General features: G+C 63.3%; 32 protein-coding genes (2 of these 32 running past the window's edge). 27 read left to right on the forward strand and 5 right to left on the reverse strand.

From position 1 onward, the window contains the following. Positions 1 to 778, reverse strand: the 5' portion of a protein-coding gene (locus tag AC3B5Q_RS08220) for a dipeptidase (RefSeq protein ID WP_392525661.1). The gene continues 569 nt to the left of window position 1, outside the view; only the first 778 of its 1,347 coding nucleotides appear in the window; it begins with the start codon at positions 776 to 778; its stop codon lies off the left edge, out of view. A gap of 182 nt (positions 779 to 960) precedes the next feature. On the opposite strand from AC3B5Q_RS08220, the gene pvdP reads away from it, so the two are divergent. From pvdP to AC3B5Q_RS08240, 4 genes are all read left to right on the forward strand, one after another. Next, positions 961 to 2,586, forward strand: coding sequence for a pyoverdine maturation tyrosinase PvdP (pvdP, locus tag AC3B5Q_RS08225; protein WP_323601375.1), 1,626 nt, complete (start codon positions 961 to 963; stop codon positions 2,584 to 2,586). A gap of 122 nt (positions 2,587 to 2,708) precedes the next feature. Next, complete coding sequence (locus AC3B5Q_RS08230) at positions 2,709 to 3,185, forward strand: sigma-70 family RNA polymerase sigma factor (RefSeq protein WP_028698354.1); 477 nt, start codon at positions 2,709 to 2,711, stop codon at positions 3,183 to 3,185. 168 nt (positions 3,186 to 3,353) lie between these two features. Next, positions 3,354 to 3,833 (forward strand): hypothetical protein, encoded by a 480-nt coding sequence (locus AC3B5Q_RS08235; protein ID WP_021784837.1) that lies wholly within the window; start codon positions 3,354 to 3,356, stop codon positions 3,831 to 3,833. 72 nt (positions 3,834 to 3,905) lie between these two features. Beyond that, positions 3,906 to 5,231 carry an MFS transporter gene (locus tag AC3B5Q_RS08240; protein ID WP_021784838.1) on the forward strand — a complete coding sequence of 442 codons (1,326 nt, stop codon included), beginning with the start codon at positions 3,906 to 3,908 and terminating at the stop codon, positions 5,229 to 5,231. Between the two features lie 372 nt (positions 5,232 to 5,603). Here the strand turns inward: AC3B5Q_RS08240 and AC3B5Q_RS08245 are convergent, their stop codons facing one another. Beyond that, complete coding sequence (locus tag AC3B5Q_RS08245) at positions 5,604 to 7,286, reverse strand: electron transfer flavoprotein-ubiquinone oxidoreductase (protein ID WP_080671153.1); 1,683 nt, start codon at positions 7,284 to 7,286, stop codon at positions 5,604 to 5,606. A 535-nt stretch (positions 7,287 to 7,821) separates the two neighbouring features. Here AC3B5Q_RS08245 and AC3B5Q_RS08250 point away from each other — a divergent pair. From AC3B5Q_RS08250 to AC3B5Q_RS08290, 9 genes are all read left to right on the forward strand, one after another. After that, on the forward strand, positions 7,822 to 8,571 hold the full coding sequence (locus AC3B5Q_RS08250) for an electron transfer flavoprotein subunit beta/FixA family protein (protein WP_003254232.1): 750 nt from the start codon (positions 7,822 to 7,824) through the stop codon (positions 8,569 to 8,571). Continuing rightward, positions 8,572 to 9,501, forward strand: a complete 930-nt coding sequence (locus tag AC3B5Q_RS08255) for an electron transfer flavoprotein subunit alpha/FixB family protein (RefSeq protein WP_021784840.1) — start codon at positions 8,572 to 8,574, stop codon at positions 9,499 to 9,501. It abuts the gene before it with no gap. 75 nt (positions 9,502 to 9,576) lie between these two features. Beyond that, a complete protein-coding gene (locus AC3B5Q_RS08260) occupies positions 9,577 to 10,398 on the forward strand; it encodes a substrate-binding periplasmic protein (protein WP_021784841.1) in 822 nt (273 codons plus the stop codon). A 9-nt stretch (positions 10,399 to 10,407) separates the two neighbouring features. Continuing rightward, the gene (locus AC3B5Q_RS08265; RefSeq protein WP_021784842.1) at positions 10,408 to 10,761 is read left to right on the forward strand and encodes a DUF4398 domain-containing protein; all 354 of its coding nucleotides are present in this window, start codon (positions 10,408 to 10,410) and stop codon (positions 10,759 to 10,761) included. Then, positions 10,758 to 11,570 (forward strand): OmpA family protein, encoded by an 813-nt coding sequence (locus AC3B5Q_RS08270; protein ID WP_021784843.1) that lies wholly within the window; start codon positions 10,758 to 10,760, stop codon positions 11,568 to 11,570. The genes AC3B5Q_RS08265 and AC3B5Q_RS08270 overlap by 4 nt, the downstream gene beginning before the upstream one ends. A gap of 170 nt (positions 11,571 to 11,740) precedes the next feature. After that, positions 11,741 to 13,183, forward strand: a complete 1,443-nt coding sequence (locus AC3B5Q_RS08275) for an aminotransferase-like domain-containing protein (protein ID WP_003254223.1) — start codon at positions 11,741 to 11,743, stop codon at positions 13,181 to 13,183. A 64-nt stretch (positions 13,184 to 13,247) separates the two neighbouring features. Further along, positions 13,248 to 13,682, forward strand: coding sequence for a hypothetical protein (locus tag AC3B5Q_RS08280; protein WP_021784844.1), 435 nt, complete (start codon positions 13,248 to 13,250; stop codon positions 13,680 to 13,682). 130 nt (positions 13,683 to 13,812) lie between these two features. Further along, entirely contained in the window at positions 13,813 to 14,067 is a 255-nt protein-coding gene (locus AC3B5Q_RS08285) for a YkgJ family cysteine cluster protein (protein ID WP_021784845.1), read from the forward strand. 33 nt (positions 14,068 to 14,100) lie between these two features. Further along, positions 14,101 to 14,706, forward strand: coding sequence for an START domain-containing protein (locus AC3B5Q_RS08290; protein WP_028698271.1), 606 nt, complete (start codon positions 14,101 to 14,103; stop codon positions 14,704 to 14,706). Positions 14,707 to 14,924: 218 nt separating this feature from the next. Here the strand turns inward: AC3B5Q_RS08290 and gltA are convergent, their stop codons facing one another. After that, the gene (gltA, locus tag AC3B5Q_RS08295) at positions 14,925 to 16,214 is read right to left on the reverse strand and encodes a citrate synthase (RefSeq protein WP_021784847.1); all 1,290 of its coding nucleotides are present in this window, start codon (positions 16,212 to 16,214) and stop codon (positions 14,925 to 14,927) included. Between the two features lie 352 nt (positions 16,215 to 16,566). Between gltA and sdhC the strand changes: the two genes are divergently transcribed. From sdhC to AC3B5Q_RS08350, 11 genes are all read left to right on the forward strand, one after another. Then, the gene (gene sdhC / locus AC3B5Q_RS08300; RefSeq protein WP_008091902.1) at positions 16,567 to 16,953 is read left to right on the forward strand and encodes a succinate dehydrogenase, cytochrome b556 subunit; all 387 of its coding nucleotides are present in this window, start codon (positions 16,567 to 16,569) and stop codon (positions 16,951 to 16,953) included. Next, a complete protein-coding gene (sdhD, locus tag AC3B5Q_RS08305; protein WP_003254214.1) occupies positions 16,947 to 17,315 on the forward strand; it encodes a succinate dehydrogenase, hydrophobic membrane anchor protein in 369 nt (122 codons plus the stop codon). Before sdhC ends, sdhD begins: the two co-directional genes overlap by 7 nt. A gap of 3 nt (positions 17,316 to 17,318) precedes the next feature. Then, a complete protein-coding gene (gene sdhA, locus AC3B5Q_RS08310; protein WP_003254213.1) occupies positions 17,319 to 19,091 on the forward strand; it encodes a succinate dehydrogenase flavoprotein subunit in 1,773 nt (590 codons plus the stop codon). 11 nt (positions 19,092 to 19,102) lie between these two features. Beyond that, positions 19,103 to 19,807, forward strand: a complete 705-nt coding sequence (locus AC3B5Q_RS08315) for a succinate dehydrogenase iron-sulfur subunit (protein WP_003254212.1) — start codon at positions 19,103 to 19,105, stop codon at positions 19,805 to 19,807. A 246-nt stretch (positions 19,808 to 20,053) separates the two neighbouring features. Further along, on the forward strand, positions 20,054 to 22,885 hold the full coding sequence (locus AC3B5Q_RS08320) for a 2-oxoglutarate dehydrogenase E1 component (RefSeq protein WP_021784848.1): 2,832 nt from the start codon (positions 20,054 to 20,056) through the stop codon (positions 22,883 to 22,885). Positions 22,886 to 22,927: 42 nt separating this feature from the next. Next, entirely contained in the window at positions 22,928 to 24,151 is a 1,224-nt protein-coding gene (odhB, locus tag AC3B5Q_RS08325; RefSeq protein WP_021784849.1) for a 2-oxoglutarate dehydrogenase complex dihydrolipoyllysine-residue succinyltransferase, read from the forward strand. A 96-nt stretch (positions 24,152 to 24,247) separates the two neighbouring features. Then, positions 24,248 to 25,684 carry a dihydrolipoyl dehydrogenase gene (lpdA, locus tag AC3B5Q_RS08330; RefSeq protein WP_021784850.1) on the forward strand — a complete coding sequence of 479 codons (1,437 nt, stop codon included), beginning with the start codon at positions 24,248 to 24,250 and terminating at the stop codon, positions 25,682 to 25,684. A gap of 172 nt (positions 25,685 to 25,856) precedes the next feature. Beyond that, positions 25,857 to 27,023 carry an ADP-forming succinate--CoA ligase subunit beta gene (gene sucC, locus AC3B5Q_RS08335; RefSeq protein ID WP_003254205.1) on the forward strand — a complete coding sequence of 389 codons (1,167 nt, stop codon included), beginning with the start codon at positions 25,857 to 25,859 and terminating at the stop codon, positions 27,021 to 27,023. Beyond that, on the forward strand, positions 27,023 to 27,907 hold the full coding sequence (gene sucD, locus AC3B5Q_RS08340) for a succinate--CoA ligase subunit alpha (RefSeq protein WP_016393102.1): 885 nt from the start codon (positions 27,023 to 27,025) through the stop codon (positions 27,905 to 27,907). Before sucC ends, sucD begins: the two co-directional genes overlap by 1 nt. 484 nt (positions 27,908 to 28,391) lie before the next feature. Next, on the forward strand, positions 28,392 to 29,705 hold the full coding sequence (gene brnQ, locus AC3B5Q_RS08345) for a branched-chain amino acid transport system II carrier protein (protein WP_103469857.1): 1,314 nt from the start codon (positions 28,392 to 28,394) through the stop codon (positions 29,703 to 29,705). A gap of 235 nt (positions 29,706 to 29,940) precedes the next feature. Then, positions 29,941 to 30,690, forward strand: coding sequence for a DUF599 domain-containing protein (locus AC3B5Q_RS08350; RefSeq protein WP_021784852.1), 750 nt, complete (start codon positions 29,941 to 29,943; stop codon positions 30,688 to 30,690). A gap of 27 nt (positions 30,691 to 30,717) precedes the next feature. Here AC3B5Q_RS08350 and AC3B5Q_RS08355 read toward each other — a convergent pair whose 3' ends face one another. Next, complete coding sequence (locus tag AC3B5Q_RS08355; protein WP_103462273.1) at positions 30,718 to 31,260, reverse strand: PA2404 family protein; 543 nt, start codon at positions 31,258 to 31,260, stop codon at positions 30,718 to 30,720. Next, positions 31,257 to 32,453, reverse strand: a complete 1,197-nt coding sequence (locus tag AC3B5Q_RS08360; protein ID WP_021784854.1) for a PepSY-associated TM helix domain-containing protein — start codon at positions 32,451 to 32,453, stop codon at positions 31,257 to 31,259. Before AC3B5Q_RS08360 ends, AC3B5Q_RS08355 begins: the two co-directional genes overlap by 4 nt. A gap of 249 nt (positions 32,454 to 32,702) precedes the next feature. On the opposite strand from AC3B5Q_RS08360, the gene AC3B5Q_RS08365 reads away from it, so the two are divergent. The 3 genes in view from AC3B5Q_RS08365 to AC3B5Q_RS08375 are tightly spaced (at most 12 nt apart) and all read left to right on the forward strand, a layout consistent with a single transcriptional unit that may run on beyond the window. Beyond that, positions 32,703 to 48,395, forward strand: a complete 15,693-nt coding sequence (locus tag AC3B5Q_RS08365; protein WP_488392968.1) for a non-ribosomal peptide synthase/polyketide synthase — start codon at positions 32,703 to 32,705, stop codon at positions 48,393 to 48,395. Then, positions 48,395 to 51,784, forward strand: coding sequence for a non-ribosomal peptide synthetase (locus tag AC3B5Q_RS08370; RefSeq protein ID WP_101196451.1), 3,390 nt, complete (start codon positions 48,395 to 48,397; stop codon positions 51,782 to 51,784). Before AC3B5Q_RS08365 ends, AC3B5Q_RS08370 begins: the two co-directional genes overlap by 1 nt. 12 nt (positions 51,785 to 51,796) lie before the next feature. Beyond that, on the forward strand, positions 51,797 to 57,671 hold the 5' portion of the coding sequence (locus tag AC3B5Q_RS08375; protein WP_488392969.1) for a non-ribosomal peptide synthetase. It continues 4,424 nt past the right edge of the window; the window shows 5,875 of its 10,299 coding nt (coding positions 1-5,875); its start codon is at positions 51,797 to 51,799; its stop codon lies beyond the right edge, outside the window.

Genomic DNA, 57,671 nt, shown 5'->3' on the forward strand with positions numbered 1-57,671 from the left:
CCACCGGAGTACGGCTGAGCTGAATGACCTGGTTCAGCGCCTTGCTGGACATCTGCGAGACATCGATGATCACGCCCAGGTCATTGAGCCGCTGTACGGCGCGCTTGCCGATGGGGGACAGACCCTCCAGCGCATCGACAGTGTCATTGAAGAACGGCAAGGGGCGAGATGAGTCGGCCCAGCTATTGTTGCCGACGTAGCTGAAGCCGAACATACGCACCCCGCGTGCCGCCCAGCGGTCGAGCTGGTCGATATCGTCCCCCAGCGCATACGCATTGAGCATGCTCAGGAACACCGCGAACTTGCCTTCGCCGTGCAAGCGCCGCATGTCCTGCGGGGTGTAGGCGATGGCGACACGTTCGGGGAAGTCGCGCACCATCGCGGTGATGGCGTTGTAGCGCACCTCCTGGGTGTGGCGGGCGGCCTCGACGAAACCTGGCGTGGGGCGATGCGGGCTGTTTGCGCCCGTCCAGGATTCGGGCCAGGCAAAGATGGTCAGCGCCGCGCCAGACAACCGCCCTTGGGCAGCCTTGGCCAGGTCGAAGCGGCCCGGCCCGTCCTTGTCGGCTTCGCTGCCTTCGTTGCCGAAGTCCAACGGCAAGGTGACATGGCTGTCGAACGAGATGATGCGCTCCTGTAAGTCGTTGGCTTGACGAACGACCTCCCGGGGGTAGCCGCCAGGGGCCGCGAAATGGTACCAGGCAGCCAGACCGGCACCCGCGGCGGCTGCCGCAGCCAGGCTGATGTACAGGGCTTTTTTCCAGCGTGGTGTCGTCATCTTGGTCTCAGTAGGTTCGCCGTCGAGGGAGGGCACAGAGGCCGCCGCTACCTGGGGTGAACGAGTCGACACAGAGGAAATTTAGCCGGCCCGGCCGAGGCGTTAAATTTCTGCGCAGGTACAACGTTCTAGCCTTGGACGGGCCGTGCTCCATGGCCGCTATGAACGCACAGGTAGTTGCAATGACGATTTCTCGACGCGGGTTCATCGCCGCTGTGGCATTGACGGGCGTGGCGGTGCCCGGTGCGCTGTATGTGCAGCGCCAGCGGGATGCCGATGCGTTTCCGGAAACGCCTGGCGAGGCTGTTGTCGAGTTGGCCGATACCCGCCTGCAGCAGCTGGGCGACATCCTGCGGGGCATCTGGCGCTGGACTGCACATGGCAAGGATGCCCAACTGCTGGGTATGCCCGACGGGGAGCTGGAACTGTTTCTGGATGTCGCCAGCAATGGCCGGGGGCTGCGAGGTTACCTGGACACCGCCGATCGCTTGCGCAGTGAGCAGGAACCACGTTATCGGGTCATGGGTGACTTGCTGACGGACAAGCCCGGGACGTTGCGCTGGCGGCTGTTTTCAACCGAGCCCGGTGCAGGGCGTGCGCGCTATGAATGCCATGTGGTGCTCGATGAGGTCTGGGGCGCCTATGGCAATGCCGGGCCGGCAACGCTCAATGGTCGTATCTCGGCCCTGGACCGCGCCCTGTCTCTGCCTGTTCTGGACAATGGCTTCCTGGCCTTGAAGCGGCCTTTCCCGGAGGCTCGCGAACGTACGCCGCTGTCGCCACAGTTGCTGGCTTGGCTCATTTCGCCGGAGCACCGGCTGTTTCACCAGTTATGGCACGCATCGCGGGACAAGTGGCACAAGCTGGAAGAGGACAAGCAATCCGCCCTGCGTGGTCTGGGCTGGCAACCCGGGCCGCGGGGCCAGGAGCGTGATGCGCGTGGCAGGCACAAGGATCGCAACGGTTCCGGAGAAGACTTCCTGTTCATGCACCGGCACATGCTCGGCAGTGCCAGGGCCCTGCAGGACCTGCCCTCGTGGACGCGGTTCCCGCTTCCTCAGCCGGAGCTCGAGCGTGACCGCGTCGGTTTCGCCCGTTACTTCGACAACTACGACGGCAATGCCTTGCCACCGACCTGGCTGGCCCATGACGACCAGGAGTACACCCAGTGGGTACGCGACATCAAAAGCCCGGATACCTTCCATGGCAACTTTCAGGTCTGGGAGTCGCGGTACAGTGATCCGGAATATCTGAGCAAGCTGACCTTGGGGCAGTTCGGCTCAGAGCTGGAACTGGGCCTGCATGACTGGTTGCACATGCGGTGGGCGGCGGTGCCGCGCGACCCGTCCAACGGTATGCCGGTGCCCGCAGCACGTACCCCGGGGGATTTTGCTGAGCGCTGGTTTGAAGCACGTAACGATTTTCTTGGCGACCCGTTCTCGTCACATGTAAACCCGGTGTTCTGGCATTTTCATGGGTGGATCGACGACCGAGTCGACGACTGGTTCCGCGCCCACGAGCGGGTTCACCCGGGCGAGATCCGCCGCTTGCAGGTGAATGGTGTGCCCTGGTTCGCACCCGGGCGTTGGGTAGAGGTGGCTGACCCGTGGCTAGGTCCCGATACCCATGGCTGTTCCACGGTGCCGGGCCTGCGACCTGGTCGAAGCGTCGAGATGGACCCGGAAACCATGAAGCTGGCGTTGCGCATCATTTATGGCAATGAAGACCTCTTTGCTCGGCTGCGACCACGGGTGCCGCAGCGCCCCTGGTATGCCCGCAATCTCAAGGTCGTGCGGGCATCGGGCTGACAGTGGGCCCAGCGCAGGTGTGCGTTGCTGAGAATCATTATATTTTGTAAGATCGCACGCTGATATCACTCAGTTCTGCATCTGCCCCGTCGTGGGTGTGCAGGACGATTCCAGGTGTGTTTGTGGAACGTTACTATCGTGAATTGGTGAGTTTCCTGTCCGCGCGCCTGGGTAACCGTCAGGCGGCAGAGGATGTTGCCCACGATGCCTACCTGCGGGTACTGGAGCGAACGGACAACGGGCAGATCGAGCATCCGCGCGCTTTCCTGTACCGTATCGCCCTGAACCTGGTGGTCGACCGCCATCGTCGCCATCTGGTGCGTCAGGCCGAACCGCTGGAGATACTTGACAGTGATGAGGGCTGTCATGTGCCGGCGCTGGCGCAGGAACTGCAGCTCAACCAGCGCCTGGCCCTCATGCAGCGGGCACTTGACGAACTGAGCGGCCCCTGCCGCGAATGCTTCCTGCTGCGCAAGATCGAAGGCCTGTCCCATCTGCAGATCGCCGAGCGGCTGGGCATTTCGCGTAGCCTGGTGGAAAAGCACATCGTCAATGCCATGAAGCACTGCCGGGTGCGCATGCGGCAATGGGAATCCTGATTGCCAGGTTAAAGGCAAATGCAAATTCCGTCAGTCAATCACTTGATTTATGCGGCTTTCCCGACTTCTATCAGATAAGACCGTTGCCGTACATGGCCTTGGCAGTAGCCGTTACTGGCGCAGTATGGTCATGGAGCGTGCCCATTACCTAATGGCCCAGGTCCGACCATGGCAAACAAGACTCTGCGCATTCTCATCGCCGATGCACACCCGTGCCAGCGCCTGCAGCTGGAACGGTTGCTCAATGGTTTGGGCTATTACCGGATAGCCCCAGTGGATAGCTTCGAGGAGCTGCAGCGCCTGGTGCAGTGCGCCTTGCAGCCCTTCCACCTGTTGCTGGGCAATATCGAGCTGGCCAGCCATTGCGGAGTAGACCTGGAACGCTTCTGCCGCGTCAGCACACAGATCCAGCACGCCCTGCTTTACCATTCCAGCCAGTTGAAAGTGCCAGCAGTGCCGCAGACCGAGCGCCAGGCGGTCAGCCTGAGCCTGCCACAGGTGCCCGATAACGAGGCGCTGGAGACGTTCATGGCAATCATCGACGCACCGATGCTGGTCGGCAAGCTACCGCTGCCGAGCACCCTGGCGGCCAGTACAGCGCGGCCACGACCGCGAGCCAACTTCGCGCATACGGTGTTCAACCGCTAGCGGTGCCGCAGGCGGGGCAATGGGGCAGCTATTTGTTATGCTCTTGCCCTTTGCCGATCTGCGGACCCTGCCATGACTGCCATCGATACCGCTCGCCCGCCCCGGTTCAGCCGCGGCGACCATCGGACCCTGGGCCTGGCGGCGCTGGGTGGCGCGCTGGAAATCTACGACTTCATCATTTTCGTGTTCTTCGCGCTGACCCTCAGCCAACTGTTCTTCCCTCCCGAGATGCCCGAATGGCTACGCCTGCTGCAAAGCTTCGGCATTTTCGTCACCGGCTATCTGGCGCGGCCGCTGGGCGGCATCCTGATGGCGCACTTTGCCGACCATCTGGGGCGCAAGCGGGTCTTCAGCCTGAGCATCCTGATGATGGCATTGCCGTGCCTGTTGATCGGGGTGATGCCGACCTATGCCGACATCGGCTATGCCGCCCCGCTGATACTGTTGGCCCTGCGCATCCTCCAGGGTGCTGCCGTAGGCGGTGAAGTGCCAAGCGCCTGGACGTTCGTTGCCGAGCACGCGCCCAGCGGGCGGCGCGGCTATGCCTTGGGCTTTCTGCAGGCCGGGCTGACCTTCGGCTACCTGCTGGGGGCGCTGACCGCAACCTTGCTGGCGCAACTGTTCACCCCGCAGGAAATCCTCGATTACGCCTGGCGCTACCCGTTCCTGTTGGGTGGGGTGTTCGGTGTAATTGGTGTGTGGCTGCGCCGCTGGCTCAGTGAAACACCGGTGTTTCTCGCCCTGCGCGCGCGCCAGGAGCAACCTGTGGCATTTCCGCTGCGGCGAGTGCTGGGCGAGCACCGCCGGGCGTTGATCCCTGCCGCGTTGCTGACCTGTGTGCTGACCTCGGCGGTGGTGGTGCTGGTGGTGATCACCCCGACAGTGATGCAGCAGCGCTTCGGCATGAGTGCCGGGCACACCTTCGCCCTCAGCAGTGTGGGCATCGTCTTCCTCAACATTGGCTGCGTGCTGGCCGGGCTGCTGGTCGACCGTGTGGGTGCCTGGCGCGCGCTGATGCTGTATAGCCTGTTGCTTCCGCTGGGTATCGGCACGTTGTACGCCAGCCTGGTGGGGCAGTGGGGCATGACCTGGCTGGCCTATGCGCTGGCGGGGTTGAGTTGTGGCGTGGTGGGGGTGGTGCCCTCGGTAATGGTAGGGCTGTTCCCGGCGCAAATCCGTGTATCGGGCATTTCCTTCACCTACAACGTGGCCTACGCAGTGTGGGCCAGTACCACGCCGCTGGCACTGATTGCGCTGATGCCGTGGAGCCCATGGGTGTGTGTCGGGTTTTGTCTGATCATGGGCGCGGTGGGGCTGCTGACGGCCTTGTATTTCGGGCGTCGTGAGCCATTGGTGTTTGCTGCGGAGCCGATGCCGGTCATGTGTGGCGACAAATGAGCAGGTGCATGTCTTGGGTTGTGTAGCAAGGCTTGCACCGAGCGCCGCCCGCGCGGCGCATCGCGAGCAAGCTCGCTCCTACATTTGTTCCGGGCCAATTATGCCTGTGGGATTTGCGCGCGAACGCCCTGGTGCATGGCTCGATATCGCGTCGTACAAACAAGGCGGTCGCGCGCGCCTGGCACAGGATGGACTGGCTCGAAACAGATGTAGGAGCGAGCTTGCTCGCGATGCGCCGCGCGGGCGGCGCTCGATCTGATAGGCGCTGAACCTCTCACGGCGAACACCTCGTAGGTCCAGACGCATACTCACAACAAAAAGCCCCCGGCCCATGAGGACCGGGGGCTTTTTGTTGCCGCAAGGGCAGGGGCCTTACATGTTCGGGTAGTTCGGCCCGCCAGCGCCTTCAGGGGTGACCCAGGTGATGTTCTGGGCCGGGTCCTTGATGTCGCAGGTCTTGCAGTGCACGCAGTTTTGCGCGTTGATCTGGAAACGCTTGTTGCCGTCTTCCTGGGTGACCACTTCGTACACGCCTGCCGGGCAGTAACGCTGGGCAGGCTCGTCGTACAGCGGCAGGTTGCTGGCGATCGGTACGCTTGGATCGGTCAGCTTCAGGTGGCAGGGTTGTTCCTCTTCGTGGTTGGTGCTGGAGAGGAATACCGAGCTGAGCTTGTCGAAGCTGAGCTTGCCGTCCGGTTTCGGGTAGTCGATCTTTTTCGAGTCGGCGGCCAGCTTGAGGCAGGCATAGTCCGGCTTGGTGTCGTGCAGGGTGAACGGCAGTTTGCCACCGAACCAGTTCTGGTCGACATAGTTGAACGCCGCGCCCAACAGCGGGCCGAACTTGTGCATGGCCGGGCCGAAGTTGCGGCTGGCGAACAGTTCTTCGTGCAGCCAGCTGGCCTTGAAGGCGCTGACATAGCTGTTCAATTGATCGCCGCCTTCGCCACCGGCGATCAATGCGTCGGCCACTGCTTCGGCGGCGAGCATGCCGGACTTCATCGCGGTATGGCTGCCCTTGATCTTGGCCACGTTCATGGTGCCCAGGTCGCAACCGATCAGCGCGCCACCATTGAAGACCATTTTCGGCAGCGAGTTGATGCCGCCCTTGGCCAAGGCGCGGGCGCCGTAGCTGATGCGCTTGCCGCCTTCGAGGTACTGGCTGATCACCGGGTGGTGCTTGAGGCGCTGGAACTCGTCGAACGGCGACAGGTATGGGTTGGCGTAGGACAGGTCAACGATCAGGCCGACCACCACCTGGTTGTTTTCCAGGTGATAAAGGAACGAGCCACCGGTGTTTTCCTTGGCCACCACGTCCAGCGGCCAGCCGGCGGTGTGCACCACCAGGCCCTGTTCGTGCTTGGCCGGGTCGATTTCCCAGATTTCCTTCAGGCCGATGCCGTAGTGCTGGACGTCGGACTCGCTGTCGAGGTTGAAGCGCTTGATCAGCTGTTTGCCGATATGGCCACGGCAGCCTTCGGCGAACAGGGTGTACTTGGCGCGCAGTTCCATACCTGGGGTGTACAGGCCGTCCTTGGGGTTGCCCTCCCGGTCGACACCAAGGTCGCCGGTAACGATGCCGCGGACCACGCCGTTGTCGTCGAACAGCGCTTCCTGGGCGGCGAAGCCCGGGTAGATCTCCACACCGAGGTTCTCGGCCTGCTGGGCCAGCCAGCGGCACAGGTTGCCCAGCGAGATGATGTAGTTGCCATGGTTGTGCATGGTCTTGGGTACGAACAGGTCAGGCACCTTGGTCGCGCTGCCGGCATCCTTGAGCACGTAGATGTCGTCGCGCTTCACTTCGGTATTGAGCGGTGCGCCGAGTTCTTTCCAGTCGGGGAACAGCTCGTTCAGGGCGCGAGGCTCGAACACCGCGCCAGAGAGGATGTGGGCGCCGACTTCAGAGCCTTTCTCCACCACGCAGACGCTGATTTCGCTACCGGCTTCGGCGGCCTTCTGCTTCAGGCGGCAGGCGGCGGACAGGCCCGCCGGGCCGGCGCCGACGATGACCACGTCGAATTCCATGTATTCGCGTTCCACTGGTTCTCTCCTACTCATCAAGGCTCGTGCTGTTGCTTTGTCTTATGGGTGCGGGGCATTCGCAGCGGTTCTACGCAACGGCGGAACTGTAGCTGGGCAAATGACGGACTACACCGTTTTGTCTTGGCCGCGCATTATATCTACACCACTTGGCGGGTCCAATACAAACGTTTGTTTGAATTTGCCGCAGGCCAGTAAAATCACAGGAACGCGGCTGGAGGGTGACCGATTTGCCGTATTGACCGGAATGGGTGTTACGGTCAAGATACGAGCGGTTTTACGTTCGCCGTAGGCTTGCAGCCGGGCGCAGGTACACCTCTAAAGACCAGGTGTGGAGCAGGGTTTTGCGGGCTTAGGCCGGTTTGTAGTGGAGTTTACACGCCACGACAGAAAATGACCCGCGAGGATTTGTCGCAAGAGTCCGAACAAGACTGTTCGGTCACTGTGAAATTGCTGCCTCCCGATACGTTTTTAGAGGTGCCCTTGTACCCACGCGCATCGCAGGGCTCTGCCCCAGGCGACTATCTATTCACCGGAGAGTAACGAGGAATCCATGAAGGTTCTTGTAGCTGTCAAACGAGTGGTCGACTACAACGTCAAGGTTCGCGTCAAAGCGGACAACTCCGGCGTCGACCTTGCTAACGTCAAGATGTCCATGAACCCCTTCTGCGAAATCGCCGTGGAAGAAGCCGTACGCCTGAAAGAAAAAGGCGTTGCGACCGAGATCGTCGTCGTTTCCGTCGGCCCGACCACTGCCCAGGAGCAGCTGCGTACTGCCCTGGCTCTGGGTGCCGACCGTGCCATCCTGGTAGAAGCCGCTGACGAACTGAACTCCCTGGCTGTGGCCAAGGCGCTGAAGGCCGTTGTCGACAAGGAGCAGCCGCAGCTGGTCATCCTCGGCAAGCAGGCCATCGACAGTGACAACAACCAGACCGGCCAGATGCTGGCTGCGTTGACAGGCTTCGCCCAGGGTACCTTCGCGTCCAAGGTCGAAGTCGCTGGCGACAAGCTGAATGTCACCCGTGAAATCGATGGCGGCCTGCAGACCGTTGCACTGAACCTGCCAGCCATCGTCACCACCGACCTGCGCCTGAACGAGCCACGCTACGCGTCGCTGCCGAACATCATGAAGGCCAAGAAGAAGCCGCTGGAGACTGTTACTCCAGACGCGCTGGGCGTTTCCCTCGCCTCCACCAACAAGACCGTGAAGGTTGAAGCCCCGGCTGCCCGCAGCGCTGGCATCAAGGTCAAATCGGTGGCCGAACTGGTCGAGAAGCTGAAGAACGAAGCGAAGGTAATCTAAATGACTATCCTGGTTGTCGCTGAATACGAGAACGGTGCCGTAGCCCCGGCCACCCTGAACACTGTCGCCGCAGCCGCCAAGATCGGTGGTGATGTGCACGTGCTGGTCGCAGGCCAGAACGTCGGTGGCGTTGCCGAATCTGCTGCCAAGATCGCTGGCGTGGCCAAGGTGCTGGTTGCCGACAACGCGGCCTACGCCCACGTGCTGCCGGAAAACGTCGCGCCGCTGATCGTCGAGCTGGCCAAGGGTTACAGCCACGTGCTGGCCCCGGCTACCACCAACGGCAAGAACATCCTGCCGCGTGTGGCCGCGCTGCTGGACGTGGACCAGATCTCCGAGATCATCTCGGTCGAGTCCGCCGACACCTTCAAGCGCCCGATCTACGCGGGTAACGCCATCGCCACCGTGCAATCGAGCGCGGCCATCAAGGTGATCACCGTGCGTACCACCGGCTTCGACGCCGTGGCCGCCGAAGGTGGTTCTGCTGCCGTCGAAGCTGTTGGCGCTGCACACAACGCCGGCATTTCGGCTTTCGTTGGCGAAGAACTGGCCAAGTCCGACCGCCCAGAGCTCACCGCTGCCAAAATCGTCGTTTCCGGCGGCCGTGGCATGGGCAACGGTGACAACTTCAAGCACCTGTACAGCCTGGCCGACAAGCTCGGCGCGGCTGTCGGTGCCTCGCGCGCCGCAGTCGACGCAGGCTTCGTGCCGAACGACATGCAGGTCGGCCAGACCGGCAAGATCGTTGCGCCACAGCTGTACATCGCCGTCGGTATCTCCGGCGCGATCCAGCACCTGGCCGGCATGAAAGACTCCAAAGTGATCGTTGCGATCAACAAGGACGAAGAAGCGCCGATCTTCCAGGTGGCCGACTACGGCCTGGTCGCTGACCTGTTCGAAGCGGTTCCAGAGCTGGAAAAGCTGGTCTGATCCGGCTGCTTCACTTATAAAGAACCCGGCCCTCGCTTTGAGGGTCGGGTTTTTTTATGGGTTGAGGAGTGAGGCATGACGTTGCGCGGAACGGGCAGGGTGCTGGCATGCGTGGCGCTGTTGCTGCCGCCACTGGCGATGGCGGCAGGCAAATGCGAGCGCCTGGTGGCGACCGGCAGCCCTGATGCGCCGCCCTATTCCTGGCAAGACCCGAAAGACCCAAGGCACCTGATCGGCGCCAACGTCGACCTGTTGCGCCAGGTGGCCGGCGAGCTGGGTGTGAAGGTCGAGGTGCTGAGTGCCGGTCGCCGTGACCAGGCGCTGGAAGAGGTGCGCAGTGGGCGCATGGACCTGCTGCTCGACACCCCTATGCAGGTGGAGCAACTGACCGCGCTGGACTACATCCATCCGCCGTTGCAGCTCAATGAGTACCTGGTGTGGACCCGCCATGATGCAGCGGTGATCTTTGATGGCCCGGCCGATCTGACCAGATACCAGGGCAGCTTGTCCGACCGTGCGCGCCTGACCCCGGCCTTTACTGCGTTTGCCAAGGCCCAGCTCAAGCTGGTGCCGGCGCAGAACCTGACCCAGGCGTTCCAGAAACTGGTACTCGGCCAGGTGGACTATGTGCTGGCTGGACGTTACTCCGGTATGGCCATGGCCCAGAGCCTGGGCATGAGCAATGACCTGATAGCCCGCGGCTTGCCGGTGGACAGGCCGGGCCTGTACCTGGCGCTGTCGCATAACTCGGCGTGCAATGACAGCTGGTTGCGTGGGCAATTGGCAAAAAAACTGACAGAATTGCCGATCTCTGGTGCATCCGAAGCTGTGCTGCAACGTAATCTCGAGCGCTGGAAAGCGCAGTTGCAGGTGCCGGCGGACGCCCCCAAACACTAGGAAGATTGCGTGAGAACCCAACCACTAATCCTTGCCCTGGCCGTGCTCGGCCTGGCTGGCTGCGCCAATGATCCGGCCCCTGACGAGCAGATGCGCATTTCCGAACAAGCACTGGACCAGGCCAAGGCCGTCGGCGCCACCGGGCAGGTCGAAGCGCTGAAACTGGCTGAAGACAAGCTGGCCCGCGCCAAGGCCAACATGCTCACCCAGGACTACCGCGATGCGCGCATGCGCGCCGAGCAAGCCGAGCTGGATGCGCGCCTGGCCGAGGCCCAGGTGCTGAACCAGAAGAGCGAAGAGCAGCTGCAGGTGCTGCAGTCGCGGGTCAAGCGCTTGCGCAAGCAACTGGAGGTGCAGCCATGATCCGTCGTACGCCTTTGGCTGCACTGGTACTGTTGGCGCTGACGGCAGGTTTGCAAGGTTGCGCCAGCCAGCGCAGCAGTGCCGCGCTGGATGAGGCCACTGTCGCCTTCCAGGGGGTCAAAGATGATTCCGACGTGCTGCGCAGCGCGCCGCGCGACGTGATTCGCGCAGGCGAATCGCTGGCTCGCGCCGAGCGCTTGTCCAGCTACATCGGCACCGGTTCTGATGTGCGGCATTATGCTTACCTCAGTCAGCGCTACAGCGAGATTGCCCGCGAACATGCCAAGCTGGCGCTGAACCAGGAACGCCAGGCCAAGCTCGACCTGGAGCGCCAGCGCCTGCAGCTGGCTTTGCGTGAGGCCAAGCTGGCCAGCGTGCAGCAGCAGGGACAGTGGGTCGAATCGCAGATTGCCGCGTTGGCTTCGGAGCAGGCCGACCGTGGCCTGGTGATGACCTTGGGCGATGTGCTGTTCGATACCGGCAGTGCCGACCTGAAGAACTCGGCCAGCCGGACTGTGCTCAAGCTGGTGCAGTTCCTGCAGCTCAACCCGCGCCGGGTAGTGCGTATCGAGGGCTATACCGACAGCACGGGCGCGGGCGAGGACAACCTTAAGCTGTCGCGCGACCGGGCGCAGTCCGTGGCCGACATGCTGGTGGACCTGGGCATCGACGAAAAACGCCTGCAGGTTGAAGGCTATGGCGACCAGTACCCGATCGAGGCCAATGCTTCGGAGCGGGGCAGGGCGCAGAACCGTCGGGTGGAGATCGTATTCTCCGATGACAAGGGGCGGCTCGCGCCAGCGCGCTGAGTCTTGTGGAAAGGGCCGCTTTGCGGCCCGCTTTATGTCGGTTTAATCGTTTCGATAGCTGTCACGCTGTTGTATTGTCGACTATGTTGCAATCTGTCCCAGTACACTTTGCAACTGTTACGGTATCCTCTACCGTCTGTGACCTGTACAAGAACAACGAGCATGTCGACATGACCAACCTGCTGCTGTACCAGCGTATCGCCCAGCAACTGGCCGATGATATCCGTCGCGGTGTCTACCAGCCAGGCGAGCGGGTACCCTCCGTGCGCAAGATGAGCGCCCAGCTCAATGTCAGCCATGCCACGGTGCTGCAGGCCTATGCCAATCTTGAGGACCAAGGGCTTATCCGGGCGCGGCCGCAGTCTGGCTATTACGTTCACCAGACCCCTGCCTTGACTGCGCAAACCCCGGACATCGCCCGGGTGGAGCGCCCCGGCCTGGTCACGCGTGCCAGCATCATCCAGCAGGTGCTGACTGAGGCGCGTCGCGATGGTGTGTTCCCGTTTGGTGCTGCAGTGCCGCATGTCGACTACCTGCCAGTGCGCGCCTTGCATCAGCAAATCGCCAAGGTAACGCGCTTCCATAGTCCGCGCGCCTTCAGCTACATGTTCAGCCCCGGTTTCGAGCCGCTGCGCAGGCAGATCGCCATACGCATGCGCGATGCCGGCGTGCTGGTCGACCCGCGCGAAGTGATCGTGACCCATGGGTGTGTCGACGCCCTGCAGATGTCGCTGCGGGTGCTGACCCGCCCAGGTGACTTGATCGCCGCCGAGTCGCCGACCTATTACGGCTTGCTGCAGCTGGCGGACCTGCTGGGCTTGAAAGTGATCGAAATCCCCAGTGACCCGTCCACCGGTATCAGCCTCGAAGCCTTGCAACTGGCGGCTAACCAGTGGTCGATCAAGGCGTTGGTGCTGACTGCGCGCTTGAGCAATCCACTTGGTGGCACTGTTCCGGAGGAACGGCAAAAGCAATTGCTGCGCCTGGCCTCGGACTTCGATATCCAGATCATCGAGGATGACATCTACGGTGAGCTGATGTTCGAGCAGGGCAAGACCAAGGCGCTGAAGGCGTTCGACCGGCTGGATCGGGTCATCTACTGTTCAAGCTTCTCCAAGACTTTGTCCCCCGGCGTGCGTGTGGGCTGGATGATCGCCGGGCGTTACCAGGATGAGATTCAGCGCCTGCAGACTTTTACCACCCACTCGGCCTGCAGCGTGACGCAGATGGGGGTGGCAGCCTACCTGGAAAATGGCGGCTACGACCGGCATCTGCGCTACATACGTCAGGAGTATCGCAAGAACCTCAGTGCCTATCAGTTGGCGGTACAGCAGCATTTCCCCGAGGGCACCCAGATGACCCGGCCGACAGGTGGCTTCATCCTTTGGGTAAGCCTGCCGGGTCGGGTCAATACCCAGGAGCTGCATGTGCGTGCGCTGGAGCAGGGCATCAGCATTGCACCGGGGCTAATATTCAGTAACACAGAGCAGTTCAACCACTGTGTCCGGCTCAATTGTGGCATTCCATGGAATAAAGAGGCCGAGCGGGCTGTGATTACGCTGGGTTTGCTGGCCCAACAGTTGTGCAGAGAGACGGCGGTCACGCTTTTGTAAGGCTTGCAAGCTGCCTGTGGAACAGGGAGCATACGCATTTTTCCTGCCAGTCTGTCCATTTGCCATGAATGCTTTGCGCCGCTTTGTTCTGATCGTGTGCCTTCTGTCGTTGTGCTGCCCGGTCGTCCCCACCTTGGCTGCGCAGCCGGTACCCCAGGCTCAGGCTGCTCCGGGTAAGCAGGTGCCAAGAAAGGCGACAGCCAAGCCCGCGCACAAGCCGCTCAGCAAAGCGGTCGCCAAGCCATTACCCAAGACTAAGCTGGACCTGAGCCTGCCAGTTGATATGGTCAACAACCTTGAGCCGAATGTGGGCACACCTTCGCCAATCCAACGGCGCAAGCCTTTGTTGCCACCCATGTTCACAGAAAAGCCAGAGACCAATGACAGCCCGTTCCAGCTCAATGGTCGGCTGATCAACAACGAGATGCAGCTGCAACTGCGCAATGACAGCCGTCATGACGTGGAGGGGGCTGCCATCGACTTCGAGTATCGCCAATAGGTAGGAACTGACTGCAGGGTCACGGCAGATTTCATCGTGCCAGTAATTTCAAACGGCTGTTTGAGCGGTTACTATCCAGGGACGTTCGTCCCGTTTTGTTCCAAGGGAGTCCTGATTTTGGTGAATAGCCATGAAATGCCGTGAAGGCTGTGGTGCCTGCTGCATCGCCCCGTCCATCACTTCTGCGATGCCGCGAATGCCCAATGGCAAGCCGGCTGGTGAGCGCTGCCTGCACCTGACGGCCGCCAACCTGTGCGACCTGTTCGGCAAGCCTGAGCGGCCGGCGGTGTGTGGTGGTTTCAAGGCGGATGCCGAGGTGTGCGGCGGTGATCGTGACGAGGCAATCAGGATTCTTGGCTGGTGGGAGCAGATGACGGCGGCGTGACAGGCTGGATCTTCGACAACAAGGATAAACATGATGAGATCGTTCAAGCGTATTGCACTGCTGTGTGGCGTGGGTGTTCTGCTGTCGCCTGTGGCCTGGGCTGAAAACTGGCAAGTGGCCAAGAACGAGGACGGGATCAAGGTATCCCTCAGCGAAGTGGCCGGTTCCAAGTACAAGGCCTATCAGGGTGTTACCGTGATCAAGGCGCCGTTGGCCAAGGTGCAGGCGTTGCAGGAAGATGTGGTGGGCGCCTGCGCATGGATTCATGAGTGCAAGTTGCAGAAATTGCTCAAGCAAGAAGGTGATCAGACCTGGACCTACACCCAGTTCAATACACCCTGGCCGGTGACGCCGCGTGATTCGGTTTTGCATGTGACCACGGTCAAGGAGGCGGACGGCAGCCTGGTGCGTAACCTGAAGGAAGTGCCGACCTATTTGCCGGAAGAGAAGGGCTTTGTGCGGGTGGCCAAGGTTGAGGGCTTCTGGAAGCTGGTGCCCAAGGGCGACAGCACGGAGGTGACCTACCAGGTGCACACCGAGCCGGGCGGCAGCGTGCCGGCAATGGTGGCCAACAAGTTCGTGGTGGATGCGCCGTTCAATACCCTGAAAGAGCTGCGTGAGCGGGCTGAGAAAAACTGAGGTTTAACGCGGCGCGCGGTTCTCTGTGGTAGCGGCCATGCGTCGCGAATGGGCGCGCGCAGCGGCCCCGGAGTCTTAGGATTAGCGCAATATTGCTTGGGCTGCTTTGCAGCCCTTTCGCGACGCAGGGCCGCTCCGCAAAGGCCGAACTGCGACCAGCAGGTTTACAATAAAAAAGGCTGCCCGAGGGCAGCCTTTTTGCGTTCGGCTATCAAAGCTTACTTGCGGTCCTTCAGGGCAACGAGGTCGCGCTTTTGCTCGCCGGTGTACAGCTGGCGCGGACGGCCGATCTTGTACGGGCTGGAGAGCATTTCTTTCCAGTGCGAGATCCAGCCCACGGTACGTGCCAGGGCGAAGATCACGGTGAACATGCTGGTTGGAATGCCGATTGCCTTGAGGATGATCCCCGAGTAGAAGTCGACGTTCGGGTACAGCGAGCGCTCGATGAAATACGGATCGGTGAGGGCGATCTCTTCCAGGCGCATGGCCAGTTCCAGCTGCGGGTCGTTCTTGATGCCCAGTTCGCGCAGGACTTCGTCGCAGGTCTGCTTCATCACGGTGGCGCGCGGGTCGCGGTTCTTGTACACGCGGTGACCGAAGCCCATCAGCTTGAACGGGTCGTTCTTGTCCTTGGCCTTGGCGATGAATTTGTCGATGTTCGAAACATCACCGATTTCATCGAGCATGGTCAGTACGGCTTCGTTCGCACCGCCGTGGGCCGGGCCCCACAGTGCGGCGATACCGGCGGCGATACAGGCGAACGGGTTGGCACCCGACGAGCCGGCCAGACGAACGGTGGAAGTGGAGGCGTTCTGCTCGTGGTCGGCGTGGAGGATGAAGATCCGGTCCATTGCCTTGGCCAGCACCGGGCTGATCGGTTTGATCTCGCACGGGGTGTTGAACATCATGTGCAGGAAGTTTTCCGCGTACGACAGGTCGTTGCGCGGGTACATCATCGGCTGGCCCATGGAGTACTTGTAAACCATCGCAGCCAGGGTCGGCATCTTGGCGACCAGGCGCACCGCGGAGATTTCGCGGTGTTGCGGGTTATTGATGTCCAGGGAGTCGTGATAGAACGCCGACAGGGCGCCGACTACGCCGCACATCACCGCCATCGGGTGAGCGTCGCGGCGGAAGCCGTTGAAGAAGGTCTTCAACTGCTCGTGAACCATGGTGTGGTTCTTGACGGTGCTGACGAACTGGGCCTTCTGCTCGGCATTCGGCAGTTCGCCATTGAGCAGCAGGTAGCAGGTTTCGAGGTAGTCGGACTGTTCGGCGAGTTGCTCGATCGGGTAGCCGCGGTGCAGCAGGATACCTTTGTCGCCGTCAATATAGGTGATCTTCGACTCGCACGAGGCAGTCGCCATGAAACCTGGGTCGAAGGTGAAGTGACCAGTGGCCCCTAACCCGCGGACGTCGATTACATCAGGACCAACGGTGCCGGTTAAAATGGGCAGCTCGACGGGGGCAGCGCCCTCGATGACCAACTGCGCTTTTTTGTCAGCCATGTGGCCTCCTATTAATGCTTGAAATCATCAGACAGACCCCCCACGCAGGGCCCGCACCACTATAGAGGGATAAATTCAGATGTCAATTTGCCTAAAGGCTTGTTGAATCAAGCATTCAAGCCTGATTTTTCCCGAAATTCTCGCCCATTTACGCCTTTTGTTCATTAAAGGCAATGCGCTATTTGGGCTACCCCGTCACGTTGTCATAAGCAGCCTAACTGTCTATACTCGGCACCCGACCGCCAGGGGCTTGCAAGCCCGAACTGCTGGGGGTCGCCGTTCCCTGGGTGGTGGGTACCTGACCAGTACACTTACCAACAACTTTGCCCTGATTCGCTAGGGGCTCTTCAGTGTGAAAAAAGCCGTGAAAAGCCAACGACCTGTAAACCTAGACCTAAGGACCATCAAGCTCCCCGTCACTGCGTACACGTCCATCCTGCACCGTATCTCCGGCGTCATCCTGTTCATCGGCCTTGCCATCATGCTTTATGCACTGGGCAAGTCGCTGGGTTCCGAGGAAGGCTTCGGTGAGGTGAAGGCGTGTCTGACCAGCCCGCTGGCCAAGTTCGTGACCTGGGGTCTGTTGTCCGCCCTGCTTTATCACCTCGTGGCAGGTGTTCGACACCTGATCATGGACATGGGTATCGGTGAGACGCTGGAAGGCGGCAAGCTGGGCTCGAAAATCGTGATCGTCATCTCCGTGGTGCTGATCGTTCTGGTGGGAGTTTGGGTATGGTAACCAATGTCACGAACCTGTCGCGTTCGGGCCTCTATGACTGGATGGCGCAGCGCGTTTCTGCGGTCGTTCTCGCGGCTTACTTCCTCTTCCTGATCGGCTACGTGGTCGCCCACCCAGGCATCGACTACACCCAGTGGCATGGTCTGTTCTCCAACAACGCGATGCGGATCTTCAGTCTGCTGGCCCTCGTTGCCCTGGGCGCTCACGCCTGGGTCGGCATGTGGACCATTGCAACCGACTACCTGACGCCTATGTCGTTCGGCAAGTCGGCAACTGCGATTCGTTTCCTGTTCCAGGCGGTATGCGGCGTTGCGATGTTCGCTTACTTCGTCTGGGGTGTGCAGATTCTCTGGGGTATCTGATCCATGGCTAGCATTCCAACCATTTCCTTCGACGCCATCATCATCGGTGGCGGCGGCGCCGGCATGCGCGCAGCGCTGCAACTGGCTCAAGGCGGCCACAAGACTGCCGTAGTCACCAAGGTCTTCCCGACCCGTTCGCACACCGTATCCGCCCAGGGCGGCATCACCTGCGCCATCGCTTCGGCCGACCCGAACGACGACTGGCGCTGGCACATGTACGATACCGTCAAGGGTTCCGACTACATCGGCGACCAGGACGCTATCGAATACATGTGTCAGGAAGGCCCGGCTGCGGTCTTCGAGCTGGACCACATGGGTCTGCCGTTCTCGCGCACCGAAACCGGCCGCATCTACCAGCGCCCGTTCGGCGGTCAGTCCAAGGACTTCGGTAAAGGTGGCCAGGCCGCCCGTACCTGTGCCGCTTCGGACCGTACCGGTCACGCGCTGCTGCACACCCTGTACCAGGGCAACCTGAAGGCTGGCACCACGTTCCTCAACGAGTACTACGCCGTTGACCTGGTGAAAAACCAGGACGGCGCATTCGTTGGTGTGATCGCCATCTGCATCGAAACCGGCGAAACCCTGTACATCAAGTCCAAGGCCACTGTGCTGGCCACTGGCGGTGCGGGCCGTATCTACGCTTCCACCACCAACGCCCTGATCAACACCGGTGACGGTATCGGCATGGCCCTGCGTGCAGGCGTGCCGGTGCAGGATATCGAGATGTGGCAGTTCCACCCGACCGGTATCGCCGGCGCCGGTGTACTGGTCACTGAGGGTTGCCGCGGTGAGGGTGGCTACCTGATCAACGCCCACGGCGAGCGCTTCATGGAGCGTTACGCGCCGAACGCCAAAGACCTGGCCGGCCGCGACGTGGTTGCCCGTTCCATGGTCAAGGAAATCATCGCCGGCAACGGCGTGGGCCCGAACAAGGACCACGTACTGCTGAAGCTGGACCACCTGGGCGAGGAAGTGCTGCACAGCCGCCTGCCAGGTATCTGCGAACTGTCCAAGACCTTCGCCCACGTCGACCCTGTGGTCGCACCGGTGCCGGTAGTGCCAACCTGCCACTACATGATGGGCGGCGTTGCCACCAACATTCATGGCCAGGCCATTACCATGGACGCCGACGGCCAGGATCACATCATCCCGGGTCTGTTCGCCGTAGGTGAAGTGGCGTGCGTATCGGTTCACGGTGCCAACCGCCTGGGCGGCAACTCGCTGCTCGACCTGGTGGTGTTCGGCCGTGCTGCCGGCCTGCACCTGGAGAAGGCGCTGAGCGAAGGCGTGGAATACCGCGACGCCAGCGACACCGACGTCGATGTTGCCCTGAACCGCCTGAACAAGCTCAACGAGCGTACCAGCGGTGAAGACGTTGCCAGCCTGAAGCGCGAGCTGCAGAGCTGCATGCAGAACTACTTCGGTGTATTCCGTACTGGCGAATACATGCAGAAGGGTATCGAGCAATTGGCCGGTCTGCGTGACCGTATCGCCAACGTCAAGATCAACGACAAGTCCCAGGCCTTCAACACCGCGCGTATCGAAGCGCTGGAGCTGCAGAACCTGCTGGAAGTTGCCGAAGCTACCGCCATCGCGGCGGAAGCCCGTAAAGAGTCCCGCGGCGCTCACGCCCGTGAAGACTTCGAAGACCGTGACGACGAAAACTGGCTGTGCCACACCCTGTACTACCCGGGTGAGAAGCGCGTTGCCAAGCGCGGCGTCAACTTTGCGCCGAAGACTGTTCCAGCCTTCGAACCAAAAGTCCGGACTTACTAAGGGTGGCTGCTATGTTGAAAGTCGAAGTTTATCGTTACAACCCGGACACCGACTCGGCGCCAAAAATGGAGTCGTTCGACGTCGATACCGGCGGCAAGGACCTGATGGTGCTGGATGTATTGGCACTGATCAAGGAAAAGGACGAGGGTTTCTCGTACCGTCGCTCCTGCCGTGAAGGCGTTTGCGGTTCCGATGGCATGAACATGAACGGCAAGAACGGCCTGGCCTGCATCACCCCGCTGTCGGCGGTTGTGAAGGGCGGCAAGCTGGTTCTGCGTCCGCTGCCAGGCCTGCCGGTCATTCGTGACCTGGTGGTCGATATGAGCATCTTCTACAAGCAGTACGAGAAGGTGAAGCCGTTCCTGCAGAACGACACCCCGGCACCGGCCATCGAGCGCCTGCAGTCGCCGGAAGACCGTGACAAGCTGGACGGCCTGTACGAGTGCATCCTGTGCGCTTGCTGCTCGACTTCCTGCCCGTCGTTCTGGTGGAACCCGGACAAGTTCCTGGGCCCGGCAGCACTGCTGCAAGCTTACCGCTTCCTTGCCGACAGCCGCGATACCAAGACTCAGGAGCGCCTGGCGTCCCTGGATGACCCGTTCAGCGTATTCCGCTGCCGCGGGATCATGAACTGCGTAAACGTTTGCCCGAAAGGTCTGAACCCGACCAAGGCAATCGGTCACGTACGTAACATGCTGCTGCAAAGCGGCACCTGATACAAAGCGTTGTACCTGCAGTAAGCCGAGGTGCGGGTGGTGAGCCCGCACTGAGGTAAAACCCGAACAAGGGCCCACAAAGCCCGCGTTCATTACCTATGAAGATATGAGACCAGCAGGGGCTTTCCGGGCTGGTACCCGGAAAATCAGCAGGATCCAGGTGGCGTGGTTCAGTCGCTGTTTTCGGACTTTTCCAGGTTTGCTGTGGCTCTCGCCGATCAGTCCCCTAATCGAGGGTGACCAAGCATGCAAGAAAGCGTGATGCAGCGCATGTGGGATAGCGCCCACCTTTCAGGTGGTAACGCTGCATATGTGGAAGAGCTCTACGAGCTCTACCTGCACGACCCTAACGCTGTGCCAGAAGAGTGGCGCACTTACTTCCAGAAGTTGCCAGCCGACGGCAGCACCGCTACTGATGTATCGCACTCGACAATCCGCGACCATTTCGTACTGCTGGCAAAGAACCAGCGCCGCGCCCAACCGGTTTCCGCCGGGAGCGTGAGCAGTGAACACGAGAAGAAGCAGGTTGAAGTTCTGCGACTGATCCAGGCCTATCGTATGCGCGGCCATCAGGCTGCCAAGCTCGACCCGTTGGGGTTGTGGCAGCGCCCTGCGCCCGTAGACCTGTCGATCAATCACTACGGCTTGACCAATGCCGATCTTGATACGACCTTCCGTGCCGGCGACCTGTTCATCGGCAAAGAGGAGGCGAGCCTACGCGACATCTTCGATGCACTCCAGAAGACATATTGTCGCACCATTGGCGCCGAATTCACCCACATCGTCGATTCCGAGCAGCGCAGCTGGTTCCAGCAGCGCCTGGAAAGCGTGCGCGGCCGTCCGGAGTTTTCCGCTGACGTGCAGGCCCACTTGCTCGAGCGCGTGACCGCCGGTGAGGGCCTGGAAAAGTACCTGGGCACCAAATACCCGGGCACCAAGCGTTTCGGCCTTGAAGGCGGCGAGAGCCTGATTCCGATGCTGGATGAAATGATCCAGCGTTCCGGCTCTTACGGCGCCAAGGAGGTCGTGATCGGCATGGCCCACCGTGGCCGCCTGAACGTGCTGGTGAACACCTTCGGCAAGAACCCGCGCGAGCTGTTCGACGAGTTCGAAGGCAAGAAGATGAACGAGCTGGGCTCCGGTGACGTTAAGTATCACCAGGGCTTCTCCTCGAACGTGATGACCCCGGGTGGCGAAGTGCACCTGGCCATGGCGTTCAACCCGTCCCACCTGGAAATCGTATCGCCGGTGGTCGAAGGTTCGGTGCGCGCCCGTCAGGACCGCCGCAACGACACCGTTGGCGACAAGGTGCTGCCGATCTCGATCCACGGCGACGCTGCATTCGCTGGCCAGGGCGTGGTCATGGAAACCTTCCAGATGTCGCAGACCCGCGGTTTCAAGACCGGCGGTACCGTGCACATCGTGATCAACAACCAGGTTGGTTTCACCATCAGCAACCCGCTGGATGCGCGCTCCACCGAGTACGCGACCGACGTTGCCAAGATGATCCAGGCACCGATCCTGCACGTGAACGGCGATGACCCGGAAGCCGTGCTGTTCGTCACCCAGCTGGCCATCGACTACCGCATGCAGTTCAAGCGTGACGTGGTCATCGACCTGGTCTGCTACCGTCGCCGTGGCCACAACGAGGCTGACGAGCCTAACGGCACCCAGCCGCTGATGTACCAGCAAATCAGCAAGCAGCGCACTACCCGTGAGCTGTATGCCGAGCAGCTGATCCAGGCTGGTCGCATCGACGCCGAGCGCGCTCAGGCCAAGATCGACGAGTACCGCAACGCGCTGGACAATGGCCTGCACGTGGTGAAGAGCCTGGTCAAGGAGCCGAACCGCGAGCTGTTCGTCGACTGGCGTCCGTACCTGGGCCATGCCTGGACCGCGCGTCACGACACCCGTTTCGACCTCAAGACCCTGCAGGACCTATCGGCCAAGCTGCTCGAGCTGCCGGAAGGTTTCGTGGTGCAGCGTCAGGTGTCGAAGATCTACGAAGACCGTCAGAAGATGCAGGCCGGTGGCTTGCCGATCAACTGGGGTTATGCAGAGACCATGGCTTACGCCACCCTGCAGTTCGAAGGTCACCCGATCCGTATGACCGGCCAGGACATCGGCCGTGGCACCTTCTCGCACCGTCACGCGGTGCTGCACAACCAGAAGGACGCCAGCACCTACATCCCGTTGCAGAACCTGTTCCCTGGCCAGCCACGTTTCGATCTGTACGATTCGTTCCTGTCCGAGGAAGCGGTACTGGCCTTTGAATACGGCTACTCCACCACCATGCCGAACGCGCTGGTGATCTGGGAAGCCCAGTTCGGCGACTTCGCCAACGGTGCGCAAGTGGTGATCGACCAGTTCATCACCAGTGGTGAGCACAAGTGGGGCCGCCTGTGCGGTCTGACCATGCTGCTGCCACACGGCTATGAAGGGCAGGGGCCGGAGCACTCGTCCGCGCGTCTGGAGCGTTACCTGCAGCTGTGCGCCGAGCACAACATCCAGGTCTGCGTACCGACGACGCCGGCACAGATTTACCACCTGCTGCGTCGCCAGGTCATCCGCCCGCTGCGCAAGCCGCTGGTCGTCCTGACGCCGAAGTCGCTGCTGCGCCACAAGCTGGCCATCTCGACCCTGGAAGACCTGGCAGAAGGCTCGTTCCAGACCGTGATCCCGGAAATCGACGCAATCGATCCGGCCAAGGTCGAGCGTCTGGTGCTGTGCAGCGGCAAGGTCTACTACGACCTGCTGGAAAAGCGCCGTGCCGAAGGCCGCGAAGACATCGCCATCCTGCGTATCGAGCAGCTGTATCCGTTCCCTGAGGACGATCTGGTCGAAATCCTCGCCCCTTACACCAACCTCAAGCATGCGGTCTGGTGTCAGGAAGAGCCGATGAACCAGGGCGCCTGGTACAGCAGCCAGCACCACATGCGCCGTATCCTGGGCCGCCACAACAAGGCATTGACCCTGGAATACGCCGGTCGCGACGCTTCCGCCGCGCCAGCCTGTGGTTACGCTTCGAAGCACGTCGAACAGCAGGAAAAACTGCTGCAAGACGCCTTCACTGTCTAACGCCTTCGCGCACCTGAAACCGAATTTAAGGAAACACAGATAATGGCTATCGAGATCAAAGCCCCAACCTTCCCGGAATCGGTTGCCGACGGCACCGTTGCCACCTGGCACAAGAAGCCGGGCGAAGCCGTCAAGCGTGACGAGCTGATCGTCGACATCGAGACTGACAAGGTTGTCCTGGAAGTACTGGCTACTGCCGATGGCGTGCTGGGCGATATCGTCAAGGGCGAGGGCGACACCGTCCTGTCCGACGAACTGCTGGGTTCGATCGTTGAAGGCGGTGCTGCCGCAGCACCAGCCGCGGCAGCCGCTCCTGCTGCTGCTCCGGCCGCTGCTGCCGCTGACGCCGGTGAAGATGACCCGATTGCTGCCCCGGCCGCGCGCAAGCTGGCTGAAGAAAACGGCATCGACCTGGCTACCGTGGCAGGTACCGGCAAAGGCGGTCGCGTCACCAAGGAAGACGTGGTTGCTGCTGTTGCCAACAAGAAGTCGGCACCTGCCGCTGCACCGGCTGCCAAGCCTGCCGCTGCTGCCGCTGCCCCGGTTGTCGTCGCTGCTGGCGACCGTACCGAGAAGCGCGTGCCGATGACCCGCCTGCGTGCCAAGATCGCCGAGCGTCTGGTCGAAGCCCAGTCCAACATGGCGATGCTGACCACCTTCAACGAAGTGGACATGACCGAAGTCATGGCCCTGCGTTCGAAGTACAAGGACCTGTTCGAGAAGACCCACAATGGCGTGCGCCTGGGCTTCATGTCGTTCTTCGTCAAGGCTGCTACCGAAGCGCTGAAGCGCTTCCCGGCCGTGAACGCCTCGATCGACGGCAACGACATCGTCTACCACGGCTTCGCCGACGTCGGTGTTGCCGTGTCCAGCGACCGTGGCCTGGTGGTACCGGTGCTGCGTAACGCCGAGTCGATGAGCCTGGCTGAAATCGAGAACGGTATCGCTACCTTCGGCAAGAAGGCCCGTGACGGCAAACTGGCCATCGAAGAGATGACCGGTGGCACTTTCACCATCACCAACGGTGGCACCTTCGGTTCGATGATGTCGACCCCGATCGTCAACCCGCCGCAGGCCGCCATTCTCGGCATGCACAACATCATCCAGCGCCCGATGGCCATCAATGGCCAGGTCGTGATTCGCCCGATGATGTACCTGGCGCTGTCGTACGATCACCGCCTGATCGACGGCAAGGAAGCGGTAACCTTCCTGGTCACTATCAAGAACCTGCTGGAAGATCCGTCCCGCCTGCTGCTGGACATCTAATCGCGCAGCTGTAAGCTGCAAGCCGCAAGCTTCAAGCTGAAGCCTGCTGGTCTTGCGGCTTGCAGCTTGCCGCTTGAAGCTAAAAAGGAATCTTTTATGACCCAGAAATTCGACGTAGTGGTGATTGGTGCAGGTCCTGGCGGCTATGTGGCTGCCATCAAGGCTGCCCAACTTGGTCTGAAGACTGCCTGTATCGAGAAATACACCGACGCCGAGGGCAAACTGGCCCTGGGCGGCACCTGCCTGAACGTAGGTTGCATCCCTTCCAAGGCGCTGCTGGACAGCTCCTGGAAGTACAAGGAAGCCAAAGAAAGCTTCAACGTCCACGGTATCTCCACTGGCGAAGTGAAGATGGACGTCGCCGCGATGGTTGGCCGCAAGGCTGGCATCGTCAAGAACCTGACCGGTGGCGTTGCCACCCTGTTCAAGGCCAACGGCGTCACTTCGATCCAGGGCCACGGCAAGCTGCTGGCCGGCAAGAAGGTCGAAGTCACCAAGGCTGACGGCACCACCGAAATCATCGAAGCCGAGAACGTGATCCTGGCTTCCGGCTCGCGCCCGATCGACATTCCACCGGCTCCGGTCGATCAGAACGTCATCGTCGACTCCACCGGCGCCCTGGAATTCCAGGCCGTACCGAAGCGCCTCGGCGTTATCGGTGCAGGCGTGATCGGCCTGGAGCTGGGCTCGGTATGGGCTCGCCTGGGTGCTGAAGTCACCGTGCTGGAAGCCCTGGACACCTTCCTGATGGCTGCCGACACCGCCGTGTCGAAAGAAGCCCAGAAGACCCTGACCAAGCAAGGCCTGGACATCAAGCTGGGCGCTCGCGTCACCGGCTCGAAAGTCAACGGCAATGAAGTCGAAGTGACCTACACCAACGCCGAAGGCGAGCAGAAGATCACCTTCGACAAGCTGATTGTCGCAGTCGGCCGTCGCCCGGTGACCACCGATCTGCTGGCTTCCGACAGCGGCGTGACCATCGACGAGCGTGGTTACATCTTCGTCGACGATTACTGCGCCACCAGCGTTCCGGGCGTGTACGCCATCGGTGACGTGGTACGCGGCATGATGCTGGCCCACAAGGCTTCGGAAGAGGGCATCATGGTCGTCGAACGCATCAAGGGCCACAAGGCCCAGATGAACTACGACCTGATCCCTTCGGTCATCTACACCCACCCGGAAATCGCGTGGGTCGGCAAGACTGAACAGGCCTTGAAGGCCGAGGGCGTTGAGGTTAACGTGGGCACCTTCCCGTTCGCGGCCAGCGGCCGTGCGATGGCTGCCAACGACACCGGTGGTTTCGTCAAGGTCATCGCCGATGCCAAGACCGACCGCGTTCTGGGTGTTCACGTGATTGGCCCATCGGCTGCCGAACTGGTGCAGCAGGGCGCAATCGCAATGGAATTCGGCACCAGTGCCGAGGATCTGGGCATGATGGTCTTCAGCCATCCAACCCTGTCCGAAGCGTTGCATGAAGCAGCGCTGGCGGTGAATGGCGGCGCCATTCACGTGGCCAACCGTAAGAAGCGTTAATTATAAGAAACCACGGCGGGCTGCCCGTCGTGAGTCTTGCGTGCATGACTCACCGCGGAAAGTCCGCCGGACCGGATCACATGGGATAACCCGGGGTCAACGGTCACAGGTGGTGCGGCGCCACTGATGGCGCAGCGCCGAAGCGCAGTACCTAACGAAGACGGTAAAAAGCATGAATCTTCACGAGTATCAGGGTAAGCAGCTGTTCGCTGAATACGGCCTGCCAGTTTCCAAGGGTTTCGCAGTCGATACCCCTGAGCAAGCTGCAGAAGCCTGCGACAAGATCGGCGGGAACGAGTGGGTTGTAAAAGCCCAGGTTCACGCGGGTGGTCGCGGTAAAGCGGGCGGCGTAAAGCTGGTTCGCAGCAAGGAAGACGCCAAGGCGTTTGCTGCACAGTGGTTGGGCAAGAATCTGGTTACCTACCAGACCGATGCCAACGGTCAACCCGTCTCCAAGATTCTGGTCGAATCCTGCACTGACATCGCCAAAGAGCTGTACCTGGGCGCTGTAGTCGATCGTTCGAGCCGCCGTATCGTGTTCATGGCTTCCACCGAAGGTGGCGTGGACATCGAGAAAGTCGCTCACGAAACGCCTGAGAAAATCCTCAAGGCCACCATCGACCCACTGGTCGGCGCTCAGCCGTTCCAGGGTCGCGAGCTGGCATTCCAGCTGGGCCTGGAAGGCAAGCAAGTTCAACAGTTTGCCAAGATCTTCGTTGGCCTGGCCAAGCTGTTCAAGGATCACGACCTGGCGCTGCTGGAAGTGAACCCGCTGGTGATCAAGGCCGATGGCGACCTGCACTGCCTCGATGCCAAGATCAACATCGACGCCAACGCCATGTACCGTCAGCCGAAGCTGAAAACCTTCCACGACCCGTCGCAGGACGATGCCCGTGAAGCCCACGCTGCCAAGTTCGAACTGAACTACGTTGCCCTTGAAGGCAACATCGGCTGCATGGTCAACGGTGCCGGCCTGGCCATGGGTACCATGGACATCGTCAACCTGCACGGCGGCAAGCCGGCCAACTTCCTTGACGTTGGCGGTGGTGCTACCAAAGAGCGCGTAACCGAAGCGTTCAAGATCATTCTGTCCGACAGCAATGTCGCGGCCGTTCTGGTCAACATCTTCGGCGGCATCGTTCGCTGCGACATGATTGCCGAAGGCATCATTGGTGCAGTGAAAGAAGTCGGCGTCAAAGTTCCGGTTGTCGTTCGCCTCGAAGGCAACAACGCCGAACTGGGCGCTAAAGTACTGGCAGAAAGCGGTTTGAACATCATTGCGGCAACCAGCCTGACCGACGCTGCTCAACAAGTTGTCAAAGCTGCGGAGGGCAAGTAATGAGCGTCCTGATCAATAAAGACACCAAAGTCATCTGCCAAGGCTTCACTGGCTCGCAGGGTACTTTCCACTCCGAACAGGCCATTGCCTACGGCACCAAGATGGTCGGCGGCGTAACCCCAGGCAAGGGTGGCACCACCCACCTGGGCCTGCCGGTGTTCAACACCGTCAAGGAAGCCGTGGAAGCTACCGGCGCTGATGCTTCGGTCATCTACGTACCGGCTCCGTTCTGCAAGGACTCGATCCTGGAAGCTGCCTTTGGCGGCATCAAGCTGATCGTCTGCATCACCGAAGGCATTCCTACCCTGGACATGCTGGATGCCAAGGTCAAGTGCGACGAGCTGGGCGTTACCCTGATCGGCCCTAACTGCCCAGGTGTCATCACCCCGGGCGAGTGCAAGATCGGCATCATGCCAGGTCACATCCACTTGCCAGGCAAGGTCGGTATCGTTTCGCGTTCCGGCACCCTGACCTACGAAGCTGTGAAGCAGACCACCGACGCCGGCTTCGGCCAGTCGACCTGTGTCGGCATCGGCGGTGACCCGATCCCGGGCTCCAACTTCATCGACATCCTGAAGCTGTTCCAGGAAGACCCGAAGACTGAAGCGATCGTCATGATCGGTGAGATCGGCGGTTCGGCTGAAGAAGAAGCTGCGGCCTACATCAAGGCCAACGTCACCAAGCCTGTCGTTTCCTACATCGCCGGTGTTACTGCACCTGCGGGCAAGCGCATGGGCCACGCTGGCGCCATCATCTCCGGCGGCAAGGGCACTGCGGACGAGAAGTTCGCCGCTCTGCAGGACGCGGGTGTGAAAACCGTTCGTTCCCTGGCTGACATCGGCAAGGCCCTGGCCGAGCTGACTGGCTGGGAAGCCAAGAAGTAATACTGCTACACCCCCCACGCGCACAAAGGCCACCTTCGGGTGGCCTTTGTCGTATGTGGGGTTTCTGTATGCCTATGCCGCCCTCTTCGTGGGTAAGCACGCCCCCTCAGAGAGATGACAATCCCTGGGGGGCTATGCAGTACCTGTGGGAGCGGGTTCACCCGCGAAGGGGCCGGTGCTGGCGATAGGGATTCTTCGATAGGTTTAATAGGAATTTTCACGCAGACGAATGTTTCAATCCGAGGATAATTCCTCCTGTCCTCGGTCGCACAGACGACAAACATGTACGCACATCGGACAAGCAGCACTGTGCCAGTGCGTTTGACTGACAAAACAGTTACATTACGCGTTCACTCTGTGCCCGTACCCCAAAAGGGAACGACACGCTAAACGGGTCTGGCCTATCAAGCCGGGCAGCATTTCCCCTCATCCAAAGGGAAATCCCCTCTCGAATCCCGATTTCAGCAGTGTGGTACTACCTTAAATGAAAGTTCTCAAAGGCCAGGATATCCTGGCGCTTGGCTTTATGACGTTTGCGCTTTTTGTGGGTGCAGGCAACATCATCTTCCCGCCTATCGTCGGTTTGCAGTCTGGCCCGCATGTATGGATGGCTGCACTGGGCTTCCTGGTGACTGCCGTCGGCCTGCCGGTCATCACCGTGGTCGCCCTGGCCAAGGTCGGTGGCGGCATGGACGCCCTGAGCAGCCCGATTGGCAAGTTCTTCGGTGGCTTGCTGGCGGCCGTGTGCTACCTGTCGGTAGGCCCGCTGTTCGCCACCCCGCGTACCGCGACCGTGTCGTTCGAAGTGGGTGTTGCGCCGCTGACCGGTGAGAGCCCGCTGGCGCTGTTCATCTACAGCCTGGTGTACTTCGTCGTGGTACTGGCGGTGTCCATGTACCCGGGCAAGCTGCTCGATACCGTAGGCCGCTTCCTGGCACCGTTGAAGATCATCGCCCTGGCGGTGCTGGGCATCGCTGCCTTCGCCCTGCCAGCCGGAACCATTGGTGACGCACAGCCGGCCTATGCCGCTGCAGCATTCTCCAAGGGCTTCTCCGACGGCTACCTGACCATGGATACCCTGGGTGCCCTGGTGTTCGGTATCGTCATCGTCAACGCCATCCGCTCGCGCGGGGTGGAGTCGCCGAAGCTGATCACCCGTTACGCCATCATCGCTGGCCTGATCGCAGGTGTCGGCCTGGCGCTGGTATACATCAGCCTGTTCCGCCTGGGTGCCACCAGCCACGATATCGCGGCTGACGCCACCAACGGTGCCGCGGTGCTGCATGCCTACGTACAGCACACCTTCGGCTCGCTGGGCAGCGGCTTCCTGGCCGTGCTGATCGCGCTGGCCTGCCTGGTAACCGCAGTTGGCCTGACCTGTGCCTGCGCCGAGTACTTCAGCCAGATTCTGCCGCTGTCGTACCGCGCACTGGTGGTGATCCTCGCCGGCTTCTCGCTGCTGATTTCCAACCTTGGCCTGACCAAGCTGATCATGTTCTCGATCCCGGTGCTCACCGCCATCTATCCACCGTGCATCGTGGTGGTCGGCCTGAGTTTCGTGAAAGACCTGTGGAACTCGCCAACGCGCATCCTGGCGCCCGTGATGCTGGTATCGCTGCTGTTCGGCATGGTCGATGCGATCAAGGGCAGCAGCCTTGCCCACGTGTTGCCGGACTTCATGGCGCACCTGCCATTGAGTGATGCCGGCATGGCCTGGCTGGTGCCTTCGGTGGTGACCCTGGCGGGTGCCGTGGCCTGCGACCGCATGCTCGGCAAGCCGCGCGAGGCGTTGGCCTGACCGCACAAGTCGAAGCCTGAGGGCGGCACCGGCCACAAGCCGAAGGGTGCGCGCCAAGGGTGAAAACAAGAGAGCCCCGTATCCGTAAGGATGCGGGGCTTTTCGTTGGTTGCCTGTTACAGTCTCTTCGCAGCAGGCCAGGCATTTTCCAGTGTGCAGGTGTGCCTTTTGCCGCTTGCCAGCGTCGAAATCCGGTCCCTATCCTTTAGGCACATGGCCCTTTCGGTAACCCTGCATGAACTTCATCCAAAGCAACCTCAACAACCTGCTGGCCATCGCCTGGTTCGCCCTGTGCTGGGGTGGCTATACCCGCTATGCGATCTGGAAGGGGCGCGACACCGCTTGCCTGGCCAGTGTGCTGCACCTGTACCGCGAAGACTGGATGCGCCGCATGCTGCTGCGCGACAACCGCATCGCCGATGCCAGCGTGATCGGTAATCTGGAGCGCAACGCCTCGTTCTTTGCCTCCAGCACCCTGATCATTCTGGCTGGCATCCTCACCGTGCTCGGTGCCTCCGACCGGGCTCTGTCGTTGCTGGCCGACCTGCCGCTGGTTCAGCAGACATCTCAGGGCATGTCGGAGATCAAGCTGCTGTGCCTGGCCATGGTATTTGTCTATGCCTTCTTCACGTTCAGCTGGTGCATGCGCCAATACAATTTTGCCGCTGTGCTGGTGGGGTCGGCGCCGATGATCGGCGAGCGGCTGGTCAACGAGCTGGAGCGAAAGGCGTTCGCCTCCCGCGCGGCGCGCGTGCTTTCACTGGCTGCCAACCAGTTCAACTTCGGCCTGCGCTCGTACTATTTCGGCATGGCCATGCTGACCTGGTTCATCAGCCCCTGGCTGTTCATGGTGGTGAGTGTGGGCGTGGTATTGATCCTGTACCGCCGTGAGTTCCATTCCGATGTACTGGATGTGATGGTCTTCACGCCCACTGAAAGTGCCCCCACGGACGCGGGAAAGGAAAGCGCCGCTGGCAACGCTTGAGCCGATCAGGGGGCGCCACCCGGTTGTCTAGCGGCTGCCAGCCTGCGTCTGCAGCCAGGCGACTGTCGCTGGCGAGGCCTGGCTCAGGGGAATCGAAGCCTGGTGCACGCTGCCATCCCAGCCCTCCATGGTGATCCACAGTTCAGCGTTGGGCCGGGTCTTGGCTGGAACCGGGACGGAAGCGCCCATGCTGTACGGTGAACCGAAGAAAATGCTCCCGGCCGCGCGCAGGCTGCGTGGCTTGCCCACCCGCAGGTAAGTGGCCTTCACTTCGCCGATACAGTGGTTGCACAGCGCCGCACTGAAACTCTTGAAATACCCGGCTGGGCCTTCCTGGCGGGGCGCCGCAGCACGGAATTCGGCCAGACGCAGGCTCCATGGGCCTACTGCGACCACACCCGCCTCACGCTCACCCAGCCCGGCTTCTCCTTTGAACAATGCCTGGTCGGCAAAATACCTGGGCATGAACCCCAAAGGGACGAGTATCAGCAGGATGTTCAGGTGAAAGCGCCATTTCAGCCACAGGCGGCGTGAGGCCGAAGGTGCGTCGGCGGTGGTGGCTCGGCTCATCGGGCGGTCTCCGGCAGGTGGGCGTCTTGCGCGGCGGTAGCCGTCGGTGCGCTGCGGGGTTTGCGTTTCAGTGCGGCTGCAGTGGCCTGTGCGGTGCGCTTGCTCCAGATCAACAGGCCGCTGAGCACCATCAAGGTCAGCACCAGGCCAAAAACGAACCAGATCATCTTGACCCACAGCCCGCCGAAGTCGCCAGTGTGCAACGGGCGCATGGATTCGGTGACGAACTCCAGTGAGGTGCGATCATCCAGGGTGTGCGAGGTGGCGACCACGCCTGTGTACGGGTTGATGCTGGCGCTCTGGAACATCAGCGGGTACCAGCCGCGGCCACGGATGTTGAAGGTGTCATAGGCATTGCCTGGCAGGCGCACGAAGGATGCCTCGAAGCCGGGGATCTGCGCCTTTACCGTTTCGATGGCATGCTCCAGGCTGACCAGCCGGGGCGCTTCGCCAGCCTGCAGCAGCGGTACGTCATCGCGGGCCACCACCGCGGGTACGTCGCGGCTTGAGATCGAGATGTGGTTGTCGGCCAGCAACGCCTGGATCAGGAACCAGGTGCCGGTGATCGCGATCACGGCAATGAACCAGATCGACCAGATACCGCTCAGGCGATGGAAGTCACCCCAGAAGATGCGGGCACCTTGGCGAAAGCGCAGGGTAGGTTTCAGAAAGCCTTTCCAGAAGCGCTTGTAGACGACCAGGCCGGTGACCAGCGAGGCAAGCATCGGCAAGCCCAGCAGCGAGACCAGGTACCACCCCCACGGGTAGCCGTTGCCGAAAGGTACCAGCCACCAGCCATGCAAGGCGCGGGTGAACTGGCGAAAGTCGAAGGAGGGGCTGATGCCCTGGATCTTGCCTGTATAGGGGTTCACGTAGAGGTTCTGGGTGGTGTTGTCCGGCTGCACCACCTGCACCTGCAGCGCAAAGTGCGACTCGTCCGGGCGCATGATGTATTGCACATCCAGCTCGGGGCGCGCTTCACGCAGGGCCTTGAGCACCTGGTCGTAGGTCAGCAGTGGCGCATCATCGCTCGGCTTCGCCGCGCGTATCTCCGGTTTGGCCAGCCACACCAGCTCCTGGCTGACCACTGCCAGGGTGCCGGTGAAGCAGACGATCAGCACGAAGAACCAGATGGGCAGGGCCAGCCAGCTGTGAACCAGGAACCAGAGTTTCGAGCGTGACTTTTTGGACATAGGGGCCGGTGCCTTGTGGTTTGGGTGGCTTGCGCGTCGATCCCTCGCGGTATGAGGAAAATCCCGCCGGTACCCTTATGACGCGCGAGGGCAGGCAAACCGGAAAACCGTCTGTCATGGCAAACCCCAGGCCCCCGGCTGAGCCTGCCTTTGCCAGTGGCCGTGACGGGTTAATTTTCCCGGTGTTCCATCCGTTTCGTAGGGATAGCCGAGTTGTTACTCGAAACCCATGTGCACGGATGAATCCCGATGAATGTTGAGAAGTCCCTGAAGCTCGCCCGCCGTTTCATTGAGCTGCCGGTGGAAAAGCGGCGGCTGTTTCTCGAAACCCTGGCCAGCGAGGGTATCGACTTTTCACAATTCCCGATCCCTGCGGACGTTGCCGTCGACGATCGCCATGCACTGTCCTATGCCCAGCAGCGCATGTGGTTTCTGTGGCAACTGGACCCACACGGTGCCGCCTACAACCTGCCCAGTGCGGTGGTGCTGAAAGGGGCGCTGGACACCTCGGCGGTACAGCGCGCGTTCGAGCAGGTACTGCAGCGACACCAGGCCCTGCGTACTGTGTTCCAGACCCAGGGTGACGAAGTGGTGCAAGTGGTGCAGCCAGCGGCCATCGTCATTGAAGAACACGACCTTCAGGCGCTGGCCGGCGGGGCCCGCGACGCCGCTGTAGCGCAAGCCGTCCGGGACGAAGCCGGTTTGCCCTTCGACCTCCAGCAGGGCCCGCTGTTTCGCGTACGCTTGTTGAAGCTGGCGGCACAGGAGCACGTGCTGCTGTTGACCCTGCACCATATCGTCGCCGATGGCTGGTCGATGAACGTGCTCATCCAGGAATTCGTCCACGGCTACGACGCCTTGGTTCGCGGGCAGGTGCCGGTGCTGCCTGAGTTGCCGATCCAGTACAGTGACTATGCGCTGTGGCAGCGGCGTTGGCTGGAGGCCGGGGAGCAGGCGCGACAGCTGGCTTACTGGCAGGCCAAGCTGGGCGACCAGCACCCGGTATTGCAGTTGCCTGCCGACTACCCGCGCCCGCTGCATGCCAGCCGCCAGGGCCAGCGCCTGCCCATCGCGGTGCCACAGGGCCTGAGCGAGCGCCTGGTGGGCCTGGCGCGTCAGCAAGGGGTCACCTTGTTCAGTGTGCTGTTGGCCGGTTTCAAGCTGCTTTTGCAACATTACAGTGGCCTGCAGGACATCCGTGTCGGAGTGCCGGTCGCCAACCGCAATCGCCAAGAAGTCGAGGGGCTGATTGGCGTATTCGTCAACACCCAGGTGTTGCGCACCGAGCTCGACCCGCAGATGTCCGTCGCCCAATTGCTGGCCGATATCCGCGAAACCACCCGCGCGGCCCAGAGCCACCAGGATTTGCCGTTCGAGCGTTTGGTCGAAGGCCTGCAAGTCGAGCGCAGCCTCAGCCATACGCCGTTGTTCCAGGTGTTGCACAACCATCAGGCGAACGTCGCCGACATCGGCGCCTTGCGCAGCGAATCAGGCCTTGAGCTGCACGTGCTGGAGCGCCACGAGCGCAGTGTCCAGTTCGAGCTCACCCTCGATACCGTGGAGCGCGACGGCCAGGTGCAGGCAGCCTTCACCTATGCCCGCGAATTGTTCGCCCCGGCCACCATCGAGCGTATGGCGAGCCATTGGCTGAACCTGTTGCAGGCCATGGCCGCCGACCCGCTGGCAGCCATCGGCGACTTGCAGCTGCTGGGTGCCGGCGAGCGGCAGCGGCTGCTGCAGGCCAGCCAACCGGCCTCCAGCGAGTTCGCCGTCGACAGCATACTTGCGCTGTTCGCCGCGCAGGTGGCGCAGCAGCCGCAGGCCCCGGCACTGGTGTTCGGCGACCGGCAACTGAGCTATGCCGAACTCGATGCCGATGCCAACCGGCTGGCACACCAACTGATCGAGTGGGGCGTCGGGCCTGAGGTACTGGTGGGTATTGCAGTCGAACGGTCGGTGGAGATGATCGTTGGCCTGCTGGCCATCCTCAAGGCCGGCGGTGCCTATGTGCCGTTCGACCCCGAATACCCGCAAGAGCGGCTTGCCTACATGCTCGACGACAGCGGTGTTCAACTGCTGCTGACCCAGCAGGCGCTGCTGGCCCGTCTACCGCAGGACACACAAGTGCGCTACCTGGTACTCGACCAGGCAGCAGAGGAACTGGCGCGCTTCAGTACGACGGCTCCGCCTGCACAGCTGAATGCCGATAACCTGGCCTATGTCATCTATACCTCGGGCTCTACCGGGCGTTCGAAGGGTGTCACCATCAGCCATGGCGCCCTGGCCAACTACGTGCAGGCGGCCTTGCAGCGCCTGGCGCTGGGCCGGGTCGCGAGCATGGCGGTGGTTTCCACGCTGGCGGCCGACCTTGGCCACACCACCCTGTTCGGCGCACTGTGCAGCGGCAGCTGCCTGCATGTGATTGCCCTGGACATCAGCCTGGACGCCGAGCGTTTCGCCGCCTACATGCACGCACACGCCGTGGACGTGCTGAAAATTGTCCCTTCCCACCTGCAGGCATTGCTCGATGGCCCGCACCCGGCCCGGGCACTGCCACAGCGTGCGCTGGTGCTGGGCGGCGAGGCTTGCCCCGCCGGGCTGATGGCACAACTGGCGCAGCTGGCCCCGCACTGCACGCTGTTCAACCATTACGGCCCAACCGAAACCACCGTGGGCGCGCTCGCTGATGCGGTCGAGGCGCCACCGGCGACGGGGCGTGCGCCGCTTGGGCGGCCGTTGGCCAACATGCAGGCTTATGTGCTGGACGCTTCGCTGCAACCGCTGAGCACCGGCTGCCAGGGCGAGTTGTATCTTGCCGGCGCAGGGGTAGCGCGAGGCTATCACCGCCGCGCGGCGATGACGGCCGAACGCTTTGTGCCCAACCCGTTCGGTGCCGCCGGTACCCGCGTGTACCGTACCGGCGATCTGGCGCGGCAGCTGGCGAACGGCCAGGTCGATTACCTGGGGCGGGTCGACCATCAGGTAAAGATTCGCGGTTACCGGATCGAACTGGGTGAAATCACCGACACCCTCAAGCGCCAGCCCGGTGTGCACGACGCCGTGGCCGTTATCCGCGGCAGTGGCAGCGCGGCCCGCATCGTGGCCTACGTGGTCCCCGACAGCCAGTCTGATGCCCCGCAGGTGCTTGCCGAAGTACAAGCGGCGCTGGCCAGGCAGTTGCCGGACTATATGCTGCCGAGCCGCTTCATGGCATTGCCCGGCATGCCACTGACACTCAACGGCAAGCTCGATTTACGTGCCTTGCCGGTGCCTGACGAAGGCCCGGCACAGGCCTACCGTGCCCCGCAGACCACCTTGCAGCAGCAGCTGGCGCTGATCTGGCAGGACGTGCTGAACGTCGCCCAGGTAGGGCTTGACGACAACTTCTTTGCCCTGGGTGGGCATTCCCTGCTGGCGACGCAGATCATCGCCCGGGTCCGGCGCATCCTGGGGCGTGACGTACCGTTGCGCAGCCTTTTCGAAAGCAACTCGCTACAGGGCTTTGCCGAACAGGTAATGGGCGCTGGCGCGCAGCACGTCGAGCCGATCGCCGCGGTGCCGCGTGACCAGCCCCTGGTCGCGTCGCACGCCCAGCAGCGGCAATGGCTGTTCTGGCAGATGCAGCCGCACAGCACCGCCTACCACACACCTATGGTCGTGCGCCTGCGCGGCGAACTGGATCGTGCCGCATTGACCCAGGCCTTCGCGATCCTCTGCGAACGCCATGAAGCCTTCCGCACGACGTTCGTCGAGCGCGATGGCGTGCTGCTGCAGCGCATTCAGCCTGCGGGTGAATTACCGCTGGCCTGGGACCGACTGCCGGCAACGGCCGAGCTGGCACACATACAGGCTCAGGTACTGGCCGAGACCCAGCGGCTGTTCGACCTGGGCACCGGCCCGTTGTGGCGCGCCAAGGTGCTGCAGTTGGGCGAGCAGGACCAGTTCCTGGTGGTCACCTTGCACCACATCATTTCCGATGGTGGCTCGATGAGCGTGATGGTGCGTGAGTTCGTTGCCCTGTACCAGGCCCTGCACCGGGGCGAGGCGCCGGCATTGGCCAAGCTGCCGATCCAGTACGCCGATTACGCCGCCTGGCACAAGAACTGGCTCGACCAGGGCGAACTCCAGCGCCAGCTGGACTACTGGCGCGGGCAGCTGGGAAGCGAGCAGCCCATCCTGGAACTGCCAATCGACCACCCGCGCAGCGCGCTGAAAGACCACCGTCTGGGGCGCGTCGCATTCGCCCTGGACAGCGAACTGGCGCAGCGCTTGCGGCAGTTGGCGCGTGAGCATGAGCTGACCCTGTTCCAGCTGTTCCTCGGCGCTTTTGCCCTGTTGTTGCAACGCTACTGCGAACAACCCGATGTGCGCATCGGCATACCGGTGAGCAACCGCAGCCGGCAAGAGCTGGAAAACGTCCTGGGCTTTTTCGTCAATACCCTGGTCATGCGCGTCGAAGTCGACCCGGCGATGAGCGGCGCAGCGCTGCTCAGCCAGGTCAAGGCTACGGCACTGGCCGGGCAGGCGCATCAGGACCTGCCGTTCGACCGCCTGGTAGAAGCCTTGAACCCGCAACGCTCGCTGGACCGTAACCCGCTGTTCCAGGTGATGTACAACCACCTCAGCATTGCCGGCCAGCAGGTGGGCAGCACCAGCCTGGCAGGTTTGCATGCCGAGGAAATGACCCTGCAGGGTGGCACCGCGCAATTCGACCTGACCCTGGAAACGTTGGAGACCGACGCGGCGATCAACGTGTCGTTCCTCTACGCTGCCGAGCTGTTCGAAGCCGCTACCCTGCAACGCATGGCTGAGCACTGGTGCAATTTGCTGCGCGGCCTGGCCGCCGACCCAGGCCAGGCTGTCGGCGAGCTGCCGTTGCTGGCGCCGCAGGAGCAGGCGGCCCTGTTGCAGGGCTGGCAACAGGCGGGGCTCGCGGTTGCGCCGGCGGCGGTTCACCAGCTGATTGCCGAACAGGCCCGGCGCCAACCGCAAGCGGTAGCGTTGCTGGTCGGCGACCAGCAACTGAGCTACGGCCAGCTCGAGGCCCGGGCCAACCAGTTGGCACATCGCCTGCGGGCGCTGGGTGTCGGCCCCGACGTGCTGGTGGGCATCGCCCTGGAGCGTTCGCTCGACATGGTTGTCGGCTTGCTGGGCATTCTCAAGGCCGGTGGCGCGTTCCTGCCGCTTGATCCTCAGTACCCGACAGAGCGCCTGGCCTACATGATGCAGGACAGCGGCATCGACCTGTTGCTCAGTCACAGCCGGGTGCTGCCGGGCCTGGACGTGCAGGCCGGCATTAGTACGCTGCTGCTCGACCAACTGGGTGAGCAGCCGGGCGCCGAACAGGCGCCCACCGTGGCATTGAGCCCACAAAACCTGGCCTACGTGATCTACACCTCGGGTTCTACCGGCCAGCCCAAAGGCGTTGCGGTTGCACACGGGCCGCTGGCCATGCACTGCCTGGCCACTGGCCAATGGTACGAAATGACCCCGGCGGACCGTGAGCTGCATTTCCTGTCGTTTGCCTTCGACGGTGCCCATGAACGCTGGCTGACCTCGCTGGTCATGGGTGGCAGCCTGCTGCTGCGCGACGATGAGCTGTGGAGCCCCGAGCGCACCTACGAGGAGATACGCCGGCATGGGGTGACCATGGCCGGATTCCCGCCGGCCTACCTGCAACAGCTGGCTGAGCATGCGGCGCATGCCGGTAACCCTCCGCCGGTTCGTCTTTACAGCTTTGGCGGCGATGCCATGCCGCGGGCGACGTACGAGCGGGTGCAGCAAAGCCTGCAACCTCAGGTGATGATCAATGGGTATGGCCCCACCGAGACCGTGGTCACACCGATGGTCTGGCGTACCCGCGCCGGGGATCATTGCGACAGCGCCTATGCACCGATCGGCCAGCCTGTCGGCGAGCGCAGTGCGTGTGTGCTGGACGCCGCCCTGGGCCTGCTGCCAGCAGGTGTGGCCGGGCAGCTGTACCTGGGCGGTGCCGGCCTGGCCCGCGGCTACCTGGGGCGCCCGGGCCTGACAGCCGAGCGCTTCGTGCCCGACCCGTTTGGCACCGAGGGTGCGCGTCTGTACCGCACCGGTGACCAGGTTTGCCTGCGCGCCGACGGGCAGTTCGATTACCTGGGACGAATCGATAACCAGGTAAAAATCCGCGGCTTCCGTGTCGAGCTGGGCGAAATCGAGGCGTGCCTGCTGGCCTGCGCTGAGGTGCGCGAGGCCGTGGTGGTGGCCGTGGACGGCCCAAGCGGCAAGCAGCTGGCGGCTTACCTGGTGCTGGCCGATAGCATTGCCGCACACGGGCCGGCCGAGCAGCGCGAGCAGCTGAAGGCGGCGCTGCGCCAGAGCCTGCCGGACTACATGCTGCCGACCCACTGGCTGGTGCTTGAGCAACTGCCGTTGTTGCCCAATGGCAAGCTCGACCGCAAAGCACTGCCGGCACCAGACTTCAGCGCCCTGCAGCAGGCCTACGTGGCGCCACGCAATGCCCTGGAGCAGCGTCTTGCCGCGTTGTGGCAGCGCGTGCTGAAGCTCCCGCAGGTGGGCGTGAGTGACAACTTCTTCGAGCTTGGGGGCGACTCGATCATCTCGATCCAGCTGGTCAGTCGGGCGCGTCAGGACGGCCTGCTGTTCAGTGCCCGTGATCTGTTCGAGCATCAGACCGTGGCCGCACTGGCCAGCGTTGCCCAAGTCGGTGCATGCGAAGCGCAGGCCGACCAGGGGCCGCTCAGCGGCGAGCAGGAGCTGCTACCTGTACACCAGCTGTTCTTTGCCCAGGCGATTCCGGCACGTCACCACTGGAACCAGTCGGTACTGCTTGAGCCACGGCAGCCCTTGAGTGCCGCAAGCCTGGAACAGGCGCTGCAAACTATGGTCGATCACCATGACGTCTTACGCCTGAGTTTTGCAGCCGCCGATGACGGCTGGAAGGCGCACTACCGCAGCCCCGCACAGTGCGCCCAGGCGGCACTGCTGTGGCAGGCCGCGGTGGATGATGAAGGGGGGCTGCATACGTTGCTCGAGCAAGCACAGCGCAGCCTTGACCTGGAAAACGGGCCATTGCTGCGCGCGCTGCTCGCAACGCTGGCGGACGGCAGCCAGCGGTTGCTGTTGGTCGTTCATCACCTCGTGGTGGATGGGGTGTCATGGCGCATCCTGCTGGAGGACCTGCAACAGGCCTACGCTGCCGTGCTTGCGGGTAACCAGCCGAACCTGCCCGCCAAGAGCCATTCCATGCAGGCATGGGCCAAGCGCTTGCAGGGGCATGCAGCGTACATGCAGGGCCAGCTTGGCTACTGGTGCGAGCAGTTGCAGGGGCGCGCCGCACTGCCACGTCGGCAGGTCAGCGACCTGGCCGCAGCCAATCAGCAGTGCCACGCCCACACGGTTTACAGCCGCCTGGACCGCGCATGGACCGAGCGGCTGCTGCGCGAGGCGCCGGCAGCCTACCGCACACGTGTCAACGACCTGCTGCTTGCAGCCCTGGTGCGGGTGATTGCAGGCTGGACCGGGCGCGACGAAGTGTCGGTGCTGCTTGAAGGTCATGGCCGTGAAGCACTGTTCGACGACCTGGACCTCAGCCGCACGCTCGGCTGGTTCACCACGGTGTTCCCGCTGAAGCTGGCGGTGCCCAGCGAGCGTTCCCACACCTTGAAGCAGGTCAAGCAGCACCTGCACAGCATTCCCGACAATGGCATCGGTTTCGGGGTGCTGGGCCAATGGGGCAGCGCCGAGGCGCGCCAGCAGTTGGGCCATGCACCGCTGCCGGAAATCACCTTCAACTACCTGGGCCAGTTCGATGGCAGCTTCGATCAGGCCGAAGCGCTGTTCGTGCCGGCCAAGGAAGACAAGGGCGCCGATCACGACGCGCAGGCGCCGCTGGGCAACCTGTTGAGCCTCAATGGCCAGGTGTACGGCGGTGAGCTGAGCCTGGGCTGGACGTTCAGTCGCGAGTTGTTCGATAGCGCCACCCTTGAGCGTCTGGCCGCCGATTACACCCGCGAGTTGCAGGCGTTGATCGAGCACTGCTGCACACCGGGGGTGTGCGGTGTAACGCCGTCCGACTTCCCGCTGGCGCGCCTGTCGCAGACCCAGCTGGACCAACTGCCAGTGCCGGCGGCCGAGATCGCCGACCTCTATCCGCTGGCGCCGATGCAGCAGGGCATGCTGTTCCACGCCTTGTACGAGCAGCAGGCGGGGGATTACGTGAACCAGATGCGCGTCGATGTCGATGGCCTGGATGTCGAGCGTTTCCGCCGTGCCTGGGAGGCCGTGCTGCAGCGCCACGATATCCTGCGCACGCAGTTCCACTGGGAGCACGAGCAGGCTCTGCAGGTGGTACGCAAACACGTTGAACTGCCGTTCGTGGTGCACGACTGGCAGGGGCGCGAAGGCCTTGAGGCTGCCCTCGAGCAACTGGCAGTCGACCAGCGTCAGCAGGGCTTCGACCTCAGCCAGGCGCCATTGCTGCGCCTGGCGCTGGTGCGCACTGGTCCGGCCCGACAGCACTTGCTCTATACCAGCCATCACATCCTCATGGATGGCTGGAGCAACTCCCAGCTGTTGGGCGAAGTGCTGCACCAGTACGCCCTGCTGGGCGACGGTCAGCTCTCGGCATTGCCACCGGTCACCAGCCGTTACAGCGATTACATCGGCTGGCTGGGCCGGCAGGACGCCGCTGCCGGTGAAGCGTTCTGGAAAGACTGCCTGCGCGACCTGCAAGGGCCCACCCGGCTGGCGCAGGCCATTGCCTACGAAGCCCAGGCCGAAGCCGGGCAGGGCTACGCCGAGCATGTGCAGGTGATCGATGCCGCCACCACCGGGCAGCTGGTGGCACTGGCGCGCCAACACAAGGTCACCCTCAACACCTTGCTGCAGGGTGCCTGGCTGTTGCTGCTGCAACGCTATACCGGGCAGGACAGCGTCACGTTCGGGGCCACGGTTGCCGGGCGCCCGGCTGCGCTCAAGGGCATCGAGCAGCAGGTGGGCCTGTTCATCAACACCTTGCCGGTCACTGCCAGCCCGGCCCCGCAGCTACCGTTCGCGCAATTCCTGCAGCAGTTGCAGGCGCAGAACGTGGCCATGCGCGAGTTCGAACACACCCCGCTGTTCGACATCCAGCGCTGGAGCGGGCAGGGCGGCGAGGCCCTGTTCGACAACATCCTGGTCTTCGAGAACTACCCCGTTTCCGAAGCGCTGCAGCAGGGTACCCCGGCAGGCTTGAGCTTCGGCGAGGTCTACAGCCGCGAACAGACACATTACCCGCTGACCCTGTCGATCAGCCAAGGGCAGACTTTGCAGTTGCACTACAGCCATGCGCTGGAGCATCTGCAGCGCCCGGCGCTGGCTGCGCTGGCCGACAACTTCCAGCATGTGCTGCAGCAGTGCCTGAGCTTGCCGCTGGACAGCTGCCTGGGCGCGTTCTGCCTGGTAGCCCCTGCCACCCGCGAAGGGCTGTTGCAGCACGTCAACCAGACGGCTACCGATTACCCGCTGCAGCACAGTTATGCCGAGCTGTTCGAAGCGCAGGTGGCCCGTACCCCGCAGGCGGTCGTTGCGCGCTGCGGCGACCGGCACTACAGCTACAGCGAGCTCAACCGCCTTGCCAACCGTGTGGCCCATGGGCTGATTGCCCTGGGGGTCGGGCCTGACCAGCCAGTGGCCTTGCTGGCGCAGCGCAGCCTTGAGCTGCTGGGCATGATGGTGGGCACCTTCAAGGCCGCCGCCGGCTACCTGCCACTGGACCCTGGCCTGCCACAACAACGCCTGAGCCATATTGTCGCCTTGAGCCGCACCCCGGTGTTGCTCTGCACCGAGGCGTGCCAGGCGCAGGCCGAGGCCTTGCTGGACGCATTGGACGAGGCACGGCGGCCGCAGCTGTTGGTGCTGGAAACCCTCGACCGGCCTGACAGCGCCGAGCACGATCCGCAGCGCTACAGTGGCCCGCAGCACCTGGCGTACGTGATCTACACCTCGGGTTCGACCGGGCAGCCCAAAGGGGTGATGGTCGAGCAGGCGGGCATGCTCAACAACCAGCTGAGCAAGGTGCCATACCTGGGCCTGGGGCCGGACGACGTGATCGCCCAGACCGCGTCGCAAAGCTTCGACATTTCGGTGTGGCAGTTCCTTGCAGCGCCACTGTTTGGTGGCTGTGTGCAGATTGTGCCGAACGAACTGGCGAATGATCCCGAAGCACTGCTGCAGCAGGTGCGCGAGCAGCGCATCAGTGTGCTCGAGAGCGTGCCGTCGTTGATCCAGGGTATGTTCCAGGCCCCGGCCGTTACCCTGCCGTCGCTGCGCTGGATGCTGCCCACCGGCGAAGCGCTGGCGCCGGAAACCGCACGTCAATGGTTGCAGCGCTATCCCGATGTCGGGCTGGTCAATGCCTATGGTCCGGCTGAATGTTCCGATGACGTGGCGTTCTTCCGCGTCGACCTGGCGAGCACGCAAGGCGTGTACCTGCCCATTGGCAGCCCCACCGACAACAACCGCCTGTATGTGCTGGACGCCGCATTGGAGCTGGCGCCGCTGGGCGTCACCGGAGAGCTGTGCGTGGCAGGAACCGGCGTGGGCCGTGGCTATGTCGGCGACCCACTGCGTACTGCCCAGGCCTTTATTCCGCACCCTTGCGGGGCGCCCGGCGAGCGCCTGTACCGCACTGGCGACCTGGCCCGGCGCCGTGCCGACGGCGTGCTGGAGTACGTCGGCCGGGTCGATCACCAGGTCAAGATCCGCGGTTTCCGTATCGAGCTGGGCGAAATCGAAGCCGCGTTGCTCGACAGCGATCAGGTACGCGAGGCGGTGGTGATGGCTCAGCCTGGCGCCAACGGGCCGCAGTTGGTGGCCTATTGCGTGGCTGAAGACGCGGTGGCTGCCGACGCGCTCAAGCAACAGCTCAAAGCCAGCCTGAAAGCCCGTCTGCCCGACTACATGGTACCCGTGCACTGGGTGCTGATGGCGCGCCTGCCGTTGACGCCGAACGGCAAGGTAGACCGCAAGGCGCTGCCGCTGCCGGACATGAGCCAGGCACGCCAGGCCTATGTTGCCCCGCGCAGTGAACTGGAGCAGCAGCTGGCCGCGATCTGGCAGGACGTGCTCAAGCTTGAGCAGGTGGGGCTGGCCGACAACTTCTTCGAACTGGGTGGCGATTCGATCGTTTCCATCCAGGTGGTCGGGCGCGCCCGCCAGGCCGGCATCGCCTTCAGCCCCAAGGATGTTTTCGAGCAGCAGACGGTGCAGGGCCTGGCGCGTGTCGCTCGGCTGGGTGCCGCTCAGCAGCAGATCGACCAGGGCCCGGTCAGCGGTGAGCTGCACCTGCTGCCGGCCCAGTCCGAATTCTTCGCGCTGGCTATTCCCGAGCGCCATCACTGGAACCAGTCTGTGCTGCTGGACACCTTGCAGCCGCTGGATGTCGACCGGCTGGAACACGCCCTGCACCAGTTGGTGGTGCACCATGACGGCTTGCGCCTGAAGTTCGACGAAAGCGCACAGGGCTGGAGTGCCAGCTTCGGCGAAGCGCACGTGCGCCACGCGCTGTTGTGGCAGCGTGACTGTGCCGATGCGCAGGCGCTGGAGGCTCTGTGCGACCAGGCCCAGGCCAGCCTGTGCCTGGGCAGTGGCGACCTGGTGCGTGCGGTGCTGGTAACGCAGCCGGGCGAGTGCCAGCGCTTGTTGCTGGTGATCCATCACCTGTTGGTCGACGGGGTGTCCTGGCGGATCCTGCTGGAGGACCTGCAGCGTGCTTATCGTCAATGCGTGGCGGGCCAAACGGTGGTGCTGCCGGCCAAGACCAGTTCGCTCAGGGACTGGGCCGGGCAGTTGCAAGCCTATGCCGGCAGCGAAGGGCTTGGCAGCGAGCTGGCGTACTGGCAGGCGCAGTTGCAACACGACCACGCCGAGCTGCCCTGCGACCACCCGGGCGCCGGGCAACAACGCCGACGTGCGCGCACGGTCAGCACGCAACTTGACCGCGAAGTGACCCGGCAGCTTCTGCAAGAGGCTCCCGCCACCTATCGTACTCAGGTCAACGACTTGCTGCTGACTGCGCTGGCGCGGGTGGTGGGACGCTGGAGCGGCCAGGCCGCGACGCTGATTCAGCTGGAAGGGCATGGCCGCGAAGAACTGTCCGCCGACCTTGACCTCAGTCGAACCGTCGGCTGGTTCACCAGCCTGTATCCGGTGTGCCTGCGCGTCGAGGGCGAGCTGGGCGCGTCGATCAAGCAGGTCAAGGAGCAGTTGCGCGCCATCCCCAACAAAGGCCTGGGTTATGGTGTGCTGCGTTACCTTGGCAGTGACGAGCAGCGTCAGGCCCTGCAAGGCCTGGCAACACCACGTATCACCTTCAACTACCTGGGGCAGTTCGACGCCAGCTTCGATGGCGCCGGCGATGCCTTGCTGCAACCTTCCCGGCTGGGCGTCGGCGCCGAACAGAGTGCTGACGCGCCGCTGGAAAACTGGCTCAGCCTCAATGGCCAGGTCTATGGCGGCGAGCTGCGCATGGGCTGGACGTTCAGCCTCGACCTGTTCGACGAACAGACCGTGCAACGCCTGGCGGACGATTACGGGCACGAGCTGCGCAGCCTGGTCGAGCATTGCCTGCAGGCCAACGAGGCCGGTGAACAGGGCATGACACCTTCGGACTTCCCGCTGGCGGGCCTGAGCCAGGCCCAGCTCGATGCGTTGCCGGTACCGGCGGCGCAAGTCGAAGACATCTACGCGCTGTCGCCGATGCAGCAAGGCATGCTGTTCCACTCGCTGTACGAGCAAGGCAGCGGTGACTACATCAACCAGATGCGTGCCGATGTGCAGGGGCTGGATGCCGAACGCCTGCGGGCCGCCTGGCAGGCAGTCTACGACCGCCACGAGGTACTGCGTGCCAGTGTGCTGTGGCAAGGCCAGCAGCAACCGTTGCAGGTGACCCACAAGCACCTGGCCGTGGCGCTGGTGTACCAGGACTGGCGCGAGCGACGGGAGCTGACTATCGCGCTCGACCAGCTGGCCAACGCCGAACGCCTGCGCGGGTTCGACCTGGGCAAGGCGCCGCTGCAACGCATCCAGGTCATCCGTATTGGCGATGATCACTACCACCTGATCGATACCAACCATCACATCCTCATGGACGGTTGGAGCTATTCGCAGCTGCTGGGGGAGGTACTCGAACAATACGGTGCCCAGGCCCGCGGCGAGCCTCGCCCAGCGGCGCCGGCAGGGCGCTACCGCGATTACATCGGCTGGTTGCAGCGCCAGGATGCGCAGGCCAGCGAGCAGTTCTGGAAAGCCCTCCTGGCGGACCTGGAACAGCCCACACTGCTCAGCCGCAGCCTGGCGACCGGCCAGCCATTGGCCGAAGCCGACGTGGCCGGGCAGGGGCAGGTTGTCTTGCTGCGTGATCGCCAGCAAACCCGCCAGCTCAGCGATTTTGCCCGGCAGCACAAGGTCACCCTCAACACCTTGATGCAAGGGGCCTGGTTGTTGCTGTTGCAGCGTTATACCGGGCAGGCGGCGGTCGCATTCGGTGTCACCGTAGCGGGCCGTCCTGCCGAGCTGCGCGGTGTCGAAGCGCACATCGGGCTGTTCATCAACACCTTGCCGGTGGTTGCCAGCCCGCGCCCGGAACAACCCGTGGTGCAATGGCTGCAAGCGTTGCAAAGCCTCAACCTGCAATTGCGTGAACACGAACACACGCCGTTGTTCGAGATCCAGCGCTGGGCCGGTCACGGCGGCGAGGGGCTGTTCGACAGCATCATGGTGTTCGAGAACTACCCAGTCTCGGAGATCCTCCAGCAAACGGCACCCGAGGGACTGCGTTTCGATGCGGTGCACAACCATGAGCAGGCCAACTACCCATTGACCCTGGCGGTCAACCAGGGCGAGACGCTGTCGGTGACTTTCGGCTACGACCGTGGCTGCTTCGCTGCCGTGCAGGTCGAGCAACTGGCTGGGCACCTGCGACAGTTGCTGGAGCAGATTGTCGAGGCCTCGGCGCACCAGGCGCTGGGCAGCCTGACGCTGCTCGATGCGCAACAGCAGCAGGCCACCTTCGCCCAGTGGAACCCGGCCCCCGCCGAGCACCCGGCCGACCAGGCCCTGCACAGCCGGATCGAGGCCCAGGTGCAGCGCACCCCCGATGCCATCGCCGTCACCTGCGAGGGCCAGGCCCTGAGCTATGCCCAGCTCAACCAGCGCGCCAACGCCCTGGCCCGGCGCCTGGTCGACGACGGGGTCGGGCCTGACGTGCTGGTCGGCCTGGCTGCCGAGCGCTCGCTGGACATGGTCGTTGGCATCTTCGCCATCCTCAAGGCCGGCGGTGCCTACGTGCCGCTGGACCCGGCCTACCCGGCCGACCGTTTGGCCTACATGATCGAAGACAGCGGTCTGCAGCGCGTGCTGGCCCAGCCCCAGGTGCTGGCCAGCCTGCCGGTGCCGGCAGGCGTGCGCGTGCTCAGCCTGGAAAGCAACGATGACTGCAGCCAGGCCGACCCGCTGGCCTGCTCACCGGTCACGGTCAGCCCGGACAACCTTGCCTACGTGATCTACACCTCCGGTTCCACCGGCAACCCCAAGGGCGTACTGCTGCCGCAGCGCAACGTGCTGCGCCTGTTCACGGCCACCGACGCCGACTTCCGCTTCGGCAGCGACGACGTGTGGAGCCTGTTCCACTCCTATGCCTTCGACTTCTCGGTGTGGGAAATCTTCGGCGCCCTGCTGTACGGCGGGCGCCTGGTGATCGTGCCGCAGCACACCAGCCGCTCGCCCGAGGCCTTCTACCAGTTGCTGGCCGATGAACAGGTCACGGTGCTGAACCAGACCCCGTCGGCGTTCAAGCAACTGATGGCGGTGGCCACCACGGCCGAGCCGCAGCGGCCGCTGGCACTGCGCAGCGTGGTGTTCGGGGGCGAAGCGCTGGACGTCAACAGCCTGGCACCGTGGTTCGAACGCTTCGGCGACCGCCAGCCGCAGCTGGTGAACATGTACGGCATCACCGAAACCACCGTGCATGTCAGCTACCGGCCGCTGTCGCTGGCTGACCTGGGCAAGGCGGCCAGCAGCCCGATGGGCGTGCCGATCCCCGACCTGTCCTGGTATGTGCTCGACGGCGACCTGAACCCGGTAGCCAAAGGCTGCATCGGCGAGCTGTACGTGGGCCGCGCCGGCCTGGCACGCGGCTACCTCAAGCGCAGCGACCTGAGCGCCACGCGCTTCGTGCCGGACCCGTTCGGTGCCCCTGGCGGGCGCCTGTACCGCACCGGTGACCTGGCGCGCTACCACGCCGACGGGGTGATCGAATACGCCGGGCGCATCGACCACCAGGTGAAGATCCGCGGCTTCCGCATCGAGCTGGGCGAGATCGAAGCCCGCCTGCAGGCCCAGCCGCAGGTGCGCGAGGCCCTGGTGCTGGCCCAGGAAGGCGCGACCGGCCAGCAGCTGGTGGCCTACCTGATACCCGCTGCCGAGGTAGCGCTGGAGCAGCACGCCGGGCTGCGCGCGCAGTTGCGCGAACAGCTGAAGGAGGCGCTGCCGGACTACATGGTCCCGGCGCACCTGTTGCTGCTCGACCGGTGGCCGCTGACAGCCAACGGCAAGCTCGACCGCAAGGCCCTGCCCAAGGCCGATGCCAGCCTGTTGCAGCAAGGTTATCGCGCCCCGCGTAGCGAGCTTGAACAGCAGCTGGCAGCCATCTGGCAGGACGTGCTCAAGCTTGAGCAAGTGGGCCTGGACGACCACTTCTTCGAACTGGGCGGCCACTCGCTGCTGGCCGTCAGCGTGGTTTCGCGGGTGCAACTGGAACTCGGCCTGAGCCTGACCCCGCAACTGATTTTCCAGCACCCGACCCTGGCGAGCTTCGCCGAACAGCTGGCCCAGGCATCTGCGCCGGCGGACACACAAACACTCAGCAAGCTGTCGGCTCTGCTGGACGAAATGGAGGAGGTGTGATGGACACCGCAGTCGCCACGAAAATTGCCCAGCGTTTCATCAATCTGCCGCTGGAAAAGCGTCGCCAATACCTGCAGAAAATGCTTGAGGAAGGCGTGTCCCCGGCCAACCTGCCCATTCCGCTGGTGCGCGACGACACCACCGTGGTGCCGTTGTCGTTTGCCCAGGAGCGCCAATGGTTCCTGTGGCAGATGGAGCCCCAGGGCACTGCCTACAACATCGGGGTCAGCCTGCGCCTGCATGGCCCGCTGAACCTGCAGGCCTTGCAAGGCAGTTTCGATACGCTGCTGGCGCGGCACGAGAGCTTGCGCACCACGTTCACCCATGACAGCCGCGACGGTGGCCCGCGCCAGCAAATCGCCCCACAGCTGACGGTAGCGATCGAATGCCGTGAGCGCGGCGTGGGCGATGAGCAGGCGCAGATTCAGGCCTTCGTCGAAGCCCACCGTGAGCAGCCGTTCGACCTGCAACACGGCCCCGTGTTGCGCGTGGCGTTGCTGCGCCTGGCGGCCGAGGACCATGTGCTCAGCCTGGTGGTGCACCACATCGCCGCTGACGGCTGGTCGCTGAAGGTCATGGTCGACGAACTGCTGCAGGGTTACAGCGCCTGTTGCCGAGGGCATGCCGTGGCTGTTCGGCCGCTGCCCATCCAGTACGCCGACTATGCCATCTGGCAACGGCGCTGGATGGAGGCCGGTGAACGCGAGCGGCAGCTGGCCTATTGGCAAGCGCAACTGGGTGGCCAGCAGCCGGTGCTGGAACTGCCGACCGATCGGCCCCGCCCGGGGCTGATGAGCTACCGCGGCGCACGACACGACTTCAGCTTGCCGGCCGAACTGTGCCAACGCCTGCAAGACCTGGCCCGCCACGAAGGGGTGACCTTGTTCGTGCTGTTGCTGGCCGCGTTCCAGGCCTTGCTGCAGCGCTACAGCGGGCAGCAGGACATTCGCGTGGGTGTGCCCATCGCTAACCGCAACCGGGTAGAAACCGAAGGGTTGATCGGGTTTTTCGTCAACACCCAGGTGCTGCGCGCGCAAATCGAGCCGCAGCAGACCTTCCGCGCGCTGTTGCAGCAAGCCCGCCAGGCCGCCAGCGACGCCCAGGCCCATCAAGAGCTGCCGTTCGAACAACTGGTCGAAGCCTTGCAGCCGGGGCGCAGCCTGAGCCACAGCCCGTTGTTCCAGGTCATGTTCAACCACCAGCGCCAGGGCAATGGCCAGCAGGCCGCCAGCGACACAGCGCTGCGTATCGAGGCGTTGCCTGGTGAAACGCGCACCGCGCCGTTTGACCTCACCCTGGAAACCTTCGAAGCGCCAGGGCAGATCGGCGCTTCTTTGAACTACGCCACCGATCTGTTCGATGCCACGACCGTGGCGCGCATGGCCGGGCACTGGGTGCAATTGCTGGACGGCATCGTGGCCGACGCGGGCCAGCGAATCGCCGCGTTGCCACTGCTCAGCGACAGCGAGCTGGACGTGATCGGGCAAGCCTGGAATGACACGGCGGTGCCGGTTGCCGACGCCTGCATTCAGCACTTGATCGAGCAGCGTGCCGATGCCACGCCGCATGCACCGGCGGTGCAGTTCGAAGACCAGACACTGAGCTACCAGCAGCTCAACGAACACGCCAACCGCCTGGCCTGGCGCCTGATCGAAGGCGGCGTAGGGCCGGACGTCAAGGTCGGGGTGGCCCTCGAACGCTCGCCACAGATGCTCGTCGCGTTGTTGGCCGTGCTCAAGGCCGGGGGTGCCTATGTACCGCTGGACCCTCATTACCCGGACGAGCGGCTGGCCTACATGATGGAGGACAGCGGCATCAGGCTGCTGCTGACCCAACCTTCGCTACAGGCACGCCTGCCGATACCGGTCACGGTTCAGTGCCTGTTGCTGGCGCCCGAGCACCTGCTGGGCAGTGGCTGCAACGCGGCAGCCTACGGTGTGCACAACCCGCAGCTGCAACTGTCGGCCGAGCACCTTGCCTACATGATCTACACCTCGGGCTCCACCGGCAGGCCAAAAGGGGTGATGGTGCCCCACGGCGCGCTGGTCAACTTCATCGCCAGCATGGCCAAGGCGCCGGGGCTGGCTACCGGCGATCGCCTGTTGTCGTTGACCACGTTCTCGTTCGATATCTTCGGGCTGGAGGTGTACCTGCCGCTGGTGCAGGGTGCCTGCGTGGTCCTGGCCGGTCCGGATACCGCACAGGACCCGCAGCGGGTACTGGAGCTGGTCGCGCGGCAGGCGGTGACCGTGTTGCAGGCCACCCCTTCGACCTGGCGCATGCTGCTAGACAGCGGCCGCGGTGAGGTGCTGGCGGGCTGCACGAAGTTATGTGGCGGTGAAGCGCTGAGCGATGACCTGGCGCAGCGGCTGCTGGCCCTGGGCGGGCCGTTGTGGAACCTGTACGGGCCGACCGAAACCACCATCTGGTCAGCGCTGCATCGCTTGCAGCCCGCCAGGCCGCAGGCGTTGCTCGGCAGGCCGTTGGACAATACCCGGCTCTACCTGCTGGGTGAGGACCTGGCGCCGGTACCCGTTGGCGTTGCCGGCGAGCTGCTGATTGGCGGGGCGGGGCTGGCGCGCGGGTATTACCAGCGGCCTGGGCTGACCGCCGAGCGTTTCGTCCCCGACCCGTTCGCCGAGAACGGTGAGCGGCTGTACCGTACCGGCGACCTGGCACGCTATCGGGCCGATGGTGTGGTGGAGTACCTCGGGCGAATCGACCAGCAGGTGAAGATTCGTGGCTATCGTATTGAACTCGGTGAAATCGAGGCACAACTGGCGCGTCATCCCGCCATTCGCGAAGCGGCGGTGGTCGCCCGGCCGGGGCCTGGGGGCCAGCAGCTGGTGGCTTACCTGGTGCCGCAAGACCTGGCCGTGGTCGACGATGGGCAAACGCGCGAGGCACTGGGCGAGGCGCTGAAGCGGCAACTGCGCAGCGCGTTGCCGGAGTACATGGTGCCGACCTGGACGACGTTCGTCGCGACCTTCCCCCATACCCCCAATGGCAAGCTTGACCGCAACCGGCTGCCTGCCCCCGACCTGAGTGTCGCCCGGGTGGCCTACCTGGCACCGCAGAGCGAGCTGCAGCAGCAAGTGGCGCAGATCTGGCAGGAGGTACTGCACGTCGATCAGGTCGGCCTTGCCGACAACTTCTTCGACCTCGGCGGGCATTCGCTGCTGGCCACCCAGGTCACCGTGCGCCTGCGTGAGCAGTTGAAGCTGGAAACAGCAGTCAAGGCGCTGTTCACCACCCACGACCTGCAAGCCTACTGCGCCGAGATCGCAGTCGCCCCGCCGCAAACCCAGGCGGTCAACGATGCCTTGGCTAAATCCTTGGAGGCCCTCAAACGTCTATCAGCCGAAGATCTGGAAAATCTGATCTCTTGACAGGGGAAGGGCGTGCAAAAGTTAATCGAATCGGTAGCAACACTGTCGGCAAAGCAACGCAAGGCGCTGGCAGTGCTGCTCAAGCAGCAAGGTGTCGATCTGTACAGCGTGGCACCTGTTTTTCGACGCGATCCGACCGAGCCGCTTTCGCTGTCCTTCGCCCAGGAGCGGCAGCTGTTTCTTTGGCACCTTGAGCCAGACAGTGCCGCCTATCACCTGCCCACTGCGCTGAACCTGCGCGGCGCACTGGACCTGGCTGCCCTGCAGCAAAGCTTCGATGCGCTGGTGGCGCGCCACGAGTCGCTGCGCACCACCTTCGCCACTGACGGTGAGCGCACCACGCCAGTGATCCATGCCCCCGCGCCGGTGAGCATTGCCAGGCACACCCTGGCCCTGGCGCCCGGCGAGGACCGGGCGGCACGGCTGCGCACCTGTATCACCGAAGAAATCCGCCAGCCGTTCGACCTGGCCCAGGGCCCGCTGCTGAGAGCCAGCCTGCTGTGCCTGGGGCCGGACGATCATGTGTTGCTGATTACCCAGCACCACATTGTCTCGGATGGCTGGTCGCTGGCGTTGATGGTGCAGGAACTGGTGCACCTGTATCGCGCGTACAGCAGCGGCCAGCCTGCCAGCCTGCCGGCGTTGCCGATCCAGTACGCCGACTATGCCGTCTGGCAGCGCCAATGGATGGATGGCGGCGAACGGCAGCGCCAGCTGGCCTACTGGACTGCCCAGCTGGGCGGTGAACAGCCTGTGCTGGCGTTGCCCAGCGACCGCCCGCGGCCGTTGCACAGCAGCTACCGTGGCGCCCGCATCGACCTGCCACTGAGCCCGGCACTGGCCGATGGCCTGCGGCAACTGGCGCGGCGCGAAGGGGTGACCCTGTTCATGCTGTTGCTGGCGACCTTCCAGTGCCTGTTGCACCGCTATAGCGGGCAGTCGGACATCCGCGTCGGCGTGCCGGTCGCCAACCGCACGCGCAAGGAAACCGAAGGCCTGATCGGCTTCTTCGTCAATACCCAGGTGCACAAGGCCGACATTGATACGCACCAACCGTTCGCCCGCCTGTTGCAGCAGGTCAAGGCCACTGCGCTGGAGGCCCAGGCGCACCAGGACTTGCCCTTCGAGCAGTTGGTGGATGCACTGCAGGTCGAACGGAGCCTGAACCGCAGCCCGTTGTTCCAGGTCATGTTCAACCACCGCAGCGCCGAGCGCCGGCTGCCAGGGGCCACACAGCTGCCAGGCCTGAGCGTGGAAGTGCTGGCGTGGGAAGAAGTGAACGCCCAGTTCGACCTGACCCTGGACACGGTCGAGACCGCGGATGGCCTGTGGGCATCGCTGACCTACGCCACCGACCTGTTCGACGCACCAAGTGTCGAGCGCATGGGGCAACATTGGCAGCACCTGCTGCACAGTGTGGTAGCCCAGCCGCAACAGCCGGTGGGCGAGTTGCCGATGCTGAGCCCGCAGCAGGCGCAAGCGGTACTGCACGACCTTAACGACACCGCCACCGACTACCCCGGCGACTGGCGCGTGCACCAGCTGTTCGAGGCGCAGGCGCGTCGCCAGCCGGACGCCACGGCACTGCTGTTCGGCGACCAGCGCATGAGCTATCGGGCGTTGAGTGAGCTGTCCAGCCAGTGGGCGCACAAGCTGATCGAACAGGGTGTCGGCCCGGAAAGCCTGATGGGTATTGCCGCCGAGCGTTCGCTGGAAATGGTCGTTGGCCTATTGGCGATCCTTAAAGCTGGCGCCGCCTATGTACCGCTGGACCCGGACTACCCGGCCGAGCGGCTGGCCTACATGTTCGAAGACAGCGGCATCGAACTGCTGCTGACCCAGGCGCACTTGCGCGAGCAGTTGCCGGCGTTTGCCGGGCAGGTCCTTTTGCTGGACCAGCCCGGCGAACTGGGCGGGTACTCGCGGCAGGTGCCGGCGTGCCGGCTGCACCCGGAGAACCTGGCCTACGTCATCTACACCTCCGGCTCGACCGGGCGGCCGAAAGGCGCCGGCAACCGCCACCTGGCGTTGTACAACCGGCTGGCGTGGATGCAGCAGGCGTATGCGCTGGGCAGTGCCGACACGGTGTTGCAGAAGACGCCGTTCAGTTTTGACGTGTCGGTGTGGGAATTCTTCTGGCCGCTGATGACCGGTGCGCGGCTGGCCCTGGCGGCACCGGGCGAGCACCGCGAGCCGGAGCGGCTGATCGACACCATCGAGCGCCACCAGGTGACCACCTTGCATTTCGTGCCGTCGATGCTGCAGGTGTTCGTCCGCGAGCCGGGCCTGCAGCGCTGCCACAGCGTGCGGCAGGTGATCTGCAGCGGCGAGGCGCTGGCGGTGGACACCCAGCAGCAGGTGTTCAGCCACCTGCCCGGTGCCCGCCTGCACAACCTGTACGGGCCGACCGAGGCAGCGATCGACGTCACCCACTGGACCTGTGTCGACGAAGGGCGTGACAGCGTGCCGATCGGCCGGCCGATCGCCAACCTGTACACGCACATCCTTGGCCCGGCGTTCGAAGCCCTGCCGCAGGTGGCCATGGGCGAGCTGATGCTCGGTGGCCAGGGCCTGGCGCGTGGTTACCATCGTCGCCCGTCGCTGACGGCCGAGCGTTTCGTGCCCGACCCGTTCGGCAGCCACGGCCAGCGGCTGTACCGCACCGGCGACCTGGCGCGCTACCGCGACAGCGGGGTGATCGAGTATTGCGGGCGTATCGACCACCAGGTGAAGGTGCGCGGGCTGCGTATCGAACTGGGTGAAATCGAGGCGCGGGTGCTGGAGCACCCGCAGGTGCGCGAGGCGGTGGTGCTGGCCCAGGACAGCGGGCATGGCCAGCAGCTGGTGGCCTACGTGCTGGCCGAGGAGCAGGGCATGGCGGTGGACGCCGCCGCACTGCGTGACAGCCTTCGCGAACAGCTCAAGGGCAGCCTGCCGGACTACATGGTGCCGACGCACATCCTGCAGGTGCAGGCCTGGCCGGTGACGGCCAACGGCAAGCTCGACCGCAAGGCCCTGCCCAAGCCCGACAACAGCGCCCTGCAGCAGGCATACAGTGCACCGCAAGGCCCGCTGGAACAGCAGATCGCGGCGATCTGGCAGGACCTGCTGAAGCTGGAGCGGGTCGGCCGCAGCGACAACTTCTTCACCCTCGGTGGCGACTCGATCGTTTCGATCCAGGTGGTCAGCCGCGCCCGCCAGGCGGGCATCCGCTTCACCACCAAGGACCTGTTCCAGCACCAGACGGTACAAGACCTGGCCGCAGTCGCCGAGGTGGGGTGTACGGTACAGGCCGACCAGCGCCCCTTGCACGGGCCCACACCGCTGCTGGCGGTGCAGCATGCCTTCTTCGACACAGCCATTGCCGAACGCCAGCAGTGGAACCAGTCGGTGCTGTTCCGCCCGTTGCAGGCGCTTGAAGCACAGGCGCTGGAGCAGGCGCTGCAGGCCCTGGTCACGCACCACGACAGCCTGCGCCTGAGCTTTGTCGAGGTTGATGGGCAATGGCAGGCCAGCTACCGGCCTGCCGGGCCGGTACAGCCACCTTTGCTATGGTGCGCGACACTGGCCAATGCCGGTGAGCTAAAGGCATTGGGCACCGAGGCCCAGCGCAGCCTCAACCTGGCCGATGGGCCGATGCTGCGCGCGGTGCTGGCAACCTTGGCGGACGGCAGTCAGCGCCTGTTGCTGGCGATCCACCATCTGGTCGTCGATGGGGTGTCCTGGCGTATTCTGCTGGAGGACTTGCACCGGGCCTACCAACAATGTGCGGCCGGGCAGGCGCCACAGTTGCCCGCCAAGACCAGTGCCTTCAGGGCCTGGGCCGAACAGTTGCAGGCCTACGCCGCCAGCGACACGTTGCAGGCCGAACTGGGCTATTGGCAGGCGCAGTTGCGCCATGCCAGCGGCAGCCTGCCGCAGGACAACAGCGCTGGTGCCCTGAGTAACCGGTACGCCCGCACGGTCTACAGCCACCTGGACGGGGCCCTGACCCGACAGCTGTTGCAGCAGGCACCGGCCGCTTACCGCACCCAGGTCAACGACCTGCTGCTGACTGCGCTTGCGCGGGTAATCTGCCGCTGGAGCGGCGAACCCTCGACGCTGATCGAACTGGAAGGGCACGGGCGCGAAGCGCTGTTCGACAACCTCGACCTGGGCCGCACGGTCGGCTGGTTCACCAGCCTGTTCCCGCTGCGGCTGAGCCCGGCGGCAACGCTGGATGGGTCGATCAAGCAGGTCAAGGAACAACTGCGCGCCGTGCCCGAAAAGGGCATTGGCTATGGTGTGCTGCGCTACCTGGCGGACGCTGCCAGCCGTGAGTGCCTGTGTGCCTTGCCGGTGCCGCGCATCACCTTCAACTATCTGGGCCAGCTGGATGGCCACCTGGCAACCGATGAGCAGGCGCTGCTGGTACCCTGCGCAGACCCCAAAGGCGATGAGCAGAGCCTGGACGCGCCATTGGGTAACTGGCTGACGCTCAATGGCCAGGTCTATGCCGGTGAGCTGAGCCTGGGCTGGACCTTCAGCAGCGACATGTTCGAAGTCGCCACCGTACAGCGCCTGGCCGATGAGTACAGCCAGGAGCTGCGTACCCTGGTCGAGCACTGCTGCCAGCGCGAACACGCTGGCATGACCCCTTCGGACTTTCCGTTGGCTGGTCTGACCCAGGCCCAGCTCGACAGCCTGGCGCTGCCGCCAGCGATGATCGAGGACATCTTCCCGCTTTCGCCCATGCAGCAGGGCATGATGTTCCATACGCTGCTGCAGCAGGGCGGGGATTACATCAACCAGATGCGGGTTGATGTGACTGGCGTGGATCCCGAGCGCTTCCGTGCTGCGTGGCAAGCGGCAGTCGACTGCCATGACCTGCTGCGTGGCAGCTTCATCTGGGGTGAGCTGGCCAGCCCGTTGCAGATCATTCAGCGCGAGGCGCAATTGCCGTTCGCGGTGCATGACTGGCGTGGCCGTGACGACCTTGCCGATGCGCTGGAGGCGTTCGCTGCTGCAGACCGCGCGGCCGGCTTCGACCTGGTCCGGCCGCCGCTGTTGCGCCTGACCCTGATTCGCCTGGACGCGCAGCGTTATCACCTGATCTACACCAGCCACCACATCCTGATGGACGGCTGGAGCAATACCCGGCTGCTGGGCGAGGTGCTGCAGCGGTACCACGGCAGCGTGCCGGAGCAAGGGCCGGGGCGCTTCCGTGACTACATTGCCTGGTTGCAGCGCCAGGATGGCGCAGCCGGCCAGGCGTTCTGGACCCGCCAGTTGCAAGACCTGGATGCACCCACATTGCTGGCCCGGGCCACGGACTGGGCAGCCGGTAGTGAAGGGCAGGGGCAGGTCGAGCGGGTACAGCAACTGGATGCCCGGCAGACCGCCCGCCTGGACGCCTTTGCCCGTGAGCGCAGGGTCACCGTCAATACCGTGGTGCAAGCGGCCTGGCTGCTGGTGCTGCAGCGCTATACCGGCCAGACCTGCGTCGCCTTTGGTGCGACCACGGCTGGGCGGCCGGCCGAACTCAAGGGCATCGAGCAACAGATCGGCCTGTTCATCAATACCTTGCCGGTCATTGCCAGCCCACGCCCGGAGCAAGCGCTGGGTGACTGGCTGGACACCGTGCAGGCGCTGAACATCGCCCTGCGTGAGTACGATCACACGCCATTGTTCGATATCCAGCGCTGGGCCGGGCAGGGCGGCGAAGCGCTGTTCGACAGCATCCTGGTGTTCGAGAACTACCCGGTGTCCGAAGCGCTGCAGGCCGATACCACCAGCAGCCTGGTGTTTGGTGAGGTGGCGAACCACGAACAGACCAACTACCCGCTGACGCTGGTGGTTAACCTGGGTACGCACCTGTCGCTGCAGTTGAAAGTCGATCGGGCACGGT

The sequence above is a fragment of the Pseudomonas sp. D5(2026) genome (genome assembly GCF_057766845.1).

Coding starts and splice junctions, on each gene's coding strand:
- pvdP (WP_323601375.1), top strand. CDS start 961: ATGACGATTTCTCGACGCGGGTTCATCGCCGCTGTGGCATTGACGGGC.
- AC3B5Q_RS08235 (WP_021784837.1), top strand. CDS start 3,354: ATGGCAAACAAGACTCTGCGCATTCTCATCGCCGATGCACACCCGTGC.
- AC3B5Q_RS08240 (WP_021784838.1), top strand. CDS start 3,906: ATGACTGCCATCGATACCGCTCGCCCGCCCCGGTTCAGCCGCGGCGAC.
- AC3B5Q_RS08245 (WP_080671153.1), bottom strand. CDS start 7,286: ATGAGTAGGAGAGAACCAGTGGAACGCGAATACATGGAATTCGACGTG.
- AC3B5Q_RS08250 (WP_003254232.1), top strand. CDS start 7,822: ATGAAGGTTCTTGTAGCTGTCAAACGAGTGGTCGACTACAACGTCAAG.
- AC3B5Q_RS08255 (WP_021784840.1), top strand. CDS start 8,572: ATGACTATCCTGGTTGTCGCTGAATACGAGAACGGTGCCGTAGCCCCG.
- AC3B5Q_RS08260 (WP_021784841.1), top strand. CDS start 9,577: ATGACGTTGCGCGGAACGGGCAGGGTGCTGGCATGCGTGGCGCTGTTG.
- AC3B5Q_RS08270 (WP_021784843.1), top strand. CDS start 10,758: ATGATCCGTCGTACGCCTTTGGCTGCACTGGTACTGTTGGCGCTGACG.
- AC3B5Q_RS08275 (WP_003254223.1), top strand. CDS start 11,741: ATGACCAACCTGCTGCTGTACCAGCGTATCGCCCAGCAACTGGCCGAT.
- AC3B5Q_RS08280 (WP_021784844.1), top strand. CDS start 13,248: ATGAATGCTTTGCGCCGCTTTGTTCTGATCGTGTGCCTTCTGTCGTTG.
- AC3B5Q_RS08285 (WP_021784845.1), top strand. CDS start 13,813: ATGAAATGCCGTGAAGGCTGTGGTGCCTGCTGCATCGCCCCGTCCATC.
- AC3B5Q_RS08290 (WP_028698271.1), top strand. CDS start 14,101: ATGAGATCGTTCAAGCGTATTGCACTGCTGTGTGGCGTGGGTGTTCTG.
- gltA (WP_021784847.1), bottom strand. CDS start 16,214: ATGGCTGACAAAAAAGCGCAGTTGGTCATCGAGGGCGCTGCCCCCGTC.
- sdhD (WP_003254214.1), top strand. CDS start 16,947: ATGGTAACCAATGTCACGAACCTGTCGCGTTCGGGCCTCTATGACTGG.
- sdhA (WP_003254213.1), top strand. CDS start 17,319: ATGGCTAGCATTCCAACCATTTCCTTCGACGCCATCATCATCGGTGGC.
- AC3B5Q_RS08315 (WP_003254212.1), top strand. CDS start 19,103: ATGTTGAAAGTCGAAGTTTATCGTTACAACCCGGACACCGACTCGGCG.
- AC3B5Q_RS08320 (WP_021784848.1), top strand. CDS start 20,054: ATGCAAGAAAGCGTGATGCAGCGCATGTGGGATAGCGCCCACCTTTCA.
- odhB (WP_021784849.1), top strand. CDS start 22,928: ATGGCTATCGAGATCAAAGCCCCAACCTTCCCGGAATCGGTTGCCGAC.
- lpdA (WP_021784850.1), top strand. CDS start 24,248: ATGACCCAGAAATTCGACGTAGTGGTGATTGGTGCAGGTCCTGGCGGC.
- sucC (WP_003254205.1), top strand. CDS start 25,857: ATGAATCTTCACGAGTATCAGGGTAAGCAGCTGTTCGCTGAATACGGC.
- sucD (WP_016393102.1), top strand. CDS start 27,023: ATGAGCGTCCTGATCAATAAAGACACCAAAGTCATCTGCCAAGGCTTC.
- brnQ (WP_103469857.1), top strand. CDS start 28,392: ATGAAAGTTCTCAAAGGCCAGGATATCCTGGCGCTTGGCTTTATGACG.
- AC3B5Q_RS08350 (WP_021784852.1), top strand. CDS start 29,941: ATGAACTTCATCCAAAGCAACCTCAACAACCTGCTGGCCATCGCCTGG.
- AC3B5Q_RS08355 (WP_103462273.1), bottom strand. CDS start 31,260: ATGAGCCGAGCCACCACCGCCGACGCACCTTCGGCCTCACGCCGCCTG.
- AC3B5Q_RS08360 (WP_021784854.1), bottom strand. CDS start 32,453: ATGTCCAAAAAGTCACGCTCGAAACTCTGGTTCCTGGTTCACAGCTGG.
- AC3B5Q_RS08365 (WP_488392968.1), top strand. CDS start 32,703: ATGAATGTTGAGAAGTCCCTGAAGCTCGCCCGCCGTTTCATTGAGCTG.
- AC3B5Q_RS08370 (WP_101196451.1), top strand. CDS start 48,395: ATGGACACCGCAGTCGCCACGAAAATTGCCCAGCGTTTCATCAATCTG.